Genomic DNA, 54,534 nt, shown 5'->3' on the forward strand with positions numbered 1-54,534 from the left:
TCATCCCGAACCCGAGCGTAGCGTTGAATTCTTTATATATGTTCGAAATCCAGTCCAGGTCTAAAGTATGGATTCCGCGGTCAAAGCCGCGGAAATTCGAAGCATGGCATTTGCTCACACCGAACCGTACAAAAAACACAGACGGTAATCACCTCCACCTCATCCCGAACCCGAGCGTAGCGTTGAATTCTTTATATATGTTCGAAATCCAGTCCAGGTCTAAAGTATGGATTCCGCGGTCAAAGCCGCGGAAATTCGAAGCATGGCATTTGCTCACACCAAACTGAATTCCCGCGGCTCTGACCGCGGGATCCACTGAGTTAAGCCGAGGTTCTGTTCAAGAGACCGAAAGTAGCGTAGGTGAGGGCTTATAATTCCTGCATCCAATTACTTATGGACTATACTCTAGAGGAAGGTGTAGCTTATGAATTTTAAAAAAAGATCCCGAATATTGACATCCGCTTTATTAATTGGGCTAGTCATGCCACTTTTTGGAGAAAATGTTCCTTCAGTATTTACAGAACAATCTAACTTGTCCATTGTTCAAGACCCAATTGACAGTAATTGGCTTCCGGATATTGTAGGTTTGCCTGATGAAGCTGAGGTTGAGCATCTTACTGATCATGTCGCTGAAGTGATGGAAGAGGAGCAAGATCCAAATTGTAATGCCATTGATTATAATCTCAGAATGATTCTGTTTCAGAATTTTGTTATTTATCAGCATATGGCCAATGCACAGCATCATTATTTTCAAGAAAATATGGCACTTAAATATGCCCACATACTCGCCATGATTCTGAGAGAGAGCAGTGGAGATCCAACCAATGTCACAGACATGAGCGGCCATACAATAACGACGAGCAAGCCAGACACCAATTTGCAACGCTGGAATAATTTATTAAACATATCATCGCAAAATGGGCTTCGATTTAATTATCAAACTAACTTTGGATTAACTCAACTTTCTGTAGACAGATTGTTTATTGCTTTCAAATTGGCCAATGGACGAAGTCATGTCAAGGATTTTCTCGAAGGGAAATATGGTGATGCAAGCCCCGATCAAGTCACTTTAAATACGGCTATTGCAATCCGCCGGTTGATTTGGTTCTATCAAGATATCGCTCAGGGACGATTAAGTCAAAATGATGAGCCTATAGATGTGAACGATATTTATAAACCTGAATTTACTGAACGATACCAGAATGGTTTAAAAAGGGCGCTTTTATACTGTGGTACTCGATTTTTATTTAATGTTGATAACCAACCTGTCTGGACTAATAATAATTTAATTTTTGAAAAAGCAATTGCATCAATTGCTTATTGCAAACTAGGCAATGAGCATATTGGATACGGTAAAAATGAAATCGACGAATTGTGTTTCGTTGAATGGGTGACTCTATGTCCAGCCTTAAACATTGATATAGCACTTCTAACACCGCTCAGTTACTTCCAGACCAGGAAAGACAAGCCAGTGTGTATAGACACTTTTAAACGTTTGATAAATCAGGAACCGCAAAATGAATAAAAGGGAAGTTGGAATACAAGTTGTTCCTACCTCCCTATGTCAAATTGATTAACGTTCCCGCAAGGCGGATTGTTTGGCTTTAATTATGGGTTTAAGTAAGTATTGTAAAACAGATTTTTGACCGGTAAGAATATCAACCGTAGCCATCATGCCTGGAATAATCGGTAAGGGTTTTTGATTCGTTCCCAAGTGATTTTTATACGTGCGAACGCGTATTACATAATAACTTTCATTTTTTTTGTCATTCTCATCGATGATGGTATCCGCACTGATTTGTTCGACTTCACCTTCAAGTCCGCCGTAAATTGAAAAATCATAAGCAGTTATTTTAACCATGGCTTTTTGTCCTGGATGGATAAATCCAATATCGGATGGCCGTATTTTAGCCTCTATCAGCAGGGTGTCATCAAGAGGTACGACTTCGATAATATCACTTCCGGGTTGAACTACACCGCCAATAGTAGTTGTTTTAATTTGTTTTATAATCCCATACACAGGTGATCTTACTGTAGTTCGAGTCAAACGATCCTTATCTGCCTTATTTGCCTCAACCAGAGCAGAAAGTTCACCTCTTGCTTTATTTAATTTATCCAACTCATCGGATTTAAATTTATCAATATTTCCTTTTATTTCATTTACAGTACGATCCAGACGGATTACTTCAACTTCCGAAACTGAACCATTTTTTAATAAGGGTCGAGTCATGTCTAATTCTTTTTGGGCCAACTCAAGAGATTTAGTTAATTGCACTAATTCTCTCATTCGTGATTCATATAGTGATTGCTGGTCTTTAACCAGGTTGGGATAATTCTTTTTAAGATCTTCCGGAAAATCGGGCTGAGTCTGATTTATTTCCGCGTTAATTCGTATAATTTCTAATTCCAAAGAGTCAATTTTTTTCTCTGCTTCAGCATAACTGGACATAAAACGCGTATTGTCAATTTGCATCAATATTTGATCTTTCTTGACTATTTCACCTTCTTTTACATAGATCTGTTGAACGATTCCACCCTCGAGATTTTGGATCACCTGTATTTCACTGGAGGGAATAACTTTCCCTTCTCCAGTAGTCACTTCATCAAGTATTGCATAATTAGCCCATACAATTGCCACTAAAATGAAGAAAGCAGAGGTCCATAAAATAATATGGGTAAATGCTCGAGACTTATGAGTTTTACTCATGTTATTGTTTCCTTATCGTCACGCCAGTTTTCAGGGCATTAAGAACCGCTTCTTTTGCTCCATCTGCAATAACTTTACCATTTTCCAAGACGATAATTCTATTGACCAATTCAAGCATGGATAGCTTATGGGTAATTAAAATTAAAGTATGATTCTCAGTCAGATAATCATGCAATCGCTTTTTGATTTGGCGTTCATTGTTATCATCCATGGCAGATGTGGGCTCATCCAAAAGTAAAATATTGGGCTGCATAATCAAGGAGCGGGCAAGTGCAATGGACTGTCTTTGACCGCCGGATAATTCAGCCCCTTTTTCTCCAACCTGCCGGTCAAAGCCTTTTGGGTGATTATTAGTAAACTGCGTCACACCGGCTATTTCGGCCGCATTTAATAGGGCACTGTCTTGAATAAAGGGAGCACCAACACAAATATTATCGCGAATGCTTCCATAAAACAAAACAACATCTTGTGGTACATAGCCAATTTGCTGGCGCAAATCATCGGGATTAATTTGTTTGTAATCAGTGCCATCCAGCAGAATAGTGCCTTCGGTCGGGGTGTATAATTTTAACAACATTTTACCTAGAGTTGATTTTCCTGAGCCAACACGACCAATAATTGCAACACGCTCCCCAACTTTAATTTTAAAATTTATATTTTGAAGGACATTCACTTCATCGTCTTTATAATGAAATGACACATGCTTGAACTCGACATCGCCTTTTAGTGCAGGCCTATGAAGAAATCGAGCATCCTCGGTGATGTCAGTCTCTAATTGCATTATGTTATTTAACGATTCCAAAGCGTTGACTGATTGGAAGTAACGAGTGAATAAAGTGGATACTTGTGCCATTGGTGCTAATGCACGACCAGTCAATATAGTACAAGCAATTAAGCCCCCAGTAGTTAATTCATTATTAGAAATCATATAGACACCAGCAATAACAATTGCGATGGTAGCTATTTGGGTTGCAAGATTGGTAATATTGATGCTTGTATTCGATACAATCCTCAAATGCATGGCATTTTTTGATGCCTCATTAACAATTCGTTCCCATCTCGATTGCAGGATAGATTCGGCGCCTGTTGTTTTTACGGTCTCAATAGAAGATAACGACTCAAACAGAGTAGCTTGTTTTTCAGAGGAGTATTGATAGGACTTTCTTGTCAAACGAATCAATGGCCATTGAAGAAGCAAGCCAATAATTAGAATAATGGGTATTACCAGAAAAGGTATCCAGAATAAACTGCCACCAATTAGATAGACCACAAATAAAAAAATACATACGAAAGGAAGATCAACTAAAATCGTCATGGTACTGGACGTTATAAAATCTCGAAACATCTCAAATGATTGAACCGTATTAGCCAATGAACCAACAGAGCGTGGCCTGTTGGACATACTTAAGCCAAGTACTTGCTGAAAAATAACAGCTGATAATTCGAGATCACTGTGTTTATTTGCTACATCAATAAAATAGGAGCGTAAGGTTTTTAAAATCATATCGAAAATAAAAACCACAGCAACGCCACTGGCTAAAACCCACATGGTATCGATTGCATGATTGGGCACAACGCGATCGTATACATTCATGGTAAATAAAGGGATAACTAAAGCGAAAATATTGACGAGTAGTGAGGCAAGCAGTACTTCAGAATAAAGAGGCCAGGATTTAACCATGACGCTCCAAAACCAGTTTTTCGACTGTTTCTTTAACGTTTCTTGAGAACGGTGTGTATGTTTAAACTGTTGTTCCACTAAAATAACTTGCCCACTGAGTTCTGAAGCTACATCTTCAATCTTGATTCGGGTATCAGGTGCTCTGGGATCAAGAATTACTTTTTTACCTTCATCATCAAGAATCAATAAAACAGCGCTACCATCATTTTTAAGTAATATAAGAGGAATGTATTCCTCATCCAGTGCATCCGGCTTCATGGTTTTTAATTCGGCATCAAGAGAAGCCCTGCCAGCGGCCCTGGGAAATAAATCAACGGTGAGCTTGTTATCAACCAAAGGCAAACGTGCTACTAGAGATAGGGGAGAGAATGGATTTTGGTAGTACCTTGTAAGCAGAACAAGACATGCTAAAAGTGTATCGTTTTCAGCAGTCTCACCTAGATCAACATGAGACCATGATTGCCTTCGTGGAGTAGTCATAGTTACCATTTTTTGTTATTTAAAATAAGTATATACAAAAATCAAATAAATAGTGATGTTTTCAGCTAAACAGTATATTTACGCTTGTTAAAAGGCTTTAATGACTCTGATATCTGCTTATATAATTCAGGTAACCATCTGGGTTGAGCAAATGTAGTGGTTGATGGTTTTTGATGACGCAAATCGTTTGGGGCTATTATGAGTTGAATATTATTTAATCCAACTCGTCGAGCCAGAATAAAGAGCTGATCAATCGCCAGATCACCTATTGCGAGGCATCCTACTGATAAATTGCGACCATGAATAAAAATATTATTTCCCAATTCTCTTCGACCATCCTGGTATCCCTTTTCACGATCAAAGCTATTGGGATAATTAATCATCATTGATAAATGCATGCTGCTAAATGGATTAAAATTAACTAATTTATAAACACCTTCGGGAATTTGTTTGTCATTTTCGCGTAATTTAGGTCCTAAACGGCCACTGAACCCTGTTAAGGGATAATCGTGTATGTGTGTCCAATCCTGATTTGGATTTTTAGCCCACAACTCGACCTTGCGCTCAGATTTGAACGCCAGTAACGCGATTTCACGCGGAGGATAACTGACTCCAGCTTTGGTAAAAAATGAAATTAATTGAGGCTCTACTCTCAATCCATATCGTTTTACGGCATGATCTATAGCTTTATCCCAGTTCAATTTGGGAGCCATTGAATAGGCGCTTAAAGAAATGAACATAAAAGCTATAAAAAATAAACGTTTCATGTAAGTACTGAATTCGTAAGTTAAAGGCATAGTATCAAATAAAAATCCTAAGAACAATTTGCAAAAATTAATACTCTTGGTGATGTTGACAATTGCTCTATAACCTCAACGCGATAGGATGTATTCGCGTAATCCAACACATCACTATCTTCAGCGGACAAGACGCGACAGACTGGCGTTTTCGAATAATTGATCAAGTCAACTGTCAACAGATCCTAATTCGTTTCTACTCTTTTTTTTTGTTGCAATAACATCTGTTTTTTACTCGGAGCAGATAATTGTGTCGTAATAAAATCAGGGCTTATTTCCAAGCGGCCTATGGAAGGTACTAAACCATAATGATTGGGGCATAGATAAATCACAGAACCATCTGCAGCAACTTTATAAAATATATACCTATAGGAGCAATATTCGGGTTTCTGAAGTAAAGCAACCTGCATCACAGGAGTACCTGTCATTCTATTTTCAATAAAATAAGCATTAATCCAGAGATTTGAGATAAGCAGAATACTTCCAATAACAATTAATGATTTAATAAAAGTACTAACATATCGGAACAAAGCGCCATCACTGCTTAAATGATCAATCACACGAACCAAGGCTATAAAAAGAATGATTAAATTAGCAGAGTAAATTGCTGCATTCATATAATTGAAATAACTGCCAAGAATTTCTCCGCCAGAACTTTGGAAATGAATAACTAATGCTATAATACAAAGCCATAGTGCAGAAATAACATAATAAATTGCTTTTCTTTTGATTCCAATAATTAAAAGTACTAAAGCAATTAATGGAAAAAGACAGTGGATAACTTTAGCTAAGTTGTACATTAATCCATTTCCTTGTTATATGATCGTTTTGAAAAGTTCTATATTTATATCAGTAATTTAATGTCTTAGCTAGTCCTCTTTTGAAGGGCAAATGATGCTCAGTTCATTTATTTTCTTACCGATATCGTCAGTTGCCAATCCGCTTGTTCCGTATTAATCGATTGGGTCAGAGTCTCTAATCAGCAGAATGTAGGGCGTCATTGGATAGGAACTGGTTTTAATCATATTCTCCGGTACTACTACGCGTCTTAAGGTAAATTGATTTAATGCTGGAAGAATATAAGGAATGGGATTCATTAATGAAGTTTGTTTGTTGTGATTGGCCTTTTGCTTTTCCTTGTTAGGGATGCTTTGATGCACAGTGCCAATCCATATAGGATGATCAAAGTTATTTATAAAGTAATTGGACTCCCATAAAGTCAATACCAGAATTAGTTTTGATTTGTCATCATGATAAGTCATCAGCAGGGCTGGGCGTTTATTTTCAAATAGCTGAGCGAACAAGGGTAATTTTACTCCTTCATTTGATTTGTTCATTCTCAATAATAGTTTTGTAAAGAACGATTCTGTGTGAACTTTCCATCCATTCTGTTCCAAACCAGTAACCAAAGAATCCAGGTTCCCTGAATATTGCAGATTCAACAGACTGATTCTGTGGCCAATTCTATTTAATCTGTATAAGGGTAAAATTGGCTTTAATTGGTTCCACCACACATGCTCAGTCAATGTATATTCTTTATGGTAGGGTGCATGATTATGAACAAGTCTCTTGTAATTCAAATTGGCTGAAAGCGTTGAACACAACAGGATGGTCAACAGCACGGTCACCATTTTTCCCACAGACACTTCTTTTTTCGAGGTGATATATTGTGTTTTTCTATAGCTAATCCAGTGTATTAAACACAGGAATACACCGAGAAAATATGCAGCGATTACATCGGTAAGCCAATGATCACCTAAATAAAGTGCTGCAAATCCACTTAATCCAAGAAAAATTAATATCAAGGTTCTGAATGCATTTGTGAGGATAAAATAATTATTATTGATGTAGAATAAAATAAATCCATAAAATGCTGTCGCAAGAACGAGGTTCTTTACCGGGAATGAAGAACCTTGCATTGTTATTAGTAGACCTTCAGGTCTTGATGTGTAATGGATATGAGACACAATAAAGGTAATCATCACACTAAAAAACAGCACGCTGCTTAGATAAGCTATTATTTTAAAATTACGCTGAACCAATGCCCACAGACAAAATACTAGAAATAGCCCTGTTAAGGTGATAGTACTGGTTAATTGAACACAAATAATAGCCAGGGACTCCAGGAGCGAAGTATGTAAACTTTGAGTGAACAAATGTATGGGGACATTTATGGCACTGAGCCATTGGGTAGTCATACTTAATATGAGTAACAAAAGAAAACCAAGCAACGATATCAGCGTGAATAACAATAAACCAGCAGTGGGGTAATGATCTTTTTCAGCTTCGGGAGTGATGGCACTAAACCAGCTGAATAATTTGGACTCATTTTTTGAATTGAGCCAAAAAGCATGCAAATTATTTTTTAAAAATGAATTAATTTTAAGAAAAGCTGATTTTATAAAAATACTGGCAAACCAAACGCCGGCCAGAATAACTAAAATCAAAATAAATAATCGAGTTGCCCCTTCAGTAGATAATTCATGACCTGCTGTTCCAATCAAGAATCCCGGTATTACATATAAAATAGACCATCCTATTGCGGATATAACATTTGCCAACAAGAATCGCCATTGTTTCATATGCATTATTCCGGCGATAACCGGAATAATAGACCTTAGCGGCCCAACAAAGCGACCAATTAAAACGCTTTTACCACCATGTTTTGAAAAAAACTCTTTGCCATAGGTTAATAAATAGGGATATTTTTTAAAAGGCCAGACTTCGAGGAGTTGATCGCTGTAAAAATAGCCAATAAAGTAGCTTAGGCTGTCACCGCATACTGCACCTAAAGTTGCCGCAATAAGGGTAAGATCTATACGCATAATTCCGGAGCCGGCAAGTATTCCAATACCAGTCATAGTGACTGAACCCGGAACAATGCTGCCTATAATGGCCAATGATTCTGTCAAGGCGATAATAAAAGTAATGAATAATGACCAATGAGGGTTTGCCTGCAACCAGCTGGTAAGTGGATGAACATAATCAGCAAACAAATTCATAGTATCTCATTGGCAAAATTGATTAAGGAAACTTTGTTCAAAACGCTGACTTACCTCTTCCAGACGAATATCCGGTTTAAAATAACTCATTTGCGTCATTTCCATTTTGGCATAACCACAAGGATTAATGCCTGAAAATGGTTTTAAATCCATATCAATGTTTAAAGCAATTCCATGATATGTGCAACCGTTTTTGACTCTTAAGCCAATTGAGGCTATTTTTTTATCTGCTACATAGACGCCAGGCGCGCCACATCGAGTATTGGCCTCAATCGAATAGTGAGCCAATGTGGTGATTAGAACCTGTTCTAACTGACAGACCAGTGTTCTTATTCCCAGATTTCGCCTTCGAATATCCATTAAAACATAAGCAACAAGTTGGCCAGGGCCATGATAAGTGACCTGACCGCCACGATCTGATTGTACAATTTTAATCGCATTAGCATTAAGTATGTGTTCTGGCTTGCCTGCCTGTCCCTGGGTATATACTGGATAATGTTCTAATAACCAGAGTTCATCATTACTGTGTTCATTTCTATTGCTAGTGAACTCTTTCATTCGATGCCATACATCATCGTATTCTTGTATTCCTAAATGGTGAATGTCCATCATAAAACCATTTTCACGTCAGGGTGTTTGGTGAGATCCTGATAAAATGAATCAAGCATCTCCTGATTTATGGCGCATACGGTTACAGTAATAGCCAAATAACTGCTTTTTTCACTTAATTTATGAGTTAAATTATCATGATTAAAATCAGGAAAGTGTTGATTCACTATTATTCTTATTTCTTCAAGAAAAACCTCTGAATTAATGCCGATGATTTTAACAGGGAAATCGCATGGAAATTCTATAATTGATTTTTTAGTCATAGTTTAATTTATTAATTGCTGAAATGATTCATTTAGTATACGCCAATTATGACCAATATTTCCTTGATTAATTAAGGAATTATCAAGTTTGGTTATAGGAAACAATTCTTTGGTCGTACTACTAATCCAAAGCTCCTTTGCATCAAATAGTTCAGAAACTTTTATGTTATCTTCAATAAAATTCAAATTTAACTGATTGATTAAGTCTATGGCTACTTGGCGGGTTACTCCCGGTAAGCAATAGTGAGTTAATTTTGGTGTTTTGATCACGTTATCTTGAGTAACAATAAAAACATTTGAAGTGCTTCCTTCAGTAACTAGTCCATCACGTGCAAGAATTGACGTGTGAAAACCAGAGGAAACAGCTTCATCGTTCAGTAAAATATTGGCGAGCAGGGAGGTTGTCTTTATATCGCAGCGATTCCATCGTATGTCCTCTAACAGTTTTGCACTGAGCCCTCGTTCTTTTTCCTGCTGCGTTGGATAAGGGGTATGAAGTGTAAAGGCAATAATAGACGGTTTAATTTCAGAGGGGATATCGTGTTTGCGAGCGCCTTGATTACCTCGAGTGACCTGAATGTATATTTGCAAATCACCACCATTATTTGCGGTAATAAGATCGTCTATTAATTTAATCCAATCAAAATCATGCATCTCAATTTTAATTTTTTGTATATTAGAATTGAGACGCTTTATATGTTGTGCTACGAAATACGGTTGGCCATGATAAACGGGCAATACTTCATATACCCCATCGCCAAATAAAAAACCTCGATCAAAGATTGATATTTTGGCTTCGGACAGTGGGCAGTATTCACCGTTAACATAAGCGATGTTCATCTTTCGATAATCCTACGAACCAAACCATCGTTTGAAGGCCAAGCGAATGGAATCCTTTGTGCGCGTATAAAAACCGCCTGCGTCTACAGTTTGAAGTGCATAAAGAGGACGAGTTGAGATGATATTATTATCAAACTGAACCACTAAATCACCCACTTTATCGCCCTTTTTAACGGGTGCTTGCAGATAGGATGGTATTTTGGTCGAAATAGTTAATCTTTGATATTGACCAGCGGGTATTGTAATAAATTGATCATCAGTCAAACCGACATTAACCTTGTCTACAGAACCTTTATAAAGAGGAAGTTCTGTTAAAGATTGGCCTGATTTATAGAGTTGATGGGTTTCAAAAAATCTAAATCCATAATTGAGTAACTTTTCACTGTCATCAGCACGTGACGAATCATTGGGTTCACCAAGTACTACCGCCAGCAGGCGCATGTTATCCCGTTTTGCAGATGAAACGAGGCAAAATCCAGCTTCGTTAGTATGACCGGTTTTTATTCCATCAACCTGGTTGTCTCTCCATAACAAGCGATTTCTATTGGGTTGGCGGATTCCATTGTAAGTAAACCATTTTTGTTTGTACCATCCGTAATATTGAGGAAAATCGGTGATTAATGCACGACCCAGAATTGCCAAATCTTTTGCTGTAGTATAGAGGTTTGGATCTGGAAGACCGGTACTGTCAGTAAAATGACTGTTTTTCATTCCCAGATTTTGAGCCTGCTGATTCATTATTTCCGTAAATGCACCTTCAGTTCCGCCCAAATGTTCTGCCATCGCGACGCAGGCGTCATTCCCTGAATCGACAATAATTCCTTTCAATAACTCCTCGACTGAAACCTGTTGGCCTTCTTTAATAAACATGCGCGAACCACCAATTTTCCATGCTTCACGGCTCACTCGAACGCTGTCATTTAAATGTATCTGTCCATGATGCAATGCATTGGAGACAACATATAATGTCATCATTTTGGTCAGACTTGCTGGAGGTAAACGTTCTTCACTGTTTTTTTCAGCAATTATTTTACCACTATTCACATCTATAAGAATGTACGCTTTTGCGTTGAGCACCGGAGCTGCAGGAGTGACCATTGGTTTATTTGTTAAGTTAGGGGTGGGCTTAGCCAAATCGGTGGGTAAAGAGTCTTCAGCTGCTGAATTGCTGGATTGGACAAATAATGTAATAAAAAACAGTGTCGTCAATAAAAAAGACGTGGCTTTAGTCATGTTGTTACCTGATGTAGTTGCAAAATGCCGATATCTTAACACAGCCTTTTGCGCGCCTCCAAATAGCATAATGAAAATAATGATATTATTTTCTGCGACAGTCCCAAATTCCATTTAATTGATTACAAAACTACGAAAATTCAATAAATTTAGGTATATTACAAGGAAATAAATAATAATAATAAAGAAAAAAATGCGAAAAATACTTTTAGTTTTAACTGTTTTACTTTCAAGTTGTCAAACGACCAATTCACCAGATTCATCATCGACTAATTCTGGAAAACAAAAAGTAAACAATCCTCGTCAGTATCAGCAAAATTTCGTTTACGATCGATATAAAAACAAAAATAATCGATATACCATAAAACAGGATGGAGCTCCTGAAAAGCAACAAAATGTTAGTTTTAAAGAGCCGGTTCCTGCCAGTGAACCTCTAAGCCGCTATGGAAACCCATCGGAGTATTTCGTTGATGGTAAGGCGTATAAAGTCATGCAAAGTTCTAGCGGATATAAAACACGAGGCGTTGCATCCTGGTACGGAACTAAATTCCACAAACAACGCACTTCAAGTGGTGAACCTTATAATATGTATGTGATGACAGCAGCACATAAAACCTTGCCTTTACCCACTTATGTTAAAGTTAAAAATCTGGACAATGGCCGTGTCGCTGTGGTTAAAGTGAATGATCGTGGACCTTTTCATGCAGATCGAGTCATTGATTTATCTTATGCAGCAGCCTTAAAGCTCGGCGTTTTTCCCAAAGGTACTGCAAATGTCGAAATTGAAACGTTGAAAGGACCTTCTGGTGTTGCGCATTATTATCTACAAGCAGGTGCATTTTCATCGGAAGTTCTTGCAAAACGATTAAAAGAAAAATTGGTTCATATTACGCCATCGCCTGTATTTATTGAGCACTACCAACAACATTATGTTGTCCGAGTTGGGCCATTTGGTAATAAAGCCATGTCGGATAACCTTAAAAAGATGTTAGCCCAAAATGGTGTAAGCGGTTCTTTTTCTGTGCTTATCTAGTCCACCGGGATCCGAGGTTTAAAATCCGGATCCTGGGAATTCCTTTGTAGGTGCTTCGTACCGTTTGATCAAGTGTTACAGACTAATAAATTTGTTAGCTAAAACTCTCATGAAAAAACTGATTAACGGTATATACTTAATTTTGACATTAAATTAAGTTACGAAATTGAAGAATTAATAGCTAATTCATGGATTAATGGATAAAATTGCAAAAAAGGGATGATTTTCACTATTCAATTTACTTATGAGGCACACTACCAATGCATGATGGCTCTGTATTTTATACAATATTTTTAATATTTGCTGGGGCTGCATTCTTTTCCACACTGGTCCTCTACACCAGACAATCGCTGCTGGTTGCTTATATTCTGTTAGGTGCTGCCTTCGGTCCCTGGGGTTTAAAGTTGGTACCCGATGTGACGACCATTCAACAAATCGGTGATATTGGAATTGTATTCTTGCTGTTTTTACTAGGTCTTCATCTACAGCCACAAAATCTGGTTCACATGTTAAAAAAGGTGACCTGGATCGCGATAGTGAGCTCTGTTCTCTTTGCCGGAATAGCCTACGGAATAGGTAGATGGTTTGGACTCACTGTTACCGAATCATGGGTTCTTGGAGCATCAATGATGTTTTCAAGTACTATCATAGGCTTAAAACTGCTGCCAACTACTATCTTGCATCATCAACATACTGGTGAAGTCATGATCAGTGTTCTGCTGATGCAGGACGTCATTGCGATCATCATCTTGATCTTGATTAATGGAGCACACCAGGGTGGTGGGTTATCATTAGACGACCTGGTGCTGGTCTTGATTGCACTGCCTGCTCTGTGTTTGTTTGCTTTTGCTTTTGAGCGCTATATATTGATTAAATTGCTCGCGCGCTTTGATAGAACTCAGGAGTATGTATTTTTACTTTCTATTGGCTGGTGTCTTGGATTGTCATTTTTAGCACAAAAACTAGGACTTTCAGAAGACATAGGTGCATTTGTAGCAGGTGTTGCTCTGGCAGCTAGCCCGATTTCATTGTTTATTGCAGAAAGCTTAAAACCATTAAGGGATTTTTTCCTGGTGATGTTTTTCTTTACCATTGGCGCCACGTTCAATTTCAGTTATGCCGCACAAGTAGTTATTCCGGCAGTTATTCTTGCAGCACTGATACTAATTGTTAAACCCTTATTATTTTATATTCTGCTATTTAGAGCTGGCGAGAAAAAGCAAGTTGCCAAAGAAGTAGGGTTTCGACTTGGACAGGCCAGTGAGTTTTCATTGCTGGTTGCAAGCATTGCCCTTAGTACGAAACTTATCTCAGATGTTGCTTCCAATCTGATTCAGGCCACAACTATATTAACCTTTATAGTGTCATCGTACCTTGTGGTATTGAAATACCCCACACCAATTGCCCTGTCAGATAAAATGCGTAAGGATTAATATTATGAAATTATTGGTAGTAGTATTGTGCTTGCTTAGTGAACGATTTTTGATCCATTCGCTTTCATATCAACGATTTTCATGGTTTGGTGATTATTATTTAATGATTACCAATGCCATTGAGAAGCGCATTCATAGTGACAATCCTTGGGTTTATTTAGCGGCTATAATATTGCCGATCACTTTGCTCACATCAATTATATATCTTATGTTCCATAATCTGTTTTTTGGTTTTACAGGATTATTGCTCAGCACATTAATTTTTTTCTATTGTTTAGGCCCCCAGAATGCATTTTATCCACTTTCAGAATCTGACTCTAAAACTGAGGATAGTGAGTCCGTAGGAGATTATTTTGCTCTGGTAAACAGCCAACTTTTTGCCGTTATTTTCTGGTATATACTTGCCGGACCAATTGTTGTTTTAATCTACAGATTATTCACCTTGTGCAAAAACTATAATGAGGTAAGTCAACAAGCAAAACAAGTCACTGAAATCCTTGAGTGGGTACCAGCCCGTATTACCGCTTTATTGTTTTTATTAGTAGGTAATTTCCAACGCGGATTTACTACTTTTCTTCAATATGTTCTTAATAGCCCGGATTCTAACTATCGGTTATTAAGTGAATGCGGCTTGCAAGCAGTACGAGTAAATGAATCTGATGAGATACCGATACCCAATGCTGAGGCACTTGTTGAGCATGCTGCAATAGTATTCGTGGTGTTTATTGCTTTATTTACATTGGTTGCTTGGCTCTAGAGTTGTAATACCCCATAACTTATTGTAGGACTAATCTATGAGTTACTTTATTCGTTTAATCTGTTGCGCTTTGCTTTTTGTGCTATCGGGTTGTGCTACGCAACAGCCAGGCGTGGTCAAGTCCAAAGAAATAGGCCAATGCATGCAATTGTGCGAGCAACGGTTCGATTCATGCAAACAGCAATGTTCTAATAATTGCCCAAGATGTTCACTAATTGCCTCCAAAGAAGCTGAACAAAATTACCGTCAATACGTGCATGACAAACAAGTTCAAGGGGGTTATGTGTCACGTGGGTTGAATTCTTACCGTGATCCACTACAATGCCGCAAAGTAACGTGTAACTGTACATCAGATCTTTTAACCTGCAAACAAAATTGCACTGGTGTAATACAAAAACGCTTACAAGCTGTACCATACTGTACATAAAATTTTGAAAGTCGGGGAACTTTTTCATGGCAAATGAAACTAATTTTGATTTGGATCCAATTGAGACACGTGAATGGCTGGATGCCCTGCAAGCTGTTTTTGCCAATGATGGTAACGAGCGTGCTGCATTTCTTTTACAACAGCTTTTAAATAAAGCAAATGCAGAAGGAGTGAAACTAACCAGTTCTATTAATACTCCTTACAGAAATACAATTAAACCTCATGAGGAGAAGCAAATGCCTCCTGATGAAGGACTTGGTAAGCGTATCAATGCCTTGTTGCGCTGGAATGCTGTCGCAATGGTTCTACGGGCTGGAAAATATGCTCCTGAATTAGGCGGACACATCGCATCCTATGCCTCCTCTTCAACTTTATATGAAACAGGATTCAACTATTTCTTTAAAGGACCAAATGGAAACAATGGTGGAGACTTGCTTTATATTCAAGGCCATTCTTCACCTGGAATCTACGCTCGCGCTTTTCTTGAAGGTCGCCTGTCAGAATCCAAACTGCAAAAATTCAGACAAGAGGTAGAAGTGGATGGGTTATCCTCTTACCCGCATCCTTGGCTTATGCATGATTTCTGGCAGTTCCCAACTGTTTCCATGGGACTTGGCCCCTTACAGGCTATTTATCAAGCTCGTTTTCTTAAATACCTTGAAAACAGAGGATTAATTAAGGCAGAGGGCCGTAAAGTTTGGGCATTTCTTGGTGATGGTGAAATGGATGAGCCAGAATCTGTAGGAGCTCTAAGTATTGCCGCCAGAGAAAAACTGGATAATCTTATTTTTGTAGTCAATTGCAACTTACAACGCTTGGATGGTCCTGTGCGAGGTAATGGAAAAATTATACAGGAATTGGAAGGGTTGTTCCGAGGCGCCGGTTGGAATGTGATTAAAGTAATTTGGGGAGGGCGTTGGGATCCGCTTTTTGCCCGTGATAAAGAAGGTTGGATGCAAAAAAGGATGGAAGAGTGTCTTGATGGTGACTATCAAGCCTACAAAGCAAATGACGGCTCTTACGTCAGACAACATTTCTTCAATCAATATCCCGAATTAAAGAAAATGGTTGAAAATCTGAGTGATGATGAGATATGGCGCCTCAATCGTGGTGGTCACGATCCTCAAAAAGTTTATGCTGCTTACGCTCAGGCAGTTGAGCATAAAGGCACCCCAACAGTCATTCTTGCTAAAACGATTAAAGGTTATGGAATGGGAGCTGCTGGTGAAGGTCTCAACATTACTCACCAGCAAAAGAAAATGACTTTAGAACAATTAAAGGCATTCAGAGATCGTTTCAGTATACCCATTAGTGACGATAAAATCGCAGAAATTCCATTTTACAGACCTGATGACGACAGCCCTGAAATCCAATACATTAAAAAGCAACGAGAGGCTTTAGGTGGTTATTTACCTCATCGTTCTAACGAGGTACCGGCGTTACCGATTCCTCCTTTAGAAGAGTTTGCCTCAGTAACTCATGGCTTGGGTGATAGAGAAATATCAACAACAATGGCTTTTGTGCGTATTCTTTCAATTCTTCTGAAAAACAAAGAGTTGAGTTCAAGAATTGTTCCCATTATTCCAGATGAGTGCAGAACCTTTGGTATGGAAGGTTTATTCCGCCAAATCGGAATTTATTCTCCTGTTGGCCAACTGTATACTCCTGTTGATCATGAGCAGGTTATGTATTACAAAGAAGCACGTGATGGTCAGATTCTGGAAGAGGGCATTAATGAAGCCGGAGCATTCTGTTCATGGATTGCTGCAGCGACTTCATACAGCTCTAATAAACTCACGATGATTCCGTTCTATATCTATTATTCCATGTTCGGTTTCCAACGTATTGGCGATTTGGCATGGGCTGCGGGCGATATCCAGGCAAGAGGATTTTTACTTGGTGGAACAGCCGGTCGAACTACTTTGGCTGGTGAAGGGCTACAACATCAGGATGGGCATAGTCATCTTTATGCTTCTACCATTCCCAATTGCGTTTCCTACGACCCAACATTTGCTTATGAACTGGCTGTGATTATTCAGAATGGTTTACACCGAATGTATGAAAAAGCAGATAATGTGTTTTACTACATCTCTGTAATGAATGAAAACTATGTTCAACCCGATATGCCCAAAGGGGTCGAGGAAGGGATCATTCGAGGCATGTATGTATTTAAAGAAAGCAAAAAGAATGCTAAAAATCATGTCCAATTAATGGGCTCAGGCACTATTTTACGAGAAGTGATTAAAGCTGCTGAACTGCTTGAAAATGATTACTCAATTACTTCAGATATTTGGAGCGTAACAAGCTTTAATGAATTGCGTCGTGATGGTTTGGCCAAAGAGCGGCATAATGCAATGCATCCTGAATCTAATCCTCAAGAATCCTATGTAGCTTCCCAGCTTAAGGATCGCAAGGGACCAGTTATTGCAGCTACAGATTATATGCGCATCTATGCCGATCAGATCCGTCCCTATGTACCTAATCGATACGTTACATTAGGCACAGATGGCTATGGAAGAAGCGACACGCGTGAACGATTACGGCATTTCTTTGAAGTAGATGCTAAATTTATTGTTCTGGCAGCTTTAAATGCCTTGGTTGCTGAAGGAGCGATAGATAAGTCTAAAGTTGCGGATGCGATTAAGCGATACTCTATTAATCCAGATAAATTAGATCCAGTTACCCATTAGTTAAACTAACTGAAATGAAGATTTTTACGACAGTTTAACTGAATGCTGAGGATAGATATGGCAAATGAAATAGAAATAAAAATACCTGATATAGGTGGTGCAACTCAGGTTGATGTGATTGAGATTTTAGTTAAGGCAGGCGATCAGATTAACGTTGATACTCCGCTTGTTACTCTTGAAACAGATAAAGCGAGCATGGAAATTCCTTCCCCAGTAGAAGGCGTTATCAGCCGTATCGCTTTAAAAGTAGGGGATAAAGTATCTGAGGGTGATTTGATCCTTGTGGCATCAATCAATCAGGACAATGAAGTCTCTCAAGTTGAAACTTTGGCAGATACTCCTCAACCTCAAAAAAGCGATGAGCCGGCTAAAGAAACTCAATCGATAACAAGTAACAATAAAAAAACTATCGAAATAACTGTACCTGATATTGGTGGTGCAACCGATGTAGATGTTATCGATATTTTAGTACAGCCGGGTATGAATATTGAGAAAGATCAGTCATTGATTACCCTTGAAGGGGATAAGGCGACAATGGATATACCTTCGCCTTATTCAGGTAAGATTGTAGATGTCAAAATTAAATTAGGTGATAAAGTAGCTCAAGGAACACCAATACTTATCATGGAGTCAATTTCAGGCGATGAGACTGAGAAAAACGACCCAATCATTACTGCACCCGCACCAACTGAAAACCAGCATACACAAGCGAGCCCAGTAATAGAGCCTCGTTCAGAGATTATTGTTGCTTCTGAACCTGTTGAGCATGCAGAGCTTCTATCAGCGGGACCTGCTGTGCGCCGAATGGCCAGGGAACTAGGGGTTGATTTACGTCTCGTAAAAGGAAGTGGACGTAAAACTCGCATTACTAAAGAGGATGTACAAAATTACATAAAAAGCCGCTTAAGCGAACAGCCAGCTAGCGGCCAATTTAATGTACCATCAGCACCAGTAATTGATTTTAGTAAATTTGGTGACATTGAGTTAAAACCACTGAATAAAATTAAACGATTAACTGGTGCCAATGTACATCGCTCCTGGATAACCATTCCTCATGTTACCCAATTTGATGAAGCAGATATTACAGACCTGGAAGAGTTTAGAAAATCAGAATCAGAACGGATTAAAGATTCGGGTTATAAATTAACTATATTGGCATTTGTTTGCAAAGTGGTCAGCAAGGCTTTACAGGTTTATCCGCAATTTAATTCATCGCTGGATGCCAGCGGCGAACAGTTAATATACAAAAAGTATTGCAACATAGGAATTGCAGTCGAAACCAGTAATGGTTTGGTGGTTCCTGTGATTAAAAGTGTGGATCAACTTGCAGTAAGTGACATTGCGTTGGAGATGGGACGATTAAGCAGTAAAGCCCGAGATAAAGGTTTAATGCCAGCAGATATGGCTGGTGGTTGCTTTACAATATCCAGCCTGGGTGGTATTGGCGGTACTTCGTTTACTCCTATAGTAAACAGTCCGGAAGTCGCAATTCTTGGATTATCGCGTTCATCAGTAAAACCGATATATGATAAAGGAGAATTCAGGCCAAGATTAATGCTACCTCTGTCTTTATCTTACGATCATAGAGTTATAGATGGTGCTGAAGCAGCACGATTTACACGTTATATAAGTGATAACTTATCTGATATTAGAAGAGTGCTACTCTGAGTTTATGAGATAATTTAACTGTAATTTTCAATATGAGGCATTAATAATGGCTAACAAAATTAAAACTGATGTCGTAGTTTTAGGTAGTGGACCTGGCGGATATACTGCCGCTTTTAGAGCAGCTGATTTGGGTAAAAAAGTAGTCCTGGTTGAGCGATTTGACTCACTGGGTGGCGTGTGCCTCAATGTTGGTTGCATTCCATCAAAAGCACTTTTACATATTGCTAAAGTAGTTGATGAAGCTCATGAAATGTCTGACCAGGGTGTTGAGTTTGGGAAGCCCAAACTGGATAACAAGAAGTTAGTAGCCTGGAAAAATTCCGTAGTTTCAAAATTAACAGGCGGATTAAAAGCCCTTTCCAAGCAGAGAAAAGTTGAAGTTCTCACTGGTGTAGGAAAGTTCTCTGGAACTCATCAAGTTGTTGTTGAAACGAAAGAGGGGCCGGTTGAGGTTGATTTTGAGAATGCCATTATTGCCGTAGGTTCTGAGTCAATTAATTTGCCTTTTATTCCTGAAGATAAGCGTATATTCAGCTCAACTGGAGCTTTGGAACTCGCTGATATCAAGGGCAATCTGTTAGTATTAGGCGGTGGTATTATTGGTTTGGAAATGGCGACAGTTTATTCTTCATTAGGTGTTGATGTCACCGTTGTTGAGTTTATGGATCAACTAATACCTGGTGCAGACTCTGATTTGGTCAATGTGCTACAAAAGAGAATGGTTAAAAAGGGTGTTAAATTCCTGCTTAAAACTAAAGTCACTGCTGTTGAAGCCAAGAAAGACGGTATTTACGTATCCATGGAAGGGGAGCATGCAACTGATAAGCCATTATGCTTCCAGCAAGTTCTGGTTTCAGTTGGTAGAAAACCTAATGGTGGAACGATCAATGCTGAGAAAGCCGGGGTTAAAGTTGATGAACGTGGGTTTATTAAAGTGGACAATCAACTAAGAACCAATGTTCCCCATATTTTTGCCATTGGTGATGTTGTGGGCCAACCTATGCTTGCTCATAAAGCCATTCCTGAAGGCAAAGTAGCAGCTGAAGTTATTGCAGGTAAAAAACATTATTTTGAACCGAAATGTATTGCCAGTGTTGCTTATACAGATCCCGAATTAGCCTGGGTTGGTTTAACCGAAAAAGAAGCAAAAGAAAAAGGCATCAATTACGAAAAAGCCACGTTCCCATGGGCTGCCAGTGGTCGAGCATTAAGTATGGGGCGAGAAGAAGGGATGACCAAATTACTGTTTTGTCCTGAAACAAATCGTATATTGGGTGCTGGAATTGTCGGTATCAATGCTGGAGATCTCATTGCAGAAACAGCTTTAGCTATAGAAATGTGTTGTGATGTTGAGGATATTGCATTGACAATTCATCCGCATCCAACATTATCTGAAACAATAGCTCAAGCAGCAGAAGCATTTGAAGGAACGATTACCGATCTTTATTTACCCAAAAAGAAAAAGAAATAATTGGGTAACTGGCAACTAATAGAACTTGGGATATAGGCTGTAACTATTGCTCTATAAACTTTAGTTAGCGGGGCTTGTTTTCAAAAAAAGAAACAAGCCCCGAATTAATTTTCAGTTAGCCTGGTTACTGCTCATGAGGTCTAGGTTTTGAATAATTCGCGAATATATTTGTTCTGACTTATTTGAAATATAGTGATTCGTCATAAATACTCTGTATGTATTGCTACAAAATATCGGGAGCATCGAATGATACTTAACATTCGTCGTATGAAAGAATCTGATATAGACAATGTTTATTCTATAGAAACTAATGTTCATATTGCTCCATGGAGTAAGGATATATTAAGAGACTGTGTTTTGGTAGGTTATGATTGTCGCGTACTTGAAATAAACAATGGGGATAATCCGGTTCTTGGTGGATATATCATTTCCCGAATTAGTAATAACTGTTGTCATATTTTAAATTTTTGTATAGCAAAACCCCTTCAGTCAAAAGGATTAGGGCGAAAACTACTGCAAACGGTCCTTTATTCCTTATCCAAATTTACAGAGACAAAACAAGTAATTCTTGAGGTCAGACCAAGTAATTATAATGCTTTACACCTGTATCAATCAGTAGGTTTTGAAGAAGTGGAAATCAAGAAAGATTATTATAAAGATGAGAATGGGGTTGAAGATGCTATTCTTCTTAGAAAAACTCTTAGTAGTTAATGATAATCAATCTATTTTAATGTTCATGGATGGGTGGAAAGAATTCCAACTTAGGGCGTGGTAAATACATTACTTTTGAATCCTGAAATCACACAACACGCAGATATAGTCTGAGCTGAGATCAAGACACAGGAACAAGCCAAGACAGATGAACATTATCACCAAAATCCAGGCAACGTCCCTAAAGTTTTTTTAGCTTTCCCAGACCGAATCTGAGCACGGATTTTTCAGATTATTTCGATCTGCCCTCTCTCCCGCGCTAGGAATTTGAGATGATTTTTTTTCGCGGGATGAGGGATGGGGAGAGGGAATGGAACAATCTGTGTTAAGACAACGAGCCCGTGATTTAAGGAAAAATAATACTGATGCAGAGAGGCATCTATTGTACTATCTTCGAGCGAATAGACTTGGATTTAAAATCAAGAGACAAGTACTAATAGGCGAATAGGGTGTAACCTCGCATTAATGTGAGAGTGTATTAGAAATAGGGGGGGGTATATGTATATATTAAACTCATACCGCTCTTTTTGTTTCCATCTTGTTCAGGTATAATATTTTCATAAATTAATCTGAATGAAAAGAAATAAGGCGAAAATATGCAATCCAAATTCGAGAATTTTAATGACTCACCAGAGGAACTTAAAATTGAAACTGCTCAAAATTTATCAAATCGTGAGTTAGTAAATCTTTCTATGGCATCAAAATCTCATTTGAAATTGTTTCAACCCCGGATTGATGTTCGTAAATTATTGCATCATGTGACACGCGGGGAATATGATGCGGTTAAAGCGATGTTAAAAAAGGACATAAGTTTAATTTTTAAAAGGGGCGTCGTTACGGATTGTTCTGGGCGAGAATTTGAGAACATAAGTGGCTTTGAATATGCTCTGTGGGCCCTGGATAAACATATGTGGGCAGCAATGATTGCGTGCATCCCTCAGAATGAAGAAGGCAGAAAGGTATTCGCACAATTGATGGCTCAATACAATAAAGTGAACACCGGCGGAGTCACTTATAAGCTGAATGGACAAACAATCACTGAAAAGCATTTTGATTTCAATAATACCATCATCAAAGAGCTGCAAACAAATAAGGACTCGGTAAACGCACCGGGGACTAAGAATTGGGATGCCATTGATAAACAATGGAGAGAGGGTGTCGGTGGTGCACAAAATCTCTTTCCTATGCATGTTGTCTATCAGTATTGCTCTGATGAACCTTATTATCCTGTGCCGAAGTTTACCTCACAGCCGAAGTCATCACAACAATTCTATAATTGCACTACTAAAAAAGATGAAAATTGGTTTAATGCTGATTCTAAGTTGTCGGTTGATTTTGCTATACATAGGGCACGCCCGCTCTGCATGGGCTTTGCGGAGGGGCGCGGGGGTGCGTGGCACGAATTGGATGCCATGAAGGCATTATGTAAAGTAAGAACAAATGATTTTATCGAGCTCAAATCGCTACTTGAGGAACAAATGACGGTTGATAATCAACCTCAAGTTTATCAAATGTGACCGATTGGGTACCATGTCGATGAAGAAGCCCGGCGGCGTAAGCCGCCACATGCCCGTCCCAGCATGAGTCCAAAAACCATAAAAGCAAGTCCTGGTACAACCAGTGCGCTGCTGTTCTAACCGACCACAGACACCATCGATGCAAGTAACTGATGATTCGTCGGGGAGAAACCCCATCTTTGACCATTCATTTAGTTTCTCGCGCGCTTTGCGCAATGTTCTTGCATGAGGAACAATGTGTGTTTGCAAAAGAGGCTGCTTTTCGGGTTGCTAAATTGTCTCCACCCCGGGTTTGGATTGGTTTTGACCAGCTTGCTCTGTATTAGAAACGTTTATAACAGCCTGTGTTATTGTGGTGTTATCCAAAGGTCTTTGGATATTGGATGCCTAAAAAATGGAAGCCCCTATCACATGGATCCGATACGCGTTTTTTTACCGGACAAGCGCAGACGCCTTTCCTGTAATACCTGCATGAGACGCTGCTTACAGCGATTGAGACTGCGCAGGCTTTGGCACAGGATTCAGTTCAGGAACTGTATCCAACTACCTATATCGTGCACGTGTAGCGGGATTAACCTTAGCCGAGGCACTTTCTCTGGGTGAGCAGGAACTGTATGAGCGCTTATTTTTACCTTCAAAAGCCAGTTCAACCGGGCGTGTTCTGCCGGACTGGGAGTGCATCCATGCGGAGCTGCGCAAAAAAGGGATGACGTTAATGGTGAAGAGCGGGTAAAAAAATCTGGATACCCGATTTCGGATGTCATTTCACCAAGCACATAAGAGCACAGATATCCTTTATCAATAAATCTGGCTGATTATAAGTTAAAGCATTGGTGTTTTTCGGACTGATTTTGTTGTCACTCATGTTTATCCTATTAAAAGTTCCCATAAATAACAGCGGCGGAACTTTATACATCAAATATAACTGCTATCAGCCATTAATTAATTGAAATCATCATGAATGACAACTACAAAAATAAAGTGGGAACAAAGTTGTCACAAAATAGGTTCGACGTACATACCAGGCCAATTATAGATTAAAAATTACATCGATCGATTCCAATAGCTCTTCATTAATATGATTATCAACCATTCTTTGCTGATACTCTTCCTCTTGAATTTGTTCTTTTAACTCGTGAGATTCTTGAAGCGCCTTAAAAAAGCCTAATTTTGCAAGAGAGGTAAGGGTAGGAAATGAACCATTTCCATAGGAATAAGGAGTTCTTTTAGCCAACTGAAATTCCAGCTGAGCTGCTACTATATTATTTCCTTGATCAAGATAAAGCTGTCTTTTAAATTCCAAATTTGTTCGATTCCGTGGTTGTAATTCTTCTGCCCGATTAAAATCTTGTAGTGCTAATTCATATTCACCTCGCACACGATAGACCTCGCCGCGATATGTTAAAGCCTCGTCATTATCTGGATTACGTTCTAATGTCGCATTAAAATCCATCAATGCCCGATTCCAATCTCCCTGTTGGCAATAGACTTTTCCTCGGTTAGTTAATGCAAAATAATCATCAGGAGTACTGCTCAATACAGCATTGAAATTCGCCAAGGCCAAATTTAATTTCCCTTGTCGTCTATAAACCTCACCACACAGAGCCTTGGCATAGGCATAATCAGGATTAATCCTTAACGCTGTGTTGTAATCCTTTAGTGCTAATTCAAATTGTCCTTGTTTGCTATAAATCTCACCACGTTCAGTTAAAGCAACACTATCTTCAGGATAAATCTGCAGGGCAGCATCGTAATCTTTTAATGCTGATTCCAGTTGCCATTGTGCCCGAAAAACTCGACCACGTTCGACTAAGACAATATTGTCACCAGGGAAAAGTTCCAACGCCGCAGAAAAATCAGCTAGAGCCAGAGCAAACTCGCCTAACTCGGAGTAAACCGAGCCACGAAGACCTAAAGCAGCAACGTGATTAGGTTTAATTTGTATTACATCCGCTAAGTCAATAAGAGCTAAATCAAATCGTTTCAGTACCTTATAAACATCTGCTCGCAACATTAAAGCCGAGATATCATTAGGGGTAATTTGCAATGCTGCCGTAAAATCATCCAATGCATTATCAAACTGTTGCTGCAAAAAATAAATCCGACCTCGTTGAATTAAAATACCATCATCTTGAGGATTGATTTGCAGTGCTGTATCAAAATCTGCTAAAGCTCGGCCTATGTCGCCACAATGATAATAAACGCACCCTCGACAATATAAAGCGAACGGATTATTTAAACTAATGTTCAATGCCAGGTTAAGATCTGCTAATGCCAACTCATATTGCCCTTGTGAACCATAAATATCTCCGCGTTCAATTAAAGCAAAGTCATTATGCGGATTTAGCTGTAATGCTGCATTGAAATCCGCCAGAGCCAAATCCAGCTGTCCTTGTTTCAGAAAAATTTTGCCACGGTTACTTAATACAAGTTCATCATTGGGATTAATTTTCAATACCGCATTGAAGTCCGACAGAGCCAAATCCAGTTGCTCTTTTGTTGCATAAATTTCACCTCGATTACTTAATGCAAGATCATTATAAGGGTTAATTTTCAATACCGCATTGAAGTCCGACAGAGCCAAATCCAGCTGTCCTTTTGTTGTATAAATTTCGCCCCGGTTGCTTAATGCAAACTCATTATCGGGGTTAATTTTCAATGCCGCATCGATGTCAGCCAGAGCCAAATCTAATTGACCATTTATCATATGAATCTCTCCGCGACGAGATAATGAATCACAATCTTGGGGACGAAGTAACAATGCCTTATTGTAATCTGCCAGTGCCAACTCCAATTTGTCCTGCTGATAAAAAATATCGGCGCGATAAGCCAAAAAAACAACTGACTGAGGATAAACACACAACACTTTATCGAAATCTTGTAGGGCCAAATCCCAATTCCCCATCATATAATGCACCTCTCCGCGACAAGCGTAAAAATCACTATTACCGGGAATATTTTCCAAGGCCGCATTAAAATCCTGTAGTGCTAATTCATATTGTTTCAGAATACGATAAACATCACCACGGTACGATAGAGCAATACCATTATCAGGATTAATTTCTAAGGTGGTGCTGAATTCATTTATGGCTGATTGCAAATCTCCACGTAGACCATAAATCACTCCACGTTGAATTAAAGAAAACTCATCATAAGGATTAATTTGCAATGCAGCATTAAAATCTTGTAAGGCCGAATCCAAATCCTCCAATAAACGATGAACTTCGCCACGACGAGCCAAAACGAATCCATTTCCGGGATTAATTTGCAACACTGCATTGAAGTCTTCCAATGCTAAATTGAATAGTCTCTCTTTTCGATAAGCCATGCCTCGTTGAACTAAATCAACACCTGCATTAGAATTAAATTCAGAACTTGAATCCGTCTTTGAAATGTTTTTTTCTTCTGTTCTTTGTTCTCTTTTTCGTTGCGCCTCATGAATACTCAATTCAGAACCATCAAACTTTCTCTTCATAACATGACTGCCCCTGTTGCTTAAGAATAAACCTGTGTATAAAAGAGGTTGTAAGTAATACAATGAGAAGGAGAAAACAGATAAATACAGGTTATTTTTACCGAACTAAAGCTCAAAGACAGTCCTTAGACTAATCATTTCTTCTCTACCTCAGCAACAAACCCGTTTATTGATTAAAACTAGGAAATGTCCAGTCCTCCAATGCTCCTTAGGAGAAGATAAGCTGCCTTATCAAACTTCTTTATTAATGAAGAAGTGCGATATTGACTGGCATCTTATCATGAAGTCTATATTTTGCTCAATGCTTGAGGCGAATAATGTAAATATAGTGCCTCGAGAATATTGAGGCTATGGATATAAAATGCTCCTAACCGATTCTAATGTATCTTTATTGATATTGTTATTAGCATATACAACTTGATACTCTTTATTATTAAGATGATTGTCCTGATCCTCTGCTTTGATTACCGCTTTGAAAAAACATATTTTAGCAAGCGCCCCAAGAGTAGGGAAGGTACCATTTCCATGAGAGTAAGGTATCTTTTCCACTAACATACATTCATATTTAACAACCTCTATATCATTTTCCTGATCAACATAAAGCTGTTTTTTAAATTCTAAATTGGCTCGATTGTCTGGTTTTAATTGTTCCACCCGATTAAAATCCTTTAGTGCTAACTCATATTGACCTTGTAAACGGTAGATCTCACCCCGATTCATTAAGGCAACGTTATTGTTAGGATACTTTGCCAAAACCGCATTGAAATCTTTTAAGGCTATGTCAAAACGTTCCTGTTTGATATAAAGCTCACCACGTTTGATTAATGTAAAGACATCCGTAGAATTAATTTGCAATGCCGCATTATAGTCTGCCAGAGCCAAGCCCAGGTGTGCCAGTAAAAAATAAACCACACCGCGCAGGGATAAAGCAAAACCATAATCAGGTTTCATTTGTAATACCGTATTAAAATCCTGTAATGCACACCTTAAGTGCCCCTGTGTGATATAAATCTGGCCACGACGAATCAGAGTAAACATATCCATAGAATTAATGTGCAACGCTGCATTAAAGTCTTGTAGTGCCAATTCTAATTTGCCCTGAAGACGGTAAAATTCACCTCGATGCGCTAAAGCATACTCATTATCAGAATCAAAATGCAACGCTGCATTGAAATCTTGTAGGGCCAATTCTAATTGCCCCTGGATGTGATAAAGCACTCCTCTATGCGCTAAGGCATAGATATTATTCGGATCAATGCGCAATGCCGCATTAAAATCTTGTAAAGCAAATCCTAATAGCCCTTGAAGGCGGTAAACTTCAGCTCTTCGAGCAAAAGCAAAGGCAGATGGAATAATTTGCAAGGAAGCATTAAAATCCTGTAGTGCTAATTCATATTGTTTCTGTTGGCCATAAATTGCCCCACGATGGGCTAAAGCGAATCCATTATTCACGTTAACCTGCAATGCCGCACTTAAATCAGATAATGCTAAGTCTAATTGCCCTTGCAAAATATAAGTCATGCCTCGATGAGTTAATGCGATGTCATCATGAGGATTCCTTTCCAACGCCGCATTGAAGTCATCCAGAGCCAATTTGAATTGCCCCTCTTGTCGATAAGCCATTCCTCGTTGAACTAAATCATGCCCCGTATTGGTATTACATTCAGAATTAGCATCGGTCTCTGAACTATTTTTTCCTGCTCTCTTGTGTTTTTTTTTTAGTTGCTCTTGCCCAGACTCATCAAACTTTCTCTTCATAACCAACTTCTCCTGCTGCTTAAAATTAACCATATAGATGAAAGAGGTTGTATATAATACATTAGAGTGCCCATTAACCAATAGAAGACGTTACATTTTGATTTTGAAATGGTTTGAACGGTGTGCGAGGAAGCTTGCACACACAGTTTTTAGAGTGAACTCGAAGTGATTAGCTGAATCATTGAAACGGTTCGCTCTCATTTCTTAATGCCACTCTATAGTAACGAATATTAAATTGTTTGACTCTTTTCGACCAAATTATATTAGTTCCTAGAAGAAGAAAATAATTGGAGTAATTCTTCCGTCGCTTGCAAAGCTTCTTCAGAGCTAACGTTTTCGCGTTCTGTTTTAACCGAGGCTCTTTTTTTATCGGGTAAAAATATATTTGTGGTGAACTTACCACTATTTCTTACTACATTAAGACTTAGTGTTTTTTGAGATTCTACAGTATGATATTTACTTACACGATGAATTAAGTTCGTATCAATATTAACTATATCACCCTGTTTAGTAGTTTCAACGCTAGTTTTTTTGAGCAAGACACTACCTACAAAAGAGATCTCCTTGCTTGTTTTATCAATAGCAAATTGAAAATTTCTCGTACTGAAGTCCACACTCATACCCGCTGTAATACCATTATAGCGGTTGGTGAGATACTGTAATCCCATTAGCTCACATATATTGTATTTAATTTTTTCGCTGAGACTGGTCGCAGACTGATATATTTCATGTTCATAACCACCAGCGACAATATAAGACTGAAATGTTCGAGGATGATCATGAATGGATTCATCCCCCAAACCACAATTATGTTGTGAATCGTAATACCAATAATTCATCCCCCTCTGTTAACGGAGCAATATTTTGGTCCGCGTGTAACACCCAAGAGGGCAGGGTCGTTCTTATAAAGCCTGATTCATTTTTTTTAAATTCGATCTTTCCTTTATTATCACATAAAAATTGATGGACATTATTTAAAGTAGGCTGATTAAAATATCTGGGTTTTTGATTTCAAAAAAAAAAAGTGATCTGCCTTTCTATAGAAAATTCAATTTTATCTTTCATCGTGCTCTTCCCAGTTTAAATGGCCAATAAATATACACCCCACACGCCAAAAATCAATCGAACTGGTAGTTTTTTGAGTTGCTTCATTTTCTTGCACAGCTTTATTAGCCAAACGGTTTACCTTCAATATGCTTAATAAAATCGTTTTGCAGCAATAATCTCATCCTTCTCATTTAAAGAACTAAGATTTTCCTGCAGCGAATTGGTCATAAAGCTGGATTAGTTTACCTATTAATTTAGGGATTTTTCACATTTTTATCATGCTGCCATTGCGTCAGAATGGGATTTACCGAACAGTGTAATGTGCTCGGCAAAACCTAATGAAGTTACTTGAGTTGAGGCAAAACCTTTTAATCCAATATCTAGCCTTTTTTGAATATTTAGGTCGTTAAAACTTAAGTCTACATGAGTAGCATACTTTAATGCTAAGAAAACAAGCGCTTCATCTTCTCCTGATTTTTTTCCTAAACTGTTTCCTCGTAAAGTGACCAATTTTATTTGACTATTCAAGTGACTTAATGCGAGTTGCAATTCATCATTTGGCCTTTTGCTAAAATTATTCCATCCCATGTCCAGATGTGTTGTATTTTGCTCTATTTGAAAAATTGAGCGCATTAAGGGGTTCTAGACCGGAACCGTCGAAATTTCCGGATGGTTTTAAATCAGTTTATGTCGTTTAACTTCATTAAACATGTTGCCATATTTAGTTCTTGGTTGTCGTTATCAATTTTTTACAATACTCCTCAAAAACCGAGACAACTTGCTCGGGGTTTTCTATCCAAGGAAAATGCCCAGCATTTTTAATGGAACGGATTAGAATTTTTGAGTTTTGAAAGTCATTGTGATTTTCAAATAAGCTTAATGGAGTAATCCTATCTTTTTCACCAGATAATATTAATGTAGGTATATTTTTAGGGATCCAGTTTGCTTCATAAGTTGAATCAAAATGCTGCGCTGACCATTCACAGGTCTTAAAGTTGTAAGGCAAAGATTCAAGAAAGGAAATGTCCTTTTGTAAGCCTGATTCAGTAAAAAGGTATGGGGTAGACAAAAGGGTCATTTTCTTTAATATGTCATTGTTTGGATTTTTAGCATAAATTTTATGTAAATTATCGAGTTCAGGTATGGGGTTACGTTTAACATAATTCATAAATAACTCTTGCCATTTTGCACTAGGAGCTGAATCCATCAAAACCAGTCCTGTCAGCATTTTTTCTAATGAAGGAGTCGATAGCGCATACATGCCACCAGTGGAATGTGCGACCAAAATAACATTTTCCAGGGTGCTCACTGCCTCCTCTAAGGCTTCCGACCAATGAGAGAAAAATTCGCTGTCATCATTTGTCACATTAGAACCATCTCCAGGTAAATCCAAACTCCAAGTGCTTCCTGGTAAATTTAATAATTTTGTCAGCGGAGTTAATGATTCGGAGCCTAATCCTGGTCCCCCAGGAAGAAACAACCAATTAAAATGTGTGCCAGGTGAGCTGTTTATTAATAGAAGGCGTGATTTCAATTGAGTCCATAAGTAATTCTTTTTCATAATTATTTCTCATAGGGATTGCCGTAACTGAGAGGCAATCTAGACACTGAAAAAAAGAACTGATTTCGAAATTGGTCATGACCACGCATTAGAGACCCGACTGAAATATCCTCATCGATTTTAGACCAATGGACCCCAAGGCCATTACCAATAAAGCGCCATTCTTTTCGCTCAACGTCAATTGCATCTCGTAGTCTTGGAAACCATTCTAATGGGGCTGAAATATCCCGACCATCAGCTAACACAAAATGCAATGGGGTTTTAGTAAAACTAACATCAACTGCATGATCATCAAATTTAATTGCCAAAGTATTCATGCCATTTCTCCAAAAATAATTCTCTATGTTCGATATGAATATGTGGTGGCTCATTTCCTTCCAAGCTCTAGAAAAAAAATCGATATCCTCTAATATTTAACATAGTAGGCATTATTGTTCCAGAACCCCATTCGTTAAATAGTAGCACCAATATTAATGTTTCTTGGCAAACGTAAATTCCGCTTTTTAACATAGGTGTTTAGTCCAATATGATTACTAAAACCCAGTAGGTTGGCGATTTTTCTAACTGACAAACCTAATGTTAATAATTCTTTGATTCTCTCTTGGTCTTTATCAAATTTACTTTTTTGTATTCTACCCTTAGGTTTTCTTAATTGAATACCTTGCGCCTTTTTATTTGCAAGAGCTTCCTTGGTTCTTAAGCTAATTAAATCTCGCTCAAGCTCAGAAAATAATGAAAACAAAGTAATCATGAATTTGACGACATGTCATGGTGGTTAATATCCAGACTTTGCTTAATAGCAATTATTCTAACTTGCTTTTGAATCAACTCATTCCTAGCGCTGGAGAGGGGGCAGATCGAAATAATCTGAAAAATCCGTGTTTAGATTCGGTCCGGGAAAGCTAAAAAAACTTTAGGGACGTTGCCTAATAAACATTAAAAATTAAAAAATGACTGTAATTTAATAATAAATTTGATATAATATATGCCCCGCATTGTGTTTACTCACACGTTTTTATCTGTGGATAATTTTAATCATTTTTAACTGTCCATAATCCCTATTTATATTCACTAATTCCACAACCCTCTATTTATATGGGCTATAAGGCCATCTTCTGTAATCTATTCAGTTTAGGTTATCCACAATTTCTGTGGATAACCTTGTGTATAGAGTAGTGAATTCATTGAAAAATAAGCTCATTTCAAAGCTGCATTAAATTGTTCCACGATTAATCCATCGCAATTGTGTTTTTATTAAAAGCTCTGTTGAGTGTGTATTTATTCATACGTCACATTGCAAGCCATTAACCTACGTACGTCAATTAATGTGAGGTCATAAACGTCAGTAGGTTAGAATTCTATGGTGTTGAGTAAACACCCCAATAACTATACCGCTAATTTAAGTTATTAATAGTTCAAATTTCTTTGGGAGGTGCTTCGATTAAGGTGCTCGAATGCCTCCCTAACATATTAAATAGATGCTAGATAGCGAAGCTTAATTCAGAAGTGTCAGACTCTTCAGAGTGAACTGACAAATCCAACGAAGGTTTGAGAAAACCTAAGTCTGACAAATAGGCAATGGTGTATACGATTGAATTATTGATGACGTGCGCTCCAATAGCAGTTCCTAGTCCGAATTGAAGTGCCATAACTCCGAATGCTATTCCTGAAAGAGTCGCTATAAACGCTTGACGATATACTGCCTCATGCTCATTACCAAGATGGATCAGACCGAACACCATGGCTACTGCACTTATTGCGATCGCTGCTGCAAGTGATATACCTGTTTCCCAGAACATTATTGTCGTAGTTATAGGGAATAAAGTTGTAACTGCAATTAAAGCTAATGTTAATAGCAACCCACGAAAAATAAGCTCTTCTATCAGAGGGGCTGTTATTGTTACGGTTAAAGGATTATCAAGTACATAACGATAATAGTGACTATTTCGCACATATAAAGGGTCAATAAATTGAATGATTTGAGAAAGAGAACCGATGGCCAAAGTGCATATTGAGCCTAATAATAAGCCTGAAGTAAACCCTGGTAAATAAGCTATTCCCAGGATGATACACCCCAGGTACACTGAAAGAGAAATGGGCTCTATGCTCGCCATTGATGTAATTGAACTTACTCCAAGATTTGTAGCAACAGCTGTTAAAGAAGGGGTCGCTACATTAGTATTTAACTTTGTTTTCTGTAGTGAGGCAGAAGAAAAAATTGATAGTTTGCTTAGAGAACTTGTTGGGTTTTTCATTTAGATAGGCGGATGAAATTGATTGGTGTTGAATTATTTTACTTGGAGATCACAAAAGATTCAATATGATTTCATTTTAAAAACTCTCCGTAGTGTAGCATCACAATTAAGAGCGCTCGGAAGTGAAGCGCGATGATGGAAAAACCGTATGTATAACGCAGCGAATATATCATGCCGATTAGCCACTCCCCATTGCATCAGAATGTACATGGATGCCTATAAGCCTTATTGACAGTCTAACAAAAAAAGCATAGAGTGTGTTCTATTTTTAACCTATGTTCCGTTTCGAAAATCAAATGGATTTTTAAAATATAGAATTGCATCAATAAATCATAGTTTACATAGCGCAAGTTACTCCTGTGTTTTTGCTGCATTGAACTGATTGCTGAAGGAATATTTTCGAGTTGGCTCCAGAATTGTAGAGCTACTATGTCCAAAGTTAATGATTTGCACACGCTATGGCAAGTTTTATTAGTCGAACATGTTACTGACAATCCAGATTATTTTTTATTCATGCTCGGAAAGAATACTGAATATACTCATAAACCTTCCTTTGACCTTCCATTTACAGAAGCTGCAGTAGTTCACAAAAAACAGAGACTCTATGGCAATGGTGAATCCTGGCCTTATATGGCTCGACTGGTTACTAACAGGCTGGGAGAACATGCTCCGGAAATTAAATCTGACAATGAGAGTTAGTTATAAAACTTAAACTGGGTATGGTTTTGAGGTGTAGTTATTTAATGTTGCCTTAATGATCATATAATATACTAAAAGAACATAAAAAAGAATTCGAGAGTGCAATGACTTTTACTTTAACATTATTGGGTACCGATACTGCATATACCCCAGGCAGACTTGAGAATGCATACGACAAGGCAGAAACATTAAGTTACATTTCTACCATGATTCAAGGAAGTCCCCAAGCTGTAGACGAATGCACACAATTCAGGAACTCAAATGTCACTGTGGTAAACGGCCCAACTACTTTAGGGCAAGAAGTAGGGGATCGAATTGCGCGAGGTGTACAAGCAATATTGGAAGCGATTAGTCGCGGTGAAGAAAATATCAGCATCATAGCTCATAGCCGGGGAGCAGTTGAGGCAATTCTTGTTGCTCATGAACTGGAACGCATTCAATCTCTTTTATCAGATCCTAACTATGACAGAAGACAATTAACCAACAGTGTATGCAAATATACCCGAACAGCAATGAGTGGAATTCATCGAGAAGCTTTAGAAGCAATCAACCTCGATCAAGTTGCATCCCATATTGGAAAGGTAAAATTATCCATACTCAATATTGACCCAGTCCCTGGTGGTAACTATATGGTTGTCACTCATGCTTCAAGCCTTGCCTGGAGAGATCCCCGGTTCTACAGAGTCCCAAAGATAGTTAGTGAATACGAACAATATACCTACGAGAATGAAAGAACTCGATGTTTTAAAGCCATTGTGCCTAAATGCGACTCTCCGGACACTCAATTCAAGCTCGTTAGTTTGCCAGGCCACCATGGCACAGGTTCTGGTAACCTGAGTGACCAACAAAGAAAAATTAATCCAGATGGTTCTACTGATCACGTACAAGAGCTCGTCTTGATTAAAATCATTGAATTTCTAAAAAGACATGATGTAACACTTCATCCAGGAAATAATCCTGATGATCCCTTTGCAGAGTTGATATCCCCGCTATTTGATGGGACTGAATATTCACCAGATTTTAATAATCGGGTTCAAGCGTTATACCACCATTTGTATGACCAAATTATCACTAACAGGGAAGCCTATCGTCGATTTAATCAAACATCCTATGCCGTGCTGGGCCAGGAGCAAGCATTTATCAGACGCATCTGGAATGTACTCGATCAACGTATTGTTCATTATCAAGCCCATAATGATACTTATCTTGAATCAGTAGTACCCGTAGTTCCCGGCGGACGCTTTTTAAACTATGAGCATGCGCGTATTCATCTAACTCATGAGTTAGGACTAAGAAATAATGCGCCTTTAAGCGAAACAATAAATGGATCGGTTCAACGTTTTGTTAATTTATGCCGACACACAAAAGCCCTGAAGGATTTGAAAGATCGACCGGCTGCGCTTGCAAACATTACTGACTCTGTGAGACTGGATACATTGGCTGCTACAATCGAGACAAAAGAGGGTTTTGCGTTGATGCTTGATGGCTTAAAAATGTTAATCGAAGAAGTCAGAAGACCCTACCTTCAGGATCAATTGACCAATCCAGAAGAAAGAGAATCACTGTACTATGCTGTTCAGAGCGCCTTTGTAGAGTTTAGAAATCTTGCAAGAGATCCTGGCAATGAAGTGGCACAAAAAATTAATGAAGTATTAAATACGAGTCTTCAATCAACTCTGACTTCAAAACGAGAATCACTAGCAGAAGACTATAAAAATATTTCAATCAAGCTGAAGGAAAATACATTTTTTAATGTGTTACAAGATAAACTTCAGGAGATCAGTACGAATTTAAATCAGCTATCTGATGGACATAATAGTAATGAATATCAATTAGACATCAAAATTCGACGAACTTTGGACGATATGCAGCAACTAAGTGAACGAAATCCAAATCCTCAAGCAATTAGAGAGTTTATTGATCAAGAACTGATTTCGTATAGAGAGTTTGCTGAGCAATTGACGTCAGAACACAGTACAGAGTTAACGAATAACTCACTGCAATGGGTCAATGGGGTGATGAATGAAGCACTTGATGACAGTATTGATTATGACACCGAAAACCTGATGGCTGAAGTAATTAGTGCGCATCACCGACTCGAGCATTTTAGAGTCAAATTACCTGATTTTAAAGCATTTAATGATGAACTCGATTACACTAAGTGGAATAATGAGCTCGAAGAACAGCGAGATCATTTAATTCGATTAGTTGCTGAATATATAGTCGATCATAATTTAGATTTGCTTCGAGACATTAAACCTTTGTTTGCCAACAATGATGCATTATACAAACAAATTGAAGGACTTGCGATTGGTCTAGGTGCTGTAAATCATGTAGAAATGGAACTGGCCCGACGTAACACAACAATTTCTGAGCTTCAATTACAACTGAGAACATTAGAAAGGCAAAATGAAGAACAGCAAAAAGGCACTTTAGCGCTCGAGTCAGCAAAACGACTGCTCGAACAACAAAACGCCAGTTTGGGTCGAGAAAATCAAGTACTTAAGGCAAATGTTTCAAGTCTGACTTCGGATAATGCACGACTTGAAGAAAGTCTGGCTGCTGTAAAAGGTGAGAAATCAGAACTCGAAGCTGTTATTTCAACTCTGACTGATGATAAAGCACGACTTGAAGAAAGTCTGGCTTCGCTAAAAGGTCAGAAATTAGCACTAGGAACGGGTATAGCAAGACTGGCAGCTGAAAATCAACGAAAATCAGCACTTTTGCAGCAATCTAATAAAATCGCCTTAAACGAGCACCGAGCATTAGCCGATGAAAATCAGAGTCTTAAAGACGTATTAAATAATGATACTGAGTTGCAATGCCAAATTCTGGTAAGAAGCAAGCTTATACCATTAACGCAAGAATACCTTATCCATCTCGCTAAAGAGGTGAAGCAGAGCGTTAATCATGAGCTTGTTGTTACGAATGTAAGCATACCATCGTTAATTGAAGACATACGACGAATAGATGTATGGCCTGAAAATGAATCCAGCTCTATATTGAAGAAAAAATTTGATAGTGTCAGCGCATTATATGAACACCTTAATGATGACAGGGTAATAAAACCTAGTGATAAAGTCATTGGATTCTATACTAAACTAAACGAAGCCAATGAGGACATTAAAAAGCATAAAGATCCTAAATGGCAAAGATATATTGCTAATACAGCAGCTGTAATCGGCATCGTTTTGACGGGAGTATTACCCGGCCTGGCCGCTTTAGCTATAGTATCAGCAGTGACCGGTAATTCACCTAAGTTTTGGCAATCCAAAGGCCAAACATTTATAGAGAAAGCGAAAGAAGAAGTGAATCATAATCTTCCAACAATATCACCTACGAAAGGAAGTTAATTGGGAGTTGACCTTTTCATTCAGTAGCTAACTTATGGGACATGGGTTATGCTATTTACCATAAAATGGAACTTACGAAATAATCCAGTTTATTTCCCACTGGACAAGTTCGTAAGTTCTAACCTACTTTAATCGAATCTAATCAATGGAGTGACATAGAATGAGAGCTTTTTCATTAAAACGAATGTTGGTTGTTGCTACTGTTGGGCTGTGCTCAATATCCGCTTATTCCGACAACTCTGTTCAACCAGATAGCTCCTTTCAATCCGTTTGTATCAATTCCTGGATGAATAAAGGCAAGCAGGGTACTGATAAAGTAGATTATAAAAATTTTGGTGAAAAATATTGTGCTTGTGCATCCACGCAACCTATGAGTACTGAAGAAGAAATCAATCAAGCCATTCAAATTTGTTTGTCTCGAACCTTGCTTCATGATGCTATGGATTCTTTAGAAGAAGAAATCGGTCTTTCAGATGCAAAAGCAAGTGATTTCACTGAATATTGTCAGGATAGGTGGAGCTTAATCTACCCAAAACAAAGCGATGACGATAAAAAGTTTACCACCTCTTATTGCGGATGCGCTCAACCTAAACTCATGGAACTGATAAAAAAATCAGAAACAATTACTGATAAAGAATACGAACAATCGATTGATGCTATTGCTGCAGAATGTTCTGGTAATGTGAAGGAAGAACCAACGGGATCTACTACGCCAACCACCAGTCCTCAATAAGTCTAGCAACCTCATTGGAGTGATTGAGCTGATTTATAATTCTACCGAAATCCCGCGGCAAAGACCGCGGTATCTACAACCCCTATTCTCCCGCAGTTATAGCCGCGGAAATTCGAGTGATTGAGCTGATTTATAATTCTGCCGAATTCCCGCGGCTTTGACCGCGGGATCCACCTCAGAATCAATTTAAATTAATTATATGCCGGATTAACTTCTTCATTAGCCATTTGCGATGATTCACTATGAGAAGAACTGCCCAGAAAAGTTAAATGAATAGGCAAAGGCGGTTTCTCCTTATATTTATCTAACCCCTTTTTTGCTGCGTTTCTCACATCATCAGATACCGCATCACTATTGATTCTCTTTAAATTCAGTAACATCATATGTTGACGTGACACATCAAATTGTTCCCAGTTCACAAAACTTTCTGTCAAATTTGCTGCCAGAGTAGGGTTTATTTTATCTAAAAGCAGGATGTTATCCGCGATAAGTTGATAACCTAGGCCTGACTTCGCATGAAATCCATAGGGATTTTTAATAAATGAGCGCAACAATGCATAGACTTTGTTGGGATTCGATAAATCAAAAGCAGGGTGGTGAGTCAACTCTTCTACTCTTTGAACAACACTAGGTGAATGAGTTGATGCTTGAATTGTAAACCAATAATTCACTGCAGTTGCATCGTTTTTCCAGTGCTGATAATAATCATTCAACAGACCATCGACTTTACTGGAGTTCATCTCACACAACTGCTTCAGTGCCGAATAAGTGTCAGTCATATTAACATGTAAAGCATCTTTAAATTGCAACATCAAATAGTGTTCAGTTTGCACTGAATCGGTATATTGAAAATAAGAAGTACAAACTTCTTTTAGACGTCGTACTCCTGCATCTTTAATGTCAAAAATACTAAATTGAGGGGATTTTAACGGTTCTCGTAATTGCAGGTCATTATAAAGTTTAAATAAATCAGACTTTAATTCCTGAGCAAGAGCGTTCTGAATTAATTGCCGCGCTTCTGCAATTTTTTCAAAATCGGGTTTAGCAAATTCGAGAGCCAATTCCTCTTCCGATGGTAAAATCAACAATTCTGCCTGTAACCATTCATTAAGCGAATGATCGGTTAGTACCGAACGAAAGCTATCAAAAAATGCTGGAGTACAATTGAGTGATTTGCCAGAACAATAATCTTTCACCATCTGAGTGACAGCTAATTTTGCTGCTTCACTGCGGTTATAAATATTGGTATCGTGCTGCATGAGTAGTACTAATTCATCTTGAGAATAGGGATAATTCAAGTTAACCGGAGCAGAAAAACTGCGTAATAAAGAAGGGACAGGGCGGGTTTCAATCTCGGTCAATGTAAATTCCATTTCAGGCTGATCAATCATTAACAAAGTATCACCTTTAATTTCGTTCCCTGAACGGTCTAATAATCCCATAATCAAAGGTATGGGTCTTGACTTCCCATCCGTGGTTTTTACTTTTAAAGTATAGGTTTTTGTATCTGGATTGTATTCATCCGTAACATTTAATGCAGGAATACCCGGTTCCGTAAACCAGGATAAAAAGTGGTGAACATCGACACCACTGGTATGTGTTAACGACTCCAGCATATTTTCAAGGGTCACGGCTTTGCCGTCATGAGTCTTCAGAAACTCGGTCATTCCGCTATAAAACACATCCTTACCCAGAGTCAGCATCATCATACGAAATATATCAGCACTTTTCTCATATGCCGCGGCAGTATACAAACTTCTCACTTCAGTATACGTGCTTTGTCTCGGTGCACGTGGATCGAGGTTTTTCCCATCTAGAAGCCTCACCAAATCAGTACCTAGCAAATCTTCACGAAACATGGCTGCTCTAAAGGTAGTCAGACCTTCCTTAAAAGGCAAGTTAAACCAATCTCTAATCGTTACCCGATCCCCAGACCAATAATGAAAAAATTCATGTGCTACGACTTCAAGAACTCTCAATATCCCTAGGTCAGTGGTACTTTCTGGGCTGGCGAATAAATTGGCTGTATTAAATAAATTCAGGCCTGTTGGTTCTGATGCACCAGAGGCGTATTTATCCACTCCAGCAACCATGTGTTGGTGCAGATCGCATTCGAGGTTATAGGTTCTTTCATCCCAAGCCATTGCTGCAGCAAGAACTTCTTTGGCAAAAGCACATTGTTTTGTTGCCTCAGGCGGGACATAAAATACAATAGGCAAAACTCGGCCTGATCGAGTTGTAAAATGGGTTTCTGAACGGTGCAACTTACCTGCAACCATAGCGAATAAATAACTGGGTTTTGGTACTTCATCCATCCAGGTTACTGAATGAAGACCATCAGGTAATTCGGCTCGACCCACTGCTTTTCCATTACATAATAAGACAGGATAATCCTGCTCATGTGCAATTATTGTCGTTTTGTATGTTGCTAAGTTATCGGGCCTGTCATTGCAATACAGTAAACGTCGCAAACCTTCTGTTTCCGCCTTTACGAGTACTGTACCCTCAGTTTTATACAAGCCAAATAAATCAGTATTTTCACCAAGAAGTGTAGTGGTAGTCAGGATAAATGGTACACTTCGTGGCACGTTTTTGACTATTAGTGAATGTTCCATTACCTCAAATTGCGTTTCATCAAGTGGGTTTCCATTGAGAGCAATTGAAGTTAATTTCATATTTTCTCCATCCAGAATCAAATGATCCGAATGAGCTTCCACCTGAGGATTAGGGATTACAGTAATTGATGCTTTTGTTTGCACAGGATCTTTGGATATATCGATTTCCAGTTCCACATGGTTTATTAAATAATCAAGAATTTTATAATCACTTAAATTGAATACTTTTGATTTACTTTCTTTCATGAATACTCCCTTATTTTAAATTCAAGATTATCAGAACCTTATAATCAACAATGCACAATATAGGATTGAAATCCGTTTTTCAATAAGCAAATTGTTCAGGAAATGTAGGCAATAGTTGTCTAAAATATAATGAATTATCCTTTTTACCAAAGAGACAAGTGAGTGAAAGGAACATTATTAGGGGCTGTTGACATTTCATTATTTTCAAGTCTACTTTCCGCGACTTGTTCGCGGAATCGATAGATCTTGCGCAAAACATGAATATATTGCGTCTATAAAGAGTGAATTGGATCCCGCGAACAAGTCGCAGGACGTCGAAACTTGAATTGTCAACAGACCCTAGATGATTGTATTTAATAAATCCTATGAACAGAGGTAATAAAGTGATTAATACGATAATTTTTGATTTTGATGGAGTAATACTCAATAGTGAGCCCATGCATTTTGAGGCACTATCCCATGTATTAAATCAAATAGGCATCCGTCTTGATTATGAAGAATATAGAACCCATTACCTGGGATTAAGCGACATCACTGTATTTCCCAAGATTCTGAATGATAAAGGTTTTGACTCTTCCAAATCACAAATCAATCAATGGATAGAACTAAAGGTCTCTGCTTACAACGAGCTCATCGAAAAAAGTGAACAATTACCCATGATTCCGCATCTGGATTGGTTTTTAGATCGAGTAGCACAACAGTATGAAAAAATTGGCATCTGCAGTGGATCTAATCGCCATTCAATACTAAAAATCCTGGAAAAGATTCACTATGGTCAACTTGCCTCTTATTTTAACACTATAGTCAGTTGTGAAGACGTAATTTTGGGTAAGCCATCTCCAGAAGGATATTTACTAGCAGCTCATCGTCTACAAGTAAAACCAGAAAATTGCCTTGTTATAGAAGATTCGGAACATGGTGTTGCTGCTGCTAAAGAAAGTGGGATGCTGGTTGCTGGATTGTTGACAACACTCAGTAGGAATCAACTGGCTAATGCGGATATGATCGCAGAGGACTTTAAAGAGTTGGCACTGTTGTTAAAGAACTAATAGAACATAAATAAATCAACCATAATTACGATTAATATTCATAAGTATTTACGAAAAAACGTGAGTGAACGCTCATCATGATGAGCAATTCACTCACATACGCAAGAGCTGCTATTAACAATTCATTAGCCCATACCATTGTCTAAGGTATTGCATTGTTTAGAGCTCCGTTCATATGTTTTTTAATATTACTTTTTATGGACATAATTCTATCCACGGATTCGGTAGTTTTTTTAGAGGCAAAGAAATCATAAACACTATTTTTGTGGGCGGATAACAATTCCATGTTTTCAGCATCTCGGGTAAATTGCTTGATGTACCGATAAATATCATCAAGATTACCTCTTTGCAGTTTGACATCAAATACAAATTGCTCCAACAACTGACCTCTTTTAACACGCAATGGACTCTTGGAATTACACATCTTTTGTGCGTAGGCATAAAGGCTATGCAACATTGTAACGGTATCTTCTGGTAGTTTTGATAATGGTTTAGGATTGGTAATATAATTTATCTTTTCCAAGGTATCCCATGTCTCTTTACTTTCCAATTTGGCTTTTTTAGCCGAAGGAACAAAATTAAAAATTTTGCGGTATTTTTCGTTGAATTTTTCTGCCAACCATGCATGCATATCCGCTGTTGGATGCACATCATCCCAAAACATAAAACCATCAGATGGTGATGTGTGTTTTGCCTTATCTTTAGTATTTTTCTGTTTTTTTTTAAACTCATCAGAGGTTACAAAAGGGGTTTTGATTTTAGTTTCATCAAAATCATATGCCTTGGGGTTATTGTATACCTCTTTGAACAGACCATTCACATCAAAAACAGAGAGGTAAAGATTAGGATGACTCTTAAGATATTTGTTATTCAGCTTCTGGACTTTTAATTCCAGTTGAGCATTAAAATAGGCTGAGCATTCAGCCGCATTATTGCGCAGCGCTTTGCTTTTTGCCTGATATCGTGGTGTTAAACCAAGATCTGGTAAATTAAAAAGGACGAGATTTCGATAACCTTGCTTAATTAAATTCTCCATATTGGCGATGCGATCAGCAATTGCCTTATCCACTTCTCGATGGGTTGGTTCAGAATTAACAGTAATTAAATCATTGGCACCAGACCATTCAATTACCATAGTTTCTAATTTTTCAGCTCTGGATATTTTATGTGCTTTATCATCCTGGATTAACAGATTAACCTTGCTATTCAGATGAGACATTAATAGTCTTGTAAACAAGAGTACAATATTAAACGTAAATTCACACGAATAGTTATGAGAAGTTAAACCTCCTTCACAATAGAATCTGGCAAATCGTTCGCCTTGAAATAAAACATGTTTGTCATTTTTCAAGCTAAAATCGTACAGTTTATGACTACCAAGACCCAGATTATAAGATATAAAATAATCACTGATATCAGCATTGCTGGTTGCGCTTTTATCTAGATTCAGTTTGTTTCTGATACTATCGATTTCAAATTGTTCAGCGGTGCTGGCGGCAACATAATCGCCCCAAAGAAAGCCATTTGTGAATCGTCCACGCGGCGATTTACTACTAAGGCCGCTAACTATTCGCATTGGCAGCACACCAGCCGCATAGCGCTTATTAAGAGTCCCTCTGTCCGATAAGCTGTCACCGAGTACAACAAAGCTTGAAATCTTTATCCCTGGTTTGATCATGTTTACTCCTCTAAGAAAAATCATCCATTAATTTTCTATCAGGAATAGTATAGTTTATTTATTCTTCATGCTGGGTGTTGCTATCAATAATGCGTTAATCCTACGAGAAATGTGATGGATAAATCATTATAATGGACAGCAATATTAATTAATGTCCCTGAATATAGATAAGGAATATAATGAGACTTACTTTTAATGAATTTCAAGCGATATATGATCATTATCAATATAATGACACCATCGTTATTCGATACAGTAAAGAAAAAAATGACCAAACAATTGATAAAGAAATACAACTGTCCAGAGAACAAAACTGCTTTTATTTTGAAAATGTTGAGCTCAATGAAAGCGAAAGCAGTACTAAAGTTACCTCCGAGAAACAAGAGATAACCGAGCAGTCATTACAAAAAGAACATGCATTCATCGCCACTTTATTTACTACGCTAAAACCCAGGAGCGCTCCCAAAACATCTGTTTGGGAAGATTTTAAAAACGCAGACTCAAAATTAAAATGGCTGTTGCGCTTTTTTCTTTTAGACACTCAGTTAATCGGTGGGGCAATTGGTCATGTTATTGCATACTCAGCAAACAGCGAAAATAAGCACTATAAAACCATCCCATCCTCAGTATTGGGTAAAACCTTAGGCCCTTTGATTTTTCCTGCTGGCTCTAAAAAACCCAGCTTTGATCGTGAAAAAGCCCCGGGTATTATTGAAATTGATACGATTCAACACAAACAGTATAAAGCCCTGAAAGGGTATAATCCTATCTATCAATCACATAATGGAACGATCCGGTTTTGTGAAAAACCTGTTTCAATGACCCTAAGAAATAATACGATTGCTCTTGAAACCATTGTTGCCTCCAACGAACAGGTCACTGCAGAAAATGAGAAAAATCATCTGACCATTGTTTATTTCAACGGAAACAGTGGGAGCTTTCAACAAGATTATCAACAAGTTGCAGAAGATCTTCTCCATTACGGTAAGGATGGGATTCCAGTAACTGCCATTCAATTTAATTATCCAGGTATCTTAAACAGTGAAGGGCAGGTGGACATTGCCCAGGATCTTATAGACTCAGGGATTGCTCAGGTACAGGCATTATTGGCTCAGGGAGTGTCCCATTCGAATATTGTGTTGCATGGAGTTTCTTTAGGAGGAAGTATTGCTAGTCATGTAGCCGCTCATTTTCACCAATTGCCAAAAGTGGATGATCCTAAGCAAAAACAGACACTGGGTGGATTATATGCATCAAGAACCTTTGCATCTACAGCGCAAGTTGGTCGGGATTATTTCAACCGAGCGCTGGGTAATAATATTTTTTCTCGAATTTTTTCAACCCTTTGTCTCCCATTTATCAAGTTAGGAACCTGGGGTTCCAATTGGGATTTAGATACAGGAAAAGCGTTTTTTAGCCTGCCTAAAGATAAGAGAAACTATTCAGTCGTCATTTCGCCAAAAGCTCATAGAAATGACTATCGAAAAAAACATCAAGGGTCCTGGTTTCAACAAATTATCGACTTTCTTTTAGGCCGAGAGAACAATCCAGTTGATGACGCTGTTTTAGGGCGCGGATTACATGATTCCTGGGAGCGGTCTTTTGATAAATTTCTCGTTCAATGGGGGTTTTATGGTGAAAAAGCGAAAAGCAATTATTCTGCTGAAAACAGCTACCGGAAAATGATGGTGGTTGATTTTAAGACAAATGAGTTTGCGCCAGATCTGGATGGGCATGCAATAGCTGATTATTGCTACAAACAGGGAGAACAATTGTTTAACCCAACAAAAGTAAATAAATCCATTGGCCTTGTTCATCGCGCTCCTGCTGTTACCTTATTCAAAGAAGGAATAAACCAGAGATGCTTTCCTATACAAGAAGGCCTCGAAGCAGGGGAAGTTGCTCGTCGTTCGATGTTCAGTATGTCGATGGCTTCTTCAGATTAAATTCATTATTTAACTGACAGATAGTGATTCGATAGTAAATACCATTACCTTAAGTCTGATTATTTTGATAATCAGACTTAAGGTAAGGATCCAGGGGCGGATTCAACTCGACAACGCACTAACTTTTTTGTGCAACCCAAACGGTTGCTTCACCGCATTCTGGATCTCTTATTTTATGTACTAATACTTTAAAATTATTATCAATAAGGAGTTGTTGATATTCTTCAGTTGAAAGCGATGCGTGGTAAAGCTCATGTCCTCCATTGTCACTCCAAACCTCTCCATATTCTGGTCCCGATGTAAAAATGAGTAAACCATTTTGATGGACATAAGACGCCAGTAATTTTAATGTCCTGCGTTGATCATCATGGGATAAGTGAAAAAAACTATGCCAAGCAATTACTGCATGAAATTGTTCATTTAAATCTAAAGTGCGCATATCCGCCAACAGCCATTTTCCCTTTGGAAATCTTTGTTTACATCGCTCAATCATCCGTTTACTGGCATCAATACCCGTCACTATATAACCTGCATTAATTAAAAACTGTGCTAAAGGCTCTCCCGTCCCACAACCAACATCTAAAATTTTGCTGTTAAGTGAAAGATGCTTTTGAATTAAATTTAAATAGGATTTCTCCATTTTCAAATCTTTAGTGCGAGCATTGTCAAACCAATCAATAAGATCATCATAAACCTGATAAACATGCTCTTTATTTCTATTTGTCATTTAAACTCCAGTTGTTAAGTTAAATCCAAATCAAATTAAACAGAGTTTCTGAACTATTTAAATACTTAAAGAATTTGTTAAGCGCGATCTGCAATGCCGCTACATTTTCATATCTTACAATAGTGGATGGTTCTTTAAACAAGGATTTATTGATCAATTTTAACGATTGATCCATTTCTATACCTGTAGCTGCCATTGAGAAAAAGAAGTGTGACTATATCAATTTTTTCTCAACACGGTAAAGTTGTGTACTTAAAACCTCTTGGATTCAGTTGGAGTTGCATTTCTAACACTTCATTTTAATCAGATGGGTATTTGCTCCGCACATGACAAAAAACCTGTCTTGCCCGCGCAGGCGGGCAACCATTCATCAAAATAAACCGATGCACAAGAGCCAGTGGGGATTATTTGTCTCCACGTTTAAGCTCTCTTACAACTCACTGATACACTGCATATCACCTCCTTTGGGCGTTCGAGATGATATGATTTTTGGTGTATGTCAATGAGTTATCTCAACTTAGTGAAGTGCCAAATGCCAAATAGTTGCCCGCCTGCGCGGGCAAGACAGTTTGTTTATGATGTACTGAGGTCATGTGTTTATAAACCAGATTTTTGTAATAAACCGTTATTTTGCCAAAATAATTTTAGCCAAGACAAATAAAGATAACCCACTACACACCGTATTTTATACGGATAACATGGCTGACTACTTCCGGTACAATATTGATTCAATTAGTCGAATTTAAAGGTGCTGTTTATGTACTCCAGATCGGAATTACAGAAAGAGTTATCAGCCACTCATTTATTAGAAATAATTAAAATTAAATTTCAGGATTTTAGGATGGAATCCCAAAACCAAATGAAAGATGAATACACACCAAGCCCTTCAAGAGCATGGACCTATTATCCTTTTGCCCATAGTAAGTTTTGTAAAAAGATTTATCTAGAAACAAAAAAAATTTTTGATGATCATCAAAATGACTTATCTCCTGCAGATAAAATGGTTGTTTTAGAGAATTATATCCAGCTGTGGAAGGATATAAATGGTCACCTCGATATTCAAGACACGGATTTTTCCGAGCGGTATAAAGACACTAGATTTTTTAAAAATAGAGCTCCTTATGATCCCCGAGTTCCAATGTTTGCAGGATTTAATTTGAAAAATATTGCTTTTAGAAATTTTTTTGGAAGCGATATGATATTTCCCTCAGTTAATTTTGAGAATGCTGATTTTACTCAAACTCAGTTACCTTACACGAGTTTTAATGATTGTAATTTTACAGGTAGTAAAGTAGAAAAGGCGAATTTCAATCAAAATTCATATGTAAGATGCAATTTTGAGAGCGTTGATTTTTCAAATGCACATCTGTGTGAAGTAAGATTTGAACAATGTATTATGTACGAAGCCAAATATAATAAAAATGCTAAGTTATGGATCAATAAATGTTTTAAAGATAATCTTTTAACAGCGATTCGTGACGGAAAACTCACCGAGGCAATGCGATTAGTAGAAACATTCCCAGATTTAGTACATTCAAAAGATGTTGTAGGAAATACTCCCTTGCATTTAGCAGTAATTAAGGGACAGGTTGAAGTAATTGAGTTTTTATTAAACAATGGGGCAAGAATAGATGCCGTTAATGATGCGGGAGCGAATCCATTTTGTGGATCTTTGCTGTGTGTTCCACCTTTTTATGATCACTATTCATTAGAAACCTTTGAGCGAATCGTGAAACTGTTCATTAAAGCTGGGGTTGATTTAAATGAAACCGCTCATATTTCTAAAAGTTACTTAGGTAATTTAGCATTCTCTGGAGCCTTGGAAGCCTGTAAAATTCTAGTAGCAAATGGTGCTTATATTAATATCCAGGATCAGTTTGGCTATACTCCTTTGCATATTGCTTCATGTGGCGTTAAAAAAGGTTATTTTGAAAAAGAGCAAGAAGAGGTTGCTAAATGGCTTGTTAGTATCGGTGCCAATAAAAATATTAAAACCAATAATGGTGAAACAGCTCTAGACTTTGCTGAGAAATTTGAACATAGAGGCATTGTTGATTTATTAAGACCTAATCCCCCCTATCCATTCTTCTTGCACTATCTAAAAGTAAAACCCAAACAACTTACTCCCGAAAAGGTAGCTAATGCTTTATGGTTATCCGATAAAGATGCTAAAACTACCAAAATATCTAAATCAGAATTTCGATTATGGGCTAGTAAACAAGAGCTGCACTTTAATCCAGACGATGTAGAAAAATGCCTATCAACCTATGTGATGAAAAGATAGTTATAAATAGATTAGGGTTTCGACGTCCCGCGACTTGTTCGCGGGATCTAATTCAATCTTTATAGGCGCGATATATTCTTGTTTTGCGCAAGATCTATCGATTCCGCGAACAAGTCGCGGAAAGTTGACTTGAAAATAATGAAATGTCAACAGCCTCTAATTTTCCTGTAGGGTTTTACCATGAAGTCACGAACTGAAAAACACTCTTTAGTCCAACTCAACAATGAGCACATTTTGAGTTCGGATGTCAACTATGTAGGGGCTGTCGATAGCTACATTAACCATGGTAAAAAAGTGGGAACTGCTGTTATACGTTCGGACAAACGGCAGGATTTCTTTGCCCGCCACCCTCATGTTCACCAGCTCTTGCAACGAGAACAAACCAATCCACTTTTGGAAGAAGGCAAATACTGGGATGAACGAGCCAGAGATCGTCTGGGTGAGTACTACCTTACTTACGAAGCTTTAACTCTTCTCATTGAAGCCTAACAAATTCGCCAACATCAATCGTCTTCATCGGGTCTTCCTTACAATGCCAAAAGAATTTTTGTCATAAAAAACAATACAGTTCATCTGAAGACTGTTTTAGAACAGTTGGTGTTGCAAGATCAGGAAGATGCCAAGCTAATCTACATTACCGGCATCCATGCCGTGGCATGTTATATCAGAAACGAACGGGGACATTTAAAATGTGTGTTGGTGGATTCCGAAGGTGGAGATACTGATCTTGCGCTTTATATCTTAACGGGGTTGCAAAAACAGTTCCCAAGGATCACCTTTTATATCAGTACCACCCGATTACAAAAAGATTATTACAGTTGTACAACCTTTGCCTTCAAAGCGTTATTGTATTTTGTTAAACACGGTAGTGAAGTTTTTCCCTGGCTGGAACAAAAAGAATTCAAACAATGTAAAAAGGACCCTCGCATAGTTCACCTTTCCTCATCGGACCTGATGCCCGTCCTATTCAAAATGACGCAGGATTTTTCAGTATTGTCGGACAGTGCGTTTGCCTCTTTGGCCAGTCATAAACGACAAACCTCATTGCGCGACTATATCAATCAGCACCTTTTAGAACTCCATGGAAAACAAGTTAATAGTGCCGCCTTGGTGAAAAAATACAAATGCTTTTCTCTATTGGAGCGATATATAACCCGAATTATAGGGCACGATCACATTAACCCCGAACCAGGAACCGATCTTCCTTCGCCACTGTTTCATCGCCATCGGTTATACTCATCCCTAACAGGGCGTATTTCCTCATCCATCAAACTGGAACAATCGCTCATCGATGCCTGTCAGGATATTGTCAACTTTCTTGAAAATAAAGCAGCGCCCGAGCCCTCTCCTGCCCTGCAAAAAACTCTGAATGAAATTCAAAAAAAATTCCCCAGTTTTGTGCAAGACTATCAAAAGCTATTTCCTCATAATGTTTTTTATACCTCATATTTGGAATCAAACTATAAGGATTTAACAAGGCTAAGAAAATTACTCTATATTGCAGCGCTTTTTGAAACGAATGATAGTGCTCATATCAAGATCTACAAACAATTTGCTAAAAAATTAACAAAACTGTTCACCAGCGCCGACCAGGCCGTTATGTATTTAAGGAAATACAGCACACCAACCTCCCGCCAGCCAATACATGATGCTTGCCTGTTTCGAATTCCTATTGCTGGAGATGGTGCATGGGACAATGGTTATTGGGCGCAACTGGTGATGGATTTTGGTGAACAGGCTCTAAAATATTTGCCATGGGCTGCCCGACTGGACAGACTACGCAAAGAGCAGGCTAATATCCTGGAACGCCATGCTTTCGTCACCCCGCTAGAGCAATTTGATTATCTGATGCAGCACTACACCTATCCTCGAAGCCACGAAAATCCGGTACTGGCAGAGTTGTGTCGAACGCATATGCTTCCAGAGCAAGAGTTCAATCGTTGTCTGGAACTCTCTCAATACAACAAGCCTTTTGATCTGCTCCCTGATGTATTCATTCGAGGCGAAGAACTGGGAGCGTTCCTGAGAGGATATTATTTAAGAAAATTACCGGCCGGAGATGAGATCGGATATTTACTCGGCGAATACACTGCCTGTTGTCAAACACTGGGAAAACAAGGCGAGTCCTGCGCCATTCATGGGATGCATTCTTTGATGAGTGGTTTTTACGTCATCTATAACCAGCAACACCAGATTGTGGCACAATTTTGGGCGTGGATTGGAACTTGCGGTGAGCTGGTATTGGATTCTTTTGAACGCAGCCATTCTAATAAAAACTTTTTATGCAAACCCTTTGCAACCGCACTGGCTGAGCGATGTGTTCAACAAGGATTTAGCAAGGTATTAATTGGCTATGGCAACACCCCTAAAATGGATGTCAGTCCATGCCTGCATCCAGCAAAAGCATATGACCCATGCTCCTACAGTGATGCTTCTATGTGTCAGTTTATAATCCTGGAAGCGGATTATCACCCCGAATTGAAGCTATTTCAGGCCTACACAAGTCACAATGGTTTGTCTTTTGCAAAATTTGAGCATTTGTTTACCCCTGTTTTTTTTGAAACTATATTTGCAAAAGGTTTGATTGAATTGGTTGAACACAACCGGCTGACCTTTGACGAATTATTCAAGCTCATCTGTTTTTGCTACAGAGGCATTTATGATTTTTTACATGATCCACATTCTGATAATGAAGTCCTTCTCAAACTGCTTTTCGAGAAATTTGGCCTGTCCATGGCACCGTTGCTCATGCTTAAAAATAAAGCGCAAGAGGCATTAATTGATGTGATCATAAAACGCGAAGACATGGATTTACTGACGATTGCCATTGAAGTGACCCAGAAAACAAACGCTACTCCACTGATATCATCTTCATTGAATGCTCCCTTATACCGTATAGCGCACAGTGCTGCAAAATATAATTCAATCCGTACATTACAAGTCCTGCATGAACGGTATTTTGATGTACTATCCTGGGATGAATACATCACTTTGCCTGACTACAATGGATTAACTGTATTAAGTCAGGCGGCGGTTTCTGAACAACATACATTGGTGCAAGCCATAATTAGCCAGGTTACCGACAATCGACGATTGCATGAGTTACTAAAAAAAGAACATGGAACTATTACCAGAGTTCAAGATTTTACAGAAACACCAGCTCGTATCCGGTACGAAGGCTACCGATGCGCTATACTGCATTATCTGGCTGCAAAAAACGATATCGAGACATTTAAACTTATTGAAAGCCGGATTGACAGTCAGGCGCTTTGTGAGTTGCTCGACCAAAAAGCCCAAATTCCCAACTGGCATGAGAATTTATGGTCACTACCGGTTTCGGTGTATGCATGGATAAGGCAATCCTTTGATTTTGCACATTATATAATGACGAATTATTATCCAAAACCAAATTTGAGTAATTTATTAGTGTCCAGATCTTCCTCTGATAACAAAAAAAACATCCTCGGTTTGGTTATTGCTAATAATAACCAGGAACAATGGAATTTTTTACGTAGTGTGCATGTGGATGAGGCTCATTGGATTGACACCTTGCTGAAAGACATAAGAGGATATGAAGTAAGCTGGGATAATCCCCTTGGCGAGATGATGCGAACTGGCTCTCTGGATTGTGCTTACGCCGTCCTTCATAATATCCAAAACTTTGAGTGTTTTCATCGCATCATGGCCCATAAAAATGCAGCCTTACTTGTATTCCTGCAACTTGCTGAACCCCATTACGGGAAAAAACCATTTATTGATTTAGTATCCTTAATTCTGCAGCGCTATTCAGAACATCCAGAGTCCCTTTCCGAGGTATTTGATTTGAAAATCTCAGCTATTGTTCTCAAGCAGCGCAACCTGAATTTGTTTGAACAATTGCTTACTCTGATCAGTCAGGATCCTGCTCTGTTCGTGAAATGGATCAAACAGGAATACTTTGAAAATGTGCTTCATTATATTTTTGCAGAATTTGAAGATAAGACTGGCAAAAAACCTGATTTTATCCAGGACATGGTCCCCTTTGTTGATGCTCTATTTCAGCGTTGTACCCCAGAGCACATCAAAACGCTTCTTTCACTCTGGTCAAGTATGTGTACCTGGGAATCTACTTTCTCATCCATAACTATTCCTTTATTCGATTACATCCTGAAAACGGTTAAAAACATCGACGACAGTCAGTATCTCAAGACATGGTTTTCATTGGAAAACCCAGCACTGCATTCGCTTTTTAAAAATAAGCAAGAGTCCTTCGCCCTAACCGATTGTTTGTTGGAATGTTATATCGAACACCATGGCGCAGAACAAGTCGCAGACTACTTTATGAAAAATGAGATAAAATTTCTTTGGGATTTTGTTTCGAGATATCACAATATCAGATTGTTACAGTATTTATACCCATTAACCAAATCCGATACTCGTTTATATGCAAGCCTACTGACGATCCTTCTTAACGAAAATTGGCAAATATCTCCGGCTGCAACCTGGCTTATGGAACAACCGGAAATTACCGCAAATCATCTGTTTAAATACATCAATCACTTTAATGAGCATCAGCCAAATGCCAGCGCTTATGTTCATCTCTACGTCATTACCCATTTATGGAATATTGGAGTACGCAAGGGGATGAGTCATGAATTGGCCATTACAACCATGCAAAGACACTTTATCGAGGTACTTCAAAAGCTCTTGCTGTGCCTGAGTAATCCTGCCTGGCAAAATCCAATCGATTTGAACTACATTAAAACCTTTAAAATTCTTTTTTACTCCTGGCTAGATCATTTAGCTGTAGATAAGAAGAGTGTGTTTGAGTTAGTCAGTACACCAGGGCCAGATGGGAACAATGCATTTTTTTCTCTGTGCAGCAGTAACAGAATTGACTTGGTGAAGATCGTATTACTACGTTGCCAGCCTGAACAACGAACAAGGCTTCTTGACATGGTTCAGGCTCAGGCTTCTGAAAAGGAACAGGCCATCCTGCCAGAACTTACGAATTTGGTTCAACATTATCAGCGTCTGGATGAAATGCTGGCACTGAGAAAGAACGAGATACCGAGGATTTCAGGTACTTCACTGACTTTTTTTTCCGCGCCTCCAAACTCTGTTGCGGAACGACTTGATCCCGAACAATGGATTCGCTATGACGCGGATGGTGAGCTGAATATTATCTCACCCGAAGAAATTGACCATCTTACAAGAACATTCAGAGGATAAGAAACTGGAGATAGTTGTTGATTGGTGAAATAAAACAGAACCCTGTTATTCATATAATTACAAAATCCTCTGCGTTGGATAAAGGACATAGTCCAGGATTTTTTATTCGGTGTAAATAAGTCGTCATTGCGAGCGTTAGCGAAGCAATCCATTACGGCAGGTTAGCGAAATTCGATCTGGATTGCTTCGCTAACACTTCATATTAATCTGATGGGTATTTGCTTTACACATGACAAAAAACCTGTCTTGCCCGCGCAGGCGGGCAACCATTCATCAATATAAACCGATTCAAAAGAGCCCGAGGGGATTATTTGTCTCCACCTTTAAGCTTTCTTTCAACTCACTGATACACTGCATATCACCTCCTTTGGACGTTCGAGATGAAGTGATTTTTGGTGTATGTCAACGTGTTATCTCAATTTAGTGAAGTGCCAAATGCCAAATAGTTGCCCGCCTGCGCGGGCTGATATATCCCCTCAAATTTGCTAAAAATAATTGCAGTAAAATTGAAGTCGTGATCTAATTTCCCCCAACAAATTTGTTTGGGGAAAATGATGGAGCCTATCGATTTACTACAT

At 38.4% G+C, this 54,534-nt stretch carries 39 protein-coding genes; 18 read left to right on the top strand and 21 right to left on the bottom strand.

The window, feature by feature from the left end:
* Positions 1-424: 424 nt before the first annotated feature.
* On the top strand, positions 425-1,525 hold the full coding sequence (locus ELY21_RS13635; protein ID WP_127110326.1) for a hypothetical protein: 1,101 nt from the start codon (positions 425-427) through the stop codon (positions 1,523-1,525).
* A gap of 48 nt (positions 1,526-1,573) precedes the next feature.
* Here ELY21_RS13635 and ELY21_RS13640 read toward each other — a convergent pair whose 3' ends face one another.
* The 9 genes from ELY21_RS13640 to ELY21_RS13680 all read right to left on the bottom strand — a co-directional run bounded on the left by ELY21_RS13640 (position 1,574) and on the right by ELY21_RS13680 (position 11,612).
* Positions 1,574-2,707: an HlyD family type I secretion periplasmic adaptor subunit gene (locus ELY21_RS13640; RefSeq protein ID WP_127110328.1), complete on the bottom strand. Its 1,134-nt coding sequence runs from the start codon at positions 2,705-2,707 to the stop codon at positions 1,574-1,576.
* A gap of 1 nt (position 2,708) precedes the next feature.
* A complete protein-coding gene (locus ELY21_RS13645; RefSeq protein WP_127110330.1) occupies positions 2,709-4,868 on the bottom strand; it encodes a type I secretion system permease/ATPase in 2,160 nt (719 codons plus the stop codon).
* Positions 4,869-4,933: 65 nt separating this feature from the next.
* Positions 4,934-5,665, bottom strand: coding sequence for a murein L,D-transpeptidase family protein (locus tag ELY21_RS13650; protein ID WP_127110333.1), 732 nt, complete (start codon positions 5,663-5,665; stop codon positions 4,934-4,936).
* A gap of 185 nt (positions 5,666-5,850) precedes the next feature.
* Positions 5,851-6,465, bottom strand: a complete 615-nt coding sequence (locus ELY21_RS13655; protein WP_127110335.1) for a type I secretion system protein LssZ — start codon at positions 6,463-6,465, stop codon at positions 5,851-5,853.
* 153 nt (positions 6,466-6,618) lie between these two features.
* Entirely contained in the window at positions 6,619-8,667 is a 2,049-nt protein-coding gene (locus ELY21_RS13660) for a bifunctional DedA family/phosphatase PAP2 family protein (protein ID WP_127110337.1), read from the bottom strand.
* A gap of 6 nt (positions 8,668-8,673) precedes the next feature.
* Positions 8,674-9,276, bottom strand: a complete 603-nt coding sequence (gene lipB / locus ELY21_RS13665; protein WP_127110397.1) for a lipoyl(octanoyl) transferase LipB — start codon at positions 9,274-9,276, stop codon at positions 8,674-8,676.
* Positions 9,276-9,539 (bottom strand): YbeD family protein, encoded by a 264-nt coding sequence (locus ELY21_RS13670; RefSeq protein WP_127110339.1) that lies wholly within the window; start codon positions 9,537-9,539, stop codon positions 9,276-9,278. The genes lipB and ELY21_RS13670 overlap by 1 nt, the downstream gene beginning before the upstream one ends.
* Positions 9,540-9,542: 3 nt before the next feature.
* The gene (locus tag ELY21_RS13675) at positions 9,543-10,379 is read right to left on the bottom strand and encodes a D-amino acid aminotransferase (protein ID WP_127110341.1); all 837 of its coding nucleotides are present in this window, start codon (positions 10,377-10,379) and stop codon (positions 9,543-9,545) included.
* A gap of 12 nt (positions 10,380-10,391) precedes the next feature.
* Positions 10,392-11,612 carry a D-alanyl-D-alanine carboxypeptidase family protein gene (locus ELY21_RS13680; RefSeq protein ID WP_233588719.1) on the bottom strand — a complete coding sequence of 407 codons (1,221 nt, stop codon included), beginning with the start codon at positions 11,610-11,612 and terminating at the stop codon, positions 10,392-10,394.
* A gap of 193 nt (positions 11,613-11,805) precedes the next feature.
* Here ELY21_RS13680 and ELY21_RS13685 point away from each other — a divergent pair, with 193 nt between their 5' ends.
* From ELY21_RS13685 to ELY21_RS13730, 9 genes are all read left to right on the top strand, one after another.
* Positions 11,806-12,645: a septal ring lytic transglycosylase RlpA family protein gene (locus ELY21_RS13685; RefSeq protein WP_127110343.1), complete on the top strand. Its 840-nt coding sequence runs from the start codon at positions 11,806-11,808 to the stop codon at positions 12,643-12,645.
* 260 nt (positions 12,646-12,905) lie between these two features.
* The gene (locus tag ELY21_RS13690; protein WP_127110345.1) at positions 12,906-14,078 is read left to right on the top strand and encodes a cation:proton antiporter; all 1,173 of its coding nucleotides are present in this window, start codon (positions 12,906-12,908) and stop codon (positions 14,076-14,078) included.
* A gap of 4 nt (positions 14,079-14,082) precedes the next feature.
* Entirely contained in the window at positions 14,083-14,835 is a 753-nt protein-coding gene (ampE, locus tag ELY21_RS13695) for a regulatory signaling modulator protein AmpE (RefSeq protein WP_127110347.1), read from the top strand.
* A gap of 453 nt (positions 14,836-15,288) precedes the next feature.
* Positions 15,289-17,952 carry a pyruvate dehydrogenase (acetyl-transferring), homodimeric type gene (gene aceE / locus ELY21_RS13705; RefSeq protein ID WP_127110351.1) on the top strand — a complete coding sequence of 888 codons (2,664 nt, stop codon included), beginning with the start codon at positions 15,289-15,291 and terminating at the stop codon, positions 17,950-17,952.
* A 57-nt stretch (positions 17,953-18,009) separates the two neighbouring features.
* The gene (locus ELY21_RS13710) at positions 18,010-19,620 is read left to right on the top strand and encodes a dihydrolipoyllysine-residue acetyltransferase (RefSeq protein WP_127110353.1); all 1,611 of its coding nucleotides are present in this window, start codon (positions 18,010-18,012) and stop codon (positions 19,618-19,620) included.
* A gap of 46 nt (positions 19,621-19,666) precedes the next feature.
* Positions 19,667-21,091 carry a dihydrolipoyl dehydrogenase gene (gene lpdA, locus ELY21_RS13715; protein ID WP_127110355.1) on the top strand — a complete coding sequence of 475 codons (1,425 nt, stop codon included), beginning with the start codon at positions 19,667-19,669 and terminating at the stop codon, positions 21,089-21,091.
* Between the two features lie 246 nt (positions 21,092-21,337).
* Positions 21,338-21,802 (top strand): ribosomal protein S18-alanine N-acetyltransferase, encoded by a 465-nt coding sequence (rimI, locus tag ELY21_RS13720; protein ID WP_127110357.1) that lies wholly within the window; start codon positions 21,338-21,340, stop codon positions 21,800-21,802.
* Between the two features lie 310 nt (positions 21,803-22,112).
* Complete coding sequence (locus ELY21_RS13725; RefSeq protein ID WP_233588720.1) at positions 22,113-22,250, top strand: DUF559 domain-containing protein; 138 nt, start codon at positions 22,113-22,115, stop codon at positions 22,248-22,250.
* A gap of 148 nt (positions 22,251-22,398) precedes the next feature.
* The gene (locus tag ELY21_RS13730; RefSeq protein WP_127110359.1) at positions 22,399-23,319 is read left to right on the top strand and encodes an F-box protein; all 921 of its coding nucleotides are present in this window, start codon (positions 22,399-22,401) and stop codon (positions 23,317-23,319) included.
* A 1,030-nt stretch (positions 23,320-24,349) separates the two neighbouring features.
* Here ELY21_RS13730 and ELY21_RS13745 read toward each other — a convergent pair.
* The 9 genes from ELY21_RS13745 to ELY21_RS13780 form a co-directional block, all read right to left on the bottom strand.
* The gene (locus tag ELY21_RS13745) at positions 24,350-26,794 is read right to left on the bottom strand and encodes a tetratricopeptide repeat protein (protein WP_127110361.1); all 2,445 of its coding nucleotides are present in this window, start codon (positions 26,792-26,794) and stop codon (positions 24,350-24,352) included.
* Between the two features lie 348 nt (positions 26,795-27,142).
* Positions 27,143-28,552 (bottom strand): tetratricopeptide repeat protein, encoded by a 1,410-nt coding sequence (locus ELY21_RS13750; RefSeq protein ID WP_158618568.1) that lies wholly within the window; start codon positions 28,550-28,552, stop codon positions 27,143-27,145.
* A 263-nt stretch (positions 28,553-28,815) separates the two neighbouring features.
* Positions 28,816-29,391 (bottom strand): hypothetical protein, encoded by a 576-nt coding sequence (locus ELY21_RS13755; protein ID WP_127110365.1) that lies wholly within the window; start codon positions 29,389-29,391, stop codon positions 28,816-28,818.
* 215 nt (positions 29,392-29,606) lie between these two features.
* Positions 29,607-29,729, bottom strand: a complete 123-nt coding sequence (locus ELY21_RS15945; protein ID WP_255411192.1) for a hypothetical protein — start codon at positions 29,727-29,729, stop codon at positions 29,607-29,609.
* Between the two features lie 146 nt (positions 29,730-29,875).
* Positions 29,876-30,232: a hypothetical protein gene (locus tag ELY21_RS13760; RefSeq protein WP_127110367.1), complete on the bottom strand. Its 357-nt coding sequence runs from the start codon at positions 30,230-30,232 to the stop codon at positions 29,876-29,878.
* 88 nt (positions 30,233-30,320) lie between these two features.
* The gene (locus ELY21_RS13765) at positions 30,321-31,160 is read right to left on the bottom strand and encodes an alpha/beta fold hydrolase (protein ID WP_127110369.1); all 840 of its coding nucleotides are present in this window, start codon (positions 31,158-31,160) and stop codon (positions 30,321-30,323) included.
* 2 nt (positions 31,161-31,162) lie between these two features.
* Positions 31,163-31,477 carry a DUF2442 domain-containing protein gene (locus tag ELY21_RS13770; protein ID WP_127110371.1) on the bottom strand — a complete coding sequence of 105 codons (315 nt, stop codon included), beginning with the start codon at positions 31,475-31,477 and terminating at the stop codon, positions 31,163-31,165.
* A gap of 134 nt (positions 31,478-31,611) precedes the next feature.
* Complete coding sequence (locus ELY21_RS13775) at positions 31,612-31,911, bottom strand: hypothetical protein (protein ID WP_233588721.1); 300 nt, start codon at positions 31,909-31,911, stop codon at positions 31,612-31,614.
* 730 nt (positions 31,912-32,641) lie between these two features.
* Positions 32,642-33,415: a CPBP family intramembrane glutamic endopeptidase gene (locus ELY21_RS13780; protein WP_127110373.1), complete on the bottom strand. Its 774-nt coding sequence runs from the start codon at positions 33,413-33,415 to the stop codon at positions 32,642-32,644.
* A gap of 429 nt (positions 33,416-33,844) precedes the next feature.
* Here ELY21_RS13780 and ELY21_RS13785 point away from each other — a divergent pair, with 429 nt between their 5' ends.
* The 3 genes from ELY21_RS13785 to ELY21_RS13795 all read left to right on the top strand — a co-directional run bounded on the left by ELY21_RS13785 (position 33,845) and on the right by ELY21_RS13795 (position 38,200).
* Positions 33,845-34,114 (top strand): hypothetical protein, encoded by a 270-nt coding sequence (locus ELY21_RS13785; protein WP_127110375.1) that lies wholly within the window; start codon positions 33,845-33,847, stop codon positions 34,112-34,114.
* A 104-nt stretch (positions 34,115-34,218) separates the two neighbouring features.
* Entirely contained in the window at positions 34,219-37,467 is a 3,249-nt protein-coding gene (locus ELY21_RS13790; protein ID WP_127110377.1) for a hypothetical protein, read from the top strand.
* 160 nt (positions 37,468-37,627) lie between these two features.
* A complete protein-coding gene (locus ELY21_RS13795) occupies positions 37,628-38,200 on the top strand; it encodes a hypothetical protein (protein WP_127110379.1) in 573 nt (190 codons plus the stop codon).
* Between the two features lie 191 nt (positions 38,201-38,391).
* Here ELY21_RS13795 and pepN read toward each other — a convergent pair whose 3' ends face one another.
* Positions 38,392-41,061 carry an aminopeptidase N gene (gene pepN / locus ELY21_RS13800; protein ID WP_127110381.1) on the bottom strand — a complete coding sequence of 890 codons (2,670 nt, stop codon included), beginning with the start codon at positions 41,059-41,061 and terminating at the stop codon, positions 38,392-38,394.
* A 383-nt stretch (positions 41,062-41,444) separates the two neighbouring features.
* Here pepN and ELY21_RS13805 point away from each other — a divergent pair, with 383 nt between their 5' ends.
* Positions 41,445-42,110, top strand: coding sequence for an HAD family phosphatase (locus tag ELY21_RS13805; RefSeq protein ID WP_199741722.1), 666 nt, complete (start codon positions 41,445-41,447; stop codon positions 42,108-42,110).
* Positions 42,111-42,252: 142 nt separating this feature from the next.
* Here ELY21_RS13805 and ELY21_RS13810 read toward each other — a convergent pair whose 3' ends face one another.
* Positions 42,253-43,788 carry an SGNH/GDSL hydrolase family protein gene (locus ELY21_RS13810; protein ID WP_158618569.1) on the bottom strand — a complete coding sequence of 512 codons (1,536 nt, stop codon included), beginning with the start codon at positions 43,786-43,788 and terminating at the stop codon, positions 42,253-42,255.
* Positions 43,789-43,967: 179 nt separating this feature from the next.
* On the opposite strand from ELY21_RS13810, the gene ELY21_RS13815 reads away from it, so the two are divergent.
* Positions 43,968-45,734, top strand: a complete 1,767-nt coding sequence (locus tag ELY21_RS13815; protein WP_127110387.1) for a S9 family peptidase — start codon at positions 43,968-43,970, stop codon at positions 45,732-45,734.
* A gap of 118 nt (positions 45,735-45,852) precedes the next feature.
* Here the strand turns inward: ELY21_RS13815 and ELY21_RS13820 are convergent, their stop codons facing one another.
* Positions 45,853-46,461: a class I SAM-dependent methyltransferase gene (locus ELY21_RS13820; RefSeq protein WP_127110389.1), complete on the bottom strand. Its 609-nt coding sequence runs from the start codon at positions 46,459-46,461 to the stop codon at positions 45,853-45,855.
* Between the two features lie 757 nt (positions 46,462-47,218).
* Between ELY21_RS13820 and ELY21_RS13825 the strand changes: the two genes are divergently transcribed.
* The 3 genes from ELY21_RS13825 (at position 47,219) to ELY21_RS13835 (ending at position 53,956) form a co-directional block, all read left to right on the top strand.
* Complete coding sequence (locus tag ELY21_RS13825; protein WP_127110391.1) at positions 47,219-48,745, top strand: ankyrin repeat domain-containing protein; 1,527 nt, start codon at positions 47,219-47,221, stop codon at positions 48,743-48,745.
* A 180-nt stretch (positions 48,746-48,925) separates the two neighbouring features.
* On the top strand, positions 48,926-49,234 hold the full coding sequence (locus ELY21_RS13830) for a hypothetical protein (protein ID WP_127110393.1): 309 nt from the start codon (positions 48,926-48,928) through the stop codon (positions 49,232-49,234).
* 108 nt (positions 49,235-49,342) lie between these two features.
* Entirely contained in the window at positions 49,343-53,956 is a 4,614-nt protein-coding gene (locus ELY21_RS13835) for a hypothetical protein (protein ID WP_127110395.1), read from the top strand.
* The last annotated feature ends 578 nt before the right edge of the window (positions 53,957-54,534 follow it).

The organism is Legionella sp. km535 (assembly GCF_003990085.1).
Lineage (GTDB): Bacteria > Pseudomonadota > Gammaproteobacteria > Legionellales > Legionellaceae > Legionella > Legionella moravica.

Bases quoted from the DNA above. Each gene is read 5' to 3' on its own strand.
- ELY21_RS13745 (WP_127110361.1), bottom strand. From the start codon at position 26,794: ATGAAGAGAAAGTTTGATGGTTCTGAATTGAGTATTCATGAGGCGCAA.
- ELY21_RS13765 (WP_127110369.1), bottom strand. From the start codon at position 31,160: ATGAAAAAGAATTACTTATGGACTCAATTGAAATCACGCCTTCTATTA.
- ELY21_RS13635 (WP_127110326.1), top strand. From the start codon at position 425: ATGAATTTTAAAAAAAGATCCCGAATATTGACATCCGCTTTATTAATT.
- rimI (WP_127110357.1), top strand. From the start codon at position 21,338: ATGATACTTAACATTCGTCGTATGAAAGAATCTGATATAGACAATGTT.
- ELY21_RS13790 (WP_127110377.1), top strand. From the start codon at position 34,219: ATGACTTTTACTTTAACATTATTGGGTACCGATACTGCATATACCCCA.
- ELY21_RS13710 (WP_127110353.1), top strand. From the start codon at position 18,010: ATGGCAAATGAAATAGAAATAAAAATACCTGATATAGGTGGTGCAACT.
- ELY21_RS13825 (WP_127110391.1), top strand. From the start codon at position 47,219: ATGTACTCCAGATCGGAATTACAGAAAGAGTTATCAGCCACTCATTTA.
- ELY21_RS13750 (WP_158618568.1), bottom strand. From the start codon at position 28,552: ATGAAGAGAAAGTTTGATGAGTCTGGGCAAGAGCAACTAAAAAAAAAA.
- ELY21_RS13815 (WP_127110387.1), top strand. From the start codon at position 43,968: ATGAGACTTACTTTTAATGAATTTCAAGCGATATATGATCATTATCAA.
- ELY21_RS13775 (WP_233588721.1), bottom strand. From the start codon at position 31,911: ATGATTACTTTGTTTTCATTATTTTCTGAGCTTGAGCGAGATTTAATT.
- ELY21_RS13795 (WP_127110379.1), top strand. From the start codon at position 37,628: ATGAGAGCTTTTTCATTAAAACGAATGTTGGTTGTTGCTACTGTTGGG.
- ELY21_RS13730 (WP_127110359.1), top strand. From the start codon at position 22,399: ATGCAATCCAAATTCGAGAATTTTAATGACTCACCAGAGGAACTTAAA.
- ELY21_RS13820 (WP_127110389.1), bottom strand. From the start codon at position 46,461: ATGACAAATAGAAATAAAGAGCATGTTTATCAGGTTTATGATGATCTT.
- ELY21_RS13725 (WP_233588720.1), top strand. From the start codon at position 22,113: ATGGAACAATCTGTGTTAAGACAACGAGCCCGTGATTTAAGGAAAAAT.
- ELY21_RS13650 (WP_127110333.1), bottom strand. From the start codon at position 5,665: ATGCCTTTAACTTACGAATTCAGTACTTACATGAAACGTTTATTTTTT.
- ELY21_RS13655 (WP_127110335.1), bottom strand. From the start codon at position 6,465: ATGTACAACTTAGCTAAAGTTATCCACTGTCTTTTTCCATTAATTGCT.
- ampE (WP_127110347.1), top strand. From the start codon at position 14,083: ATGAAATTATTGGTAGTAGTATTGTGCTTGCTTAGTGAACGATTTTTG.
- ELY21_RS13830 (WP_127110393.1), top strand. From the start codon at position 48,926: ATGAAGTCACGAACTGAAAAACACTCTTTAGTCCAACTCAACAATGAG.
- ELY21_RS13640 (WP_127110328.1), bottom strand. From the start codon at position 2,707: ATGAGTAAAACTCATAAGTCTCGAGCATTTACCCATATTATTTTATGG.
- ELY21_RS13685 (WP_127110343.1), top strand. From the start codon at position 11,806: ATGCGAAAAATACTTTTAGTTTTAACTGTTTTACTTTCAAGTTGTCAA.
- lpdA (WP_127110355.1), top strand. From the start codon at position 19,667: ATGGCTAACAAAATTAAAACTGATGTCGTAGTTTTAGGTAGTGGACCT.
- ELY21_RS13675 (WP_127110341.1), bottom strand. From the start codon at position 10,379: ATGAACATCGCTTATGTTAACGGTGAATACTGCCCACTGTCCGAAGCC.
- pepN (WP_127110381.1), bottom strand. From the start codon at position 41,061: ATGAAAGAAAGTAAATCAAAAGTATTCAATTTAAGTGATTATAAAATT.
- ELY21_RS13670 (WP_127110339.1), bottom strand. From the start codon at position 9,539: ATGACTAAAAAATCAATTATAGAATTTCCATGCGATTTCCCTGTTAAA.
- ELY21_RS13810 (WP_158618569.1), bottom strand. From the start codon at position 43,788: ATGATCAAACCAGGGATAAAGATTTCAAGCTTTGTTGTACTCGGTGAC.
- ELY21_RS13645 (WP_127110330.1), bottom strand. From the start codon at position 4,868: ATGACTACTCCACGAAGGCAATCATGGTCTCATGTTGATCTAGGTGAG.
- ELY21_RS13755 (WP_127110365.1), bottom strand. From the start codon at position 29,391: ATGAATTATTGGTATTACGATTCACAACATAATTGTGGTTTGGGGGAT.
- ELY21_RS13780 (WP_127110373.1), bottom strand. From the start codon at position 33,415: ATGAAAAACCCAACAAGTTCTCTAAGCAAACTATCAATTTTTTCTTCT.
- ELY21_RS13680 (WP_233588719.1), bottom strand. From the start codon at position 11,612: ATGACTAAAGCCACGTCTTTTTTATTGACGACACTGTTTTTTATTACA.
- ELY21_RS13785 (WP_127110375.1), top strand. From the start codon at position 33,845: ATGTCCAAAGTTAATGATTTGCACACGCTATGGCAAGTTTTATTAGTC.
- ELY21_RS13760 (WP_127110367.1), bottom strand. From the start codon at position 30,232: ATGCGCTCAATTTTTCAAATAGAGCAAAATACAACACATCTGGACATG.
- ELY21_RS13690 (WP_127110345.1), top strand. From the start codon at position 12,906: ATGCATGATGGCTCTGTATTTTATACAATATTTTTAATATTTGCTGGG.
- ELY21_RS13770 (WP_127110371.1), bottom strand. From the start codon at position 31,477: ATGAATACTTTGGCAATTAAATTTGATGATCATGCAGTTGATGTTAGT.
- lipB (WP_127110397.1), bottom strand. From the start codon at position 9,276: ATGGACATTCACCATTTAGGAATACAAGAATACGATGATGTATGGCAT.
- ELY21_RS13660 (WP_127110337.1), bottom strand. From the start codon at position 8,667: ATGAATTTGTTTGCTGATTATGTTCATCCACTTACCAGCTGGTTGCAG.
- aceE (WP_127110351.1), top strand. From the start codon at position 15,289: ATGGCAAATGAAACTAATTTTGATTTGGATCCAATTGAGACACGTGAA.